The sequence below is a fragment of the Cupriavidus consociatus genome (genome assembly GCF_017814975.1).
GTDB lineage: Bacteria > Pseudomonadota > Gammaproteobacteria > Burkholderiales > Burkholderiaceae > Cupriavidus > Cupriavidus consociatus.
The window spans coordinates 1-57,296 of sequence record NZ_JAGIQA010000032.1; the positions used below are offsets into that span (position 1 = coordinate 1).

Annotated in this window: 49 protein-coding genes and 3 pseudogenes; 30 read left to right on the top strand and 22 right to left on the bottom strand. The window is 63.0% G+C overall.

The genetic code is table 11. The features are described from left to right. From J8I82_RS31200 to J8I82_RS31250, 11 genes are all read right to left on the bottom strand, one after another. Positions 1-170 (bottom strand): 3-hydroxyacyl-CoA dehydrogenase NAD-binding domain-containing protein (locus tag J8I82_RS31200; protein ID WP_245180331.1); only part of this gene is annotated, 170 nt, incomplete at its 3' end. 108 nt (positions 171-278) lie between these two features. Continuing rightward, complete coding sequence (locus J8I82_RS31205) at positions 279-1,268, bottom strand: NADPH:quinone oxidoreductase family protein (RefSeq protein ID WP_209763432.1); 990 nt, start codon at positions 1,266-1,268, stop codon at positions 279-281. A gap of 12 nt (positions 1,269-1,280) precedes the next feature. Next, positions 1,281-2,393, bottom strand: coding sequence for a CaiB/BaiF CoA transferase family protein (locus tag J8I82_RS31210; RefSeq protein ID WP_209763434.1), 1,113 nt, complete (start codon positions 2,391-2,393; stop codon positions 1,281-1,283). After that, positions 2,390-3,055 carry a 3-hydroxyacyl-CoA dehydrogenase family protein gene (locus J8I82_RS31215; RefSeq protein ID WP_209763436.1) on the bottom strand — a complete coding sequence of 222 codons (666 nt, stop codon included), beginning with the start codon at positions 3,053-3,055 and terminating at the stop codon, positions 2,390-2,392. The genes J8I82_RS31210 and J8I82_RS31215 overlap by 4 nt, the downstream gene beginning before the upstream one ends. Before the next feature lies 1 nt (position 3,056). Then, the gene (locus J8I82_RS39415; RefSeq protein ID WP_209763437.1) at positions 3,057-3,932 is read right to left on the bottom strand and encodes a 3-hydroxyacyl-CoA dehydrogenase family protein; all 876 of its coding nucleotides are present in this window, start codon (positions 3,930-3,932) and stop codon (positions 3,057-3,059) included. A 9-nt stretch (positions 3,933-3,941) separates the two neighbouring features. Beyond that, positions 3,942-5,108 (bottom strand): acyl-CoA dehydrogenase family protein, encoded by a 1,167-nt coding sequence (locus tag J8I82_RS31225; RefSeq protein ID WP_209763438.1) that lies wholly within the window; start codon positions 5,106-5,108, stop codon positions 3,942-3,944. A gap of 42 nt (positions 5,109-5,150) precedes the next feature. After that, positions 5,151-5,906: an SDR family NAD(P)-dependent oxidoreductase gene (locus tag J8I82_RS31230; protein WP_209763439.1), complete on the bottom strand. Its 756-nt coding sequence runs from the start codon at positions 5,904-5,906 to the stop codon at positions 5,151-5,153. Continuing rightward, the gene (locus J8I82_RS31235; protein ID WP_209763440.1) at positions 5,899-6,669 is read right to left on the bottom strand and encodes an enoyl-CoA hydratase/isomerase family protein; all 771 of its coding nucleotides are present in this window, start codon (positions 6,667-6,669) and stop codon (positions 5,899-5,901) included. The genes J8I82_RS31230 and J8I82_RS31235 overlap by 8 nt, the downstream gene beginning before the upstream one ends. 2 nt (positions 6,670-6,671) lie before the next feature. After that, positions 6,672-8,354: a class I adenylate-forming enzyme family protein gene (locus J8I82_RS31240; protein WP_209763441.1), complete on the bottom strand. Its 1,683-nt coding sequence runs from the start codon at positions 8,352-8,354 to the stop codon at positions 6,672-6,674. A 16-nt stretch (positions 8,355-8,370) separates the two neighbouring features. Then, complete coding sequence (locus J8I82_RS31245) at positions 8,371-9,150, bottom strand: enoyl-CoA hydratase-related protein (RefSeq protein ID WP_209763442.1); 780 nt, start codon at positions 9,148-9,150, stop codon at positions 8,371-8,373. Positions 9,151-9,162: 12 nt separating this feature from the next. Beyond that, positions 9,163-10,392 carry a CaiB/BaiF CoA transferase family protein gene (locus J8I82_RS31250; protein WP_209763443.1) on the bottom strand — a complete coding sequence of 410 codons (1,230 nt, stop codon included), beginning with the start codon at positions 10,390-10,392 and terminating at the stop codon, positions 9,163-9,165. 268 nt (positions 10,393-10,660) lie between these two features. Here J8I82_RS31250 and J8I82_RS31255 point away from each other — a divergent pair, with 268 nt between their 5' ends. After that, entirely contained in the window at positions 10,661-12,343 is a 1,683-nt protein-coding gene (locus J8I82_RS31255; RefSeq protein WP_209763445.1) for a sigma-54 interaction domain-containing protein, read from the top strand. A gap of 38 nt (positions 12,344-12,381) precedes the next feature. Here J8I82_RS31255 and J8I82_RS31260 read toward each other — a convergent pair whose 3' ends face one another. The 3 genes and pseudogenes from J8I82_RS31260 to J8I82_RS31265 all read right to left on the bottom strand — a co-directional run bounded on the left by J8I82_RS31260 (position 12,382) and on the right by J8I82_RS31265 (position 13,880). Then, entirely contained in the window at positions 12,382-12,960 is a 579-nt protein-coding gene (locus J8I82_RS31260) for a Rossmann-fold NAD(P)-binding domain-containing protein (protein ID WP_209763446.1), read from the bottom strand. A 173-nt stretch (positions 12,961-13,133) separates the two neighbouring features. Beyond that, a pseudogene (locus J8I82_RS39725) lies at positions 13,134-13,271 on the bottom strand (IS30 family transposase); the annotation flags it as partial. A 138-nt stretch (positions 13,272-13,409) separates the two neighbouring features. Continuing rightward, on the bottom strand, positions 13,410-13,880 hold the full coding sequence (locus J8I82_RS31265) for an Lrp/AsnC family transcriptional regulator (protein ID WP_209763447.1): 471 nt from the start codon (positions 13,878-13,880) through the stop codon (positions 13,410-13,412). Positions 13,881-14,020: 140 nt separating this feature from the next. Here J8I82_RS31265 and J8I82_RS31270 point away from each other — a divergent pair, with 140 nt between their 5' ends. The 6 genes from J8I82_RS31270 (at position 14,021) to J8I82_RS31295 (ending at position 21,550) form a co-directional block, all read left to right on the top strand. After that, positions 14,021-17,551 carry an indolepyruvate ferredoxin oxidoreductase family protein gene (locus J8I82_RS31270; protein ID WP_209763448.1) on the top strand — a complete coding sequence of 1,177 codons (3,531 nt, stop codon included), beginning with the start codon at positions 14,021-14,023 and terminating at the stop codon, positions 17,549-17,551. Positions 17,552-17,600: 49 nt separating this feature from the next. Next, positions 17,601-18,806, top strand: coding sequence for an aminotransferase-like domain-containing protein (locus tag J8I82_RS31275; protein WP_209763449.1), 1,206 nt, complete (start codon positions 17,601-17,603; stop codon positions 18,804-18,806). A 12-nt stretch (positions 18,807-18,818) separates the two neighbouring features. Then, complete coding sequence (locus tag J8I82_RS31280; protein WP_209763450.1) at positions 18,819-19,121, top strand: DUF1330 domain-containing protein; 303 nt, start codon at positions 18,819-18,821, stop codon at positions 19,119-19,121. After that, a complete protein-coding gene (locus tag J8I82_RS31285; protein WP_209763451.1) occupies positions 19,118-20,098 on the top strand; it encodes a quinone oxidoreductase family protein in 981 nt (326 codons plus the stop codon). Before J8I82_RS31280 ends, J8I82_RS31285 begins: the two co-directional genes overlap by 4 nt. Before the next feature lie 34 nt (positions 20,099-20,132). Continuing rightward, positions 20,133-20,450: a DUF1330 domain-containing protein gene (locus J8I82_RS31290; protein ID WP_209763453.1), complete on the top strand. Its 318-nt coding sequence runs from the start codon at positions 20,133-20,135 to the stop codon at positions 20,448-20,450. A 707-nt stretch (positions 20,451-21,157) separates the two neighbouring features. Beyond that, the gene (locus J8I82_RS31295; protein WP_209763454.1) at positions 21,158-21,550 is read left to right on the top strand and encodes a LysR substrate-binding domain-containing protein; all 393 of its coding nucleotides are present in this window, start codon (positions 21,158-21,160) and stop codon (positions 21,548-21,550) included. 31 nt (positions 21,551-21,581) lie between these two features. Here the strand turns inward: J8I82_RS31295 and J8I82_RS31300 are convergent, their stop codons facing one another. Then, entirely contained in the window at positions 21,582-22,550 is a 969-nt protein-coding gene (locus J8I82_RS31300; protein WP_209763455.1) for a LysR substrate-binding domain-containing protein, read from the bottom strand. A 409-nt stretch (positions 22,551-22,959) separates the two neighbouring features. Here J8I82_RS31300 and J8I82_RS31305 point away from each other — a divergent pair, with 409 nt between their 5' ends. From J8I82_RS31305 to J8I82_RS31320, 4 genes are all read left to right on the top strand, one after another. Next, positions 22,960-23,928, top strand: a complete 969-nt coding sequence (locus tag J8I82_RS31305; RefSeq protein WP_209763456.1) for a Bug family tripartite tricarboxylate transporter substrate binding protein — start codon at positions 22,960-22,962, stop codon at positions 23,926-23,928. Positions 23,929-24,050: 122 nt separating this feature from the next. Next, entirely contained in the window at positions 24,051-24,692 is a 642-nt protein-coding gene (locus J8I82_RS31310; protein ID WP_209763457.1) for a hypothetical protein, read from the top strand. A 96-nt stretch (positions 24,693-24,788) separates the two neighbouring features. Beyond that, complete coding sequence (locus tag J8I82_RS31315) at positions 24,789-25,769, top strand: tripartite tricarboxylate transporter substrate binding protein (RefSeq protein WP_209763459.1); 981 nt, start codon at positions 24,789-24,791, stop codon at positions 25,767-25,769. A 43-nt stretch (positions 25,770-25,812) separates the two neighbouring features. Then, on the top strand, positions 25,813-27,492 hold the full coding sequence (locus J8I82_RS31320) for a sigma-54 interaction domain-containing protein (protein ID WP_209763460.1): 1,680 nt from the start codon (positions 25,813-25,815) through the stop codon (positions 27,490-27,492). A gap of 354 nt (positions 27,493-27,846) precedes the next feature. Here J8I82_RS31320 and J8I82_RS31325 read toward each other — a convergent pair whose 3' ends face one another. Next, a complete protein-coding gene (locus J8I82_RS31325; protein ID WP_209763461.1) occupies positions 27,847-29,205 on the bottom strand; it encodes an MmgE/PrpD family protein in 1,359 nt (452 codons plus the stop codon). A 247-nt stretch (positions 29,206-29,452) separates the two neighbouring features. On the opposite strand from J8I82_RS31325, the gene J8I82_RS31330 reads away from it, so the two are divergent. The 8 genes from J8I82_RS31330 (at position 29,453) to J8I82_RS31365 (ending at position 37,637) form a co-directional block, all read left to right on the top strand. Beyond that, the gene (locus J8I82_RS31330) at positions 29,453-30,835 is read left to right on the top strand and encodes an MmgE/PrpD family protein (protein WP_209763462.1); all 1,383 of its coding nucleotides are present in this window, start codon (positions 29,453-29,455) and stop codon (positions 30,833-30,835) included. A gap of 2 nt (positions 30,836-30,837) precedes the next feature. Further along, positions 30,838-32,214: an MmgE/PrpD family protein gene (locus J8I82_RS31335; RefSeq protein WP_209763463.1), complete on the top strand. Its 1,377-nt coding sequence runs from the start codon at positions 30,838-30,840 to the stop codon at positions 32,212-32,214. Between the two features lie 550 nt (positions 32,215-32,764). After that, positions 32,765-33,955, top strand: coding sequence for an acyl-CoA dehydrogenase family protein (locus J8I82_RS31340; RefSeq protein ID WP_209763465.1), 1,191 nt, complete (start codon positions 32,765-32,767; stop codon positions 33,953-33,955). Between the two features lie 2 nt (positions 33,956-33,957). Further along, on the top strand, positions 33,958-34,446 hold the full coding sequence (locus J8I82_RS31345; protein WP_336620918.1) for a MaoC family dehydratase: 489 nt from the start codon (positions 33,958-33,960) through the stop codon (positions 34,444-34,446). 22 nt (positions 34,447-34,468) lie between these two features. Further along, positions 34,469-34,888, top strand: a complete 420-nt coding sequence (locus J8I82_RS31350; protein WP_209763468.1) for a Zn-ribbon domain-containing OB-fold protein — start codon at positions 34,469-34,471, stop codon at positions 34,886-34,888. Position 34,889: 1 nt separating this feature from the next. Further along, positions 34,890-36,068: a thiolase C-terminal domain-containing protein gene (locus tag J8I82_RS31355; RefSeq protein ID WP_209763469.1), complete on the top strand. Its 1,179-nt coding sequence runs from the start codon at positions 34,890-34,892 to the stop codon at positions 36,066-36,068. Positions 36,069-36,102: 34 nt separating this feature from the next. After that, the gene (locus J8I82_RS31360) at positions 36,103-36,573 is read left to right on the top strand and encodes a MaoC/PaaZ C-terminal domain-containing protein (protein ID WP_209763470.1); all 471 of its coding nucleotides are present in this window, start codon (positions 36,103-36,105) and stop codon (positions 36,571-36,573) included. A 164-nt stretch (positions 36,574-36,737) separates the two neighbouring features. Next, positions 36,738-37,637, top strand: coding sequence for an alpha/beta fold hydrolase (locus J8I82_RS31365; RefSeq protein ID WP_209763471.1), 900 nt, complete (start codon positions 36,738-36,740; stop codon positions 37,635-37,637). 143 nt (positions 37,638-37,780) lie between these two features. Here J8I82_RS31365 and J8I82_RS31370 read toward each other — a convergent pair whose 3' ends face one another. After that, positions 37,781-38,872, bottom strand: a complete 1,092-nt coding sequence (locus J8I82_RS31370; protein WP_209763472.1) for a porin — start codon at positions 38,870-38,872, stop codon at positions 37,781-37,783. A 474-nt stretch (positions 38,873-39,346) separates the two neighbouring features. Between J8I82_RS31370 and J8I82_RS31375 the strand changes: the two genes are divergently transcribed. The 5 genes and pseudogenes from J8I82_RS31375 (at position 39,347) to J8I82_RS31395 (ending at position 44,496) form a co-directional block, all read left to right on the top strand. Continuing rightward, positions 39,347-40,312, top strand: a complete 966-nt coding sequence (locus J8I82_RS31375) for a Bug family tripartite tricarboxylate transporter substrate binding protein (RefSeq protein ID WP_209763473.1) — start codon at positions 39,347-39,349, stop codon at positions 40,310-40,312. Between the two features lie 178 nt (positions 40,313-40,490). Further along, positions 40,491-40,652: a CoA transferase gene (locus tag J8I82_RS31380; RefSeq protein ID WP_284183229.1), complete on the top strand. Its 162-nt coding sequence runs from the start codon at positions 40,491-40,493 to the stop codon at positions 40,650-40,652. A 285-nt stretch (positions 40,653-40,937) separates the two neighbouring features. Further along, positions 40,938-41,189: pseudogene (locus J8I82_RS31385) on the top strand (hypothetical protein); the annotation flags it as partial. A 339-nt stretch (positions 41,190-41,528) separates the two neighbouring features. After that, positions 41,529-42,785: a CaiB/BaiF CoA transferase family protein gene (locus tag J8I82_RS31390; RefSeq protein WP_209763475.1), complete on the top strand. Its 1,257-nt coding sequence runs from the start codon at positions 41,529-41,531 to the stop codon at positions 42,783-42,785. 893 nt (positions 42,786-43,678) lie between these two features. Next, positions 43,679-44,496, top strand: a protein-coding gene (locus J8I82_RS31395; protein WP_209763476.1) for an IS5 family transposase whose coding sequence is annotated in 2 segments (ribosomal slippage) — positions 43,679-44,027 and positions 44,027-44,496 — 819 coding nt in all. Because the reading frame shifts where the segments join, the coding sequence is not laid out codon by codon here. Positions 44,497-44,642: 146 nt separating this feature from the next. On the opposite strand, the gene J8I82_RS31400 is transcribed toward J8I82_RS31395, so the two are convergent. Further along, the gene (locus tag J8I82_RS31400; RefSeq protein ID WP_209763477.1) at positions 44,643-45,005 is read right to left on the bottom strand and encodes a CREC-EF hand family protein; all 363 of its coding nucleotides are present in this window, start codon (positions 45,003-45,005) and stop codon (positions 44,643-44,645) included. Positions 45,006-45,430: 425 nt separating this feature from the next. On the opposite strand from J8I82_RS31400, the pseudogene J8I82_RS31405 reads away from it, so the two are divergent. Beyond that, a pseudogene (locus J8I82_RS31405) lies at positions 45,431-45,739 on the top strand (porin); the annotation flags it as partial. Between the two features lie 848 nt (positions 45,740-46,587). On the opposite strand, the gene J8I82_RS31410 reads toward J8I82_RS31405, so the two are convergent. Continuing rightward, positions 46,588-46,878, bottom strand: a complete 291-nt coding sequence (locus tag J8I82_RS31410) for a hypothetical protein (protein ID WP_209763479.1) — start codon at positions 46,876-46,878, stop codon at positions 46,588-46,590. Positions 46,879-47,433: 555 nt separating this feature from the next. On the opposite strand from J8I82_RS31410, the gene J8I82_RS31415 reads away from it, so the two are divergent. Then, the gene (locus J8I82_RS31415) at positions 47,434-48,327 is read left to right on the top strand and encodes an ATP adenylyltransferase family protein (protein ID WP_209763480.1); all 894 of its coding nucleotides are present in this window, start codon (positions 47,434-47,436) and stop codon (positions 48,325-48,327) included. Between the two features lie 206 nt (positions 48,328-48,533). Here J8I82_RS31415 and J8I82_RS31420 read toward each other — a convergent pair whose 3' ends face one another. After that, a complete protein-coding gene (locus J8I82_RS31420; RefSeq protein ID WP_209763481.1) occupies positions 48,534-49,418 on the bottom strand; it encodes a LysR family transcriptional regulator in 885 nt (294 codons plus the stop codon). Positions 49,419-49,545: 127 nt separating this feature from the next. Between J8I82_RS31420 and argC the strand changes: the two genes are divergently transcribed. From argC to J8I82_RS31440, 4 genes are all read left to right on the top strand, one after another. Beyond that, entirely contained in the window at positions 49,546-50,475 is a 930-nt protein-coding gene (gene argC / locus J8I82_RS31425) for an N-acetyl-gamma-glutamyl-phosphate reductase (protein ID WP_209763482.1), read from the top strand. Between the two features lie 358 nt (positions 50,476-50,833). After that, positions 50,834-51,562 carry an ABC transporter permease gene (locus J8I82_RS39420; RefSeq protein WP_209763483.1) on the top strand — a complete coding sequence of 243 codons (729 nt, stop codon included), beginning with the start codon at positions 50,834-50,836 and terminating at the stop codon, positions 51,560-51,562. Beyond that, positions 51,555-52,793 carry an acyl-CoA dehydrogenase family protein gene (locus J8I82_RS31435; protein ID WP_209763484.1) on the top strand — a complete coding sequence of 413 codons (1,239 nt, stop codon included), beginning with the start codon at positions 51,555-51,557 and terminating at the stop codon, positions 52,791-52,793. The genes J8I82_RS39420 and J8I82_RS31435 overlap by 8 nt, the downstream gene beginning before the upstream one ends. A gap of 612 nt (positions 52,794-53,405) precedes the next feature. Then, positions 53,406-55,433 (top strand): galactose oxidase early set domain-containing protein, encoded by a 2,028-nt coding sequence (locus J8I82_RS31440; RefSeq protein WP_209763486.1) that lies wholly within the window; start codon positions 53,406-53,408, stop codon positions 55,431-55,433. A gap of 39 nt (positions 55,434-55,472) precedes the next feature. Here the strand turns inward: J8I82_RS31440 and J8I82_RS31445 are convergent, their stop codons facing one another. Further along, positions 55,473-56,303 carry a hypothetical protein gene (locus tag J8I82_RS31445; RefSeq protein WP_209763487.1) on the bottom strand — a complete coding sequence of 277 codons (831 nt, stop codon included), beginning with the start codon at positions 56,301-56,303 and terminating at the stop codon, positions 55,473-55,475. A gap of 15 nt (positions 56,304-56,318) precedes the next feature. Further along, entirely contained in the window at positions 56,319-57,158 is an 840-nt protein-coding gene (locus J8I82_RS31450; protein ID WP_209763489.1) for a YaiO family outer membrane beta-barrel protein, read from the bottom strand. Between the last annotated feature and the right edge of the window lie 138 nt (positions 57,159-57,296).

Sequence of the window (57,296 nt, forward strand, 5' to 3'; positions counted from 1 at the left end):
GTGTCCTGCAGGTACTGGCGGGCGGCGGCCACAGCTTGCGGGTTGGCGTCATACAGGTTGACGGTCAGGCCAGCCTGGGCGGCGATCTGCGCGATGCCGCGGCCCATGGCGCCAGTGCCGACGATGCCCAGCGTGTCGATGACGGGGATTGAGGAAGAGGTTGTGTTCATGATGTTCCGGAGAGCGGGAAAATGGGGGGGCGCAAAAAGCACGACAGCCGTGGGACGTTCCACGGCTGCAGACGGGCATGGCATGCGCCCGGGGTCGGTCTGGCGAGCTCAGTGCAGTGTCAGCACATACTTGCCGGATACCTGTCCCGAGGCCAGCCGCGCCAGTGCTTCACCGGCACGGGCGAGGGGCAGGGCGCCGGCGATCTTCGGCTTGAGCGCACCTTGCTGATACAGCCGGAAGATTTCCTGCTGCACGGCCAGCACCTTTTCCGGCTGGCGATCGCGATAGTCGCTCCACTGGAGGCCGCTTACGGCGATGTTCTTGACCAGTAGGTAATTGGCCTTGATCTCGGGAATGCGGCCCGCCGCGAAGCCGATGACCACGGCGCGGCCGCACCACGCGATCGCGCGCAGCGCGGCATCGAAGACATCGCCACCGAGCGTGTCGAGCACCACATCGGCGCCGTGGCCAGACGTGACATTACGCACCTGCTCGCGCAGCGATTCGCGCAGGTCAGGGGCGGACAGATCGATCACCGCGTCGGCGCCCAGTTGCTGTGCCGCCTGCGCGTGCTCGGCGCCGCTGACGCCGGCGAGCGCGATGCCACCCAGACCCTTGACGATCTGGATGGCCGCCGAGCCGACGCCGCCGGCAGCGCCGGTGACAAGCACGGTTTCGCCGGCACGGAATCCGCCGCGCTCCACCAGGGCAAAGTAGGCGGTCTGATAGACCAGGCCCATGGCGGCCGCGTCTTCGAACGGCATGGTATCCGGAATGCGGAAGCACGAATCGGCAGGCACACTGACGAGTTCGGCGAACGCGCCGTATTCCAGTTGCGCTACGACGCGATCGCCGGGCTGGACATGAGTCACGTTGGCACCGACGGCCCGTACCACGCCGGCGGCATCCTTTCCCGGTGCGAACGGACGTTGCGGCAGGATCTGATACTTGCCCTGCACCACCAGCACGTCTGGATAGTTGACGGCGGCGGCACGGACTTCGACGAGTACGTCGCCGTCACCAACGCGCGGGTCGGGAAGGTCGCCTACGGTGACGGCATCTGGTGCATTGAATTCCTGAATGACGATGGCTTTCATGTCGGCTGATCCTTAGCGATTCAGAAGTTGGTTATGCGCGCCCAGGGCCGGTGAAGCGGCGGAGCGATCCGGGCTACGAAAAGCAGCATCGACAGGTACCGGCAAGGCCGGCAGGGTCCCGCCCGCTGTGGTGGTAACGGTGCGGCTGAATAGTCCGCGCGCCCGGAAATGCGGGTCGTGCCGGGCTTCTTCCAGACTGACGACACGGCTTGTGCAGACATCCTGTCCGGCGAAGCGGTCTTCCCAATAGGCAACCGGATGCCGGGCAATGGCGGCAGCGACGGCCTCGATGGCCCGGTGTGGTGACATCTTCGCCAGCGCGTTGGCTTCCAGCCCGACCAGCTCGACGAAGTTGTCCCAGAACTTGTCTTCCAGCGGCGCCGCGGCCAGGAAGGCCCCATCCGCGGTACGGTAGACCTGGTAGCGCGGCGTGCCGCCCGTGACCAGCCCGGATGCCGGTGCGGGCCAGTCTCCCAGCGCGCCATTGCCAAGCCCCCAGTACTGGAACGTGAAGAGGTTGTCGGCCATGGCCACGTCCAGGTGAACGCCCCTGCCGGTCTGGTCGCGCTGACGCAATGCGAGCAGGATATTGATCATCGCCGGATAGGTGCCGCCGGCGATGTCGGCGATGAGGGCAGGCGGCAGGACCGGCGCGCCATCGTTGCCCGCGGTCAGCGACAGCGTGCCGGACGCCGCCACATAGTTGAGGTCGTGCGCGGCTTCCAACGCGCGCGGACCGTGCTGGCCGAAGCCGGTGATCGAGCAGTAGACCAGTCGCGGGTTGACTTCAGCCAACGCGGCGTAGCCCAGGCCCAGGCGATCCATGACGCCGGGACGGAACTGCTCGATCAGGACATCGGCCTCGCGGATCAGCGGCAGCAGCTGGCCGAGCGCCTCCGGCGACTTCAGGTCGATGGCCACGGACAGCTTGCCCCGGTTGAGCAGCACGAAATTCGCGCTGTCGTCATCGACCTTCGGCTCGTACGCGCGCATTTCGTCGCCCCGGCAGGGGCGTTCGAACTTGATGACTTCGGCGCCCGCCTCCGCCAGCAGCAGCGAGCACAGCGGTCCGGGCAGCAGGGTGCTGAAGTCCAGCACCTTCACGCCGGTCAGCGGTTGACTCATGACAAGCCTCGCTTTACCCGTTCTTCATGCTCGGCGGCGACGCGCGCGCGCCGCGCCGGCGCGTAAGGCTCCTGGCCGAGGGCTTCGTGCAGCGCCTGGGTGACGCGGAAATGGTGCGCCAGGCCGGTGCGTTCCAGCAGCGAGATCGGGCCCTCCGGGTAGCCGAGGCCCAGGCACAAGGTCTTGTCCAGGTCATCGGCGCTGGCCAGCTTCTCGTCCAGGCGGCGCAACGCCGCGTTGAAGTACGGGCGGATCAGCCTGTCGACGATGCGGCCAGGAAAGTCGTTGCATACCGCGACCACCAGCCCTGCCGCCTGGAACACCGCCCTGGCGGCTTCGATCGCCGCAGGGTGCGTGCCCGGTTGCCTGACGAGCTCCACCAGCGGGCTCGGGTCGGCGTCGCCCAGCCGGAAGCGGGCAAATCCCACCACATTGGAGCCTTCTTCCCCACGGTGCTCGCCCGTATAGGAGCCCAGGCATTCGGTACCCAGTTCAATGGCAACGAACGTCCGCGATGCGTGTCCTGCGCCATTGCCGAAGGCGCTCCCGGCTTCCGAGCCCAGGTAGAACAGTCCTTCGCCTTGTGGCGCGGCTTGTTCGAGGAACGGGTGGGGGACCGGAAAGGAACGGCTCTCGCCAGCTTTTACGATTTCGTAGCGCATATCAGGCTCCAAACATCTTGGTGTCGCCGTAGGTGTGGAAGCCCTGGCCGGTCTTCTTGCCCAGGTGCTTGGCGGCGATCATGCGGCGCACCAGTGGCGGGCAGGCGGCGCGCGGCTCGTGGGTCAGGCCATGCATGGCTTCGCACAGCAGTTTCTGGGTGTCCATGCCGACCAGGTCCAGCAGCTCGAGCGGGCCCATCGGGTAGCCGAGCGCGGTCTTGATGGCGGTGTCGATATCGGCCGGCTCGGCGACACCCTGTTCCACCAGCCGGATCGCATCGTTGTTGAACGGGATCAGGAAGTAATTGAGGATGAAGCCAGGCGTATCCTGCGTGGCCACCGGCTTCTGGCCCATCGCCTCGGCAAAGGCCCATGCTGTCTTGAAGGTCTCCTCCGAGGTGGCCAGGCCAGGTGACATCTCGATCAGCTTCATCAGCTGCGCAGGCAGGCAGAAATGCATGCCAACGAAGCGGTCAGGCCGGCCGGAGCCGCCAGCAATCTCGGTGATCGAGATCGTTGACGTATTGGATGCAAAGATCGTGTCCGGCGGGCAGACCTCATGGAGCTGGCCGAACAGCTGATGCTTGACCGCCAGATCCTCGAAGATGGCTTCGATGACGATGTCGCAGCTGGCCAGGTCGCCCAGGGCGGTGGTGCCTTCCCAGCGCGACAAGGCCGCTGCTGCGGCGCCGGCCGGTAGCTTGCCGCGCTCCTCGGACTTCTTCAGGAACGCTTCGGTCTGGCCGCGGGCACGGTCCAGCGCCTCCTGCCGGGCATCGAATACGATGGTCTTGAAGCCCGCGCGGGCTGCAACGATGGCGATGCCCGCGCCCATGGTGCCGGCGCCCGCGACGCCGACGGTTTTGATGGTTGTCACGTCCGTCTCCTATTTCTTCAGGAAGCTGCGCCCGATCAGCTGGCGGTGCACCTGGTTGGTTCCTTCCCAGATCTGGGTAATCTTGGCGTCGCGCATCAGCCGCTCGACGCGGTAGTCGTTGCAGTAGCCATAGCCGCCGAACAGTTGCACGGCATCCGTGGTGATGCGCATGGCCGCGTCGGTGGCGCGCTGCTTGAGCATCGAGGCTTCGATGCCGAAATCCTGGTCGCCGTTATCCACCATCTCGCCCACGCGCCAGAGCCACGATTCGCACAACGCCAGCTCCGTTGCCAGGTCTGCCAGCATGAACTGGATGCCCTGGAACTCGAGGATCCGCTTGCCGGACTGGCGCCGCTCATTGATGTAGTCGACTGCATCCTCGAATGCCGCGCGGGCAATGCCCAGGGCATGCGCCGCAACGCTGGGACGCGAGCGGTTCAGGGAGCCGAACAGGATCTTCAGGCCCTCGCCGGGCGCGCCGATCAGGTTGGCGCGTGGGACGCGGCAACCGTCGAAGGCCAGGCTGGCGGTGCTGGACGCGCGCGTGCCCATCTTGTGCTCGGTGCCGAGGACGCGCAGGCCCTCGGTGCCCTTTTCCAGAATCAGCACGGAGATGGCTGCCTTGGGATCGCTGATCTCGGACCATTTGCCGAACACCAGGTACAGGTCGGCCACGTCGCCGTTGGTAATGAAGGTCTTGCCGCCGTTGATGACGATGTCGTCGCCGTCCGGGGTAAAGCTGGTGCGCATGCCGGTGGCATCCGATCCCGCCGAGGGCTCGGTGATGGCCAGCGACGCCAGGCCACCGTCGGCGATGCGTGGCAACAGCCGGCTCTTCTGTTCTTCGCTGCCGTACTCGATCAAAGGCTTGATGGCGTGGAAGTTCGTCGCCCAGACGATGCCGGTCGAGGCACAAGCCTTGGAAATCTCCCGCACGCAAGCCAGGTAGCTGATAAACGACAACTGCGCGCCGCCATAGATGTCGGGGATGAACATGGCGTTCAGGCCCAGCTCGTTGATGGCTTTCACGTTCTCCCAGGGAAACGCACCGCTGCGGTCGTACTCGGCCGCGCGTGGCGCGATCTGGGTGTTGCAAAGCTCCTTGACGCTGTCGAGGAGCATGCGTTCCTCGGACGACAGCGGCAGCCGCGCGTCCATCCGGTCCAGCATGTTCATGTCTTCCTCCGTTAGTGGGGCCGTGTAGCGGCTGGGCGGCGGCTACAGCGCCATGCCCTGGCCGCCATCGACATAAAGCGTCTCACCCGTCAGGAAACGCCCGGGCAGCCGGAACAGCATGGCGGCAAGGTGTCCGATATCGTCAGACTGGCCGGGGCCTCCGACGGGAATGCGCTTTTTGAGAAATGCCTGGAGTGCACCCTCGTTCAGTTCGCCACGGTTCAGGTCGGTCTCGATATAGCCGGGCGCGATGTTGACAACCTGGATGCCGTCGCGGGCCCATTCGACAGCCAGGCAGCGCGAGATCGCGCCCACGGCAGCCTTGGACGCGCAATAGGCGGCATTGCCGCGCACGCCGAGCTTGTCGTAGAACGAGCCGATGTGGACGATCAGCGCCGAGCCGGCCTCGCGCAGGTAGGGGTAGGCCACCTGGCTGGCCAGCAGGACCGAGGAGGCGTTGGTCCGCATCACGCGTTCGAAGTCAGCGATCGGGAACGATGCGGACGGCCCCTGCAGGTGGATGCCGGCGTTGTTGACGAGGCCGACGATCGGCTTGCCGAACAGTGCGGGCACCTGGGCGAACGCCGTGGCGACGGAAGCGGCATCGGTGATATCGCAGCGTAGTGCCGCCAGCCGCTTTTGTGCCTCGGCATCGAGCGAGCGGGCGTCAGGCAGTTCGCCCGAACGCGAAACGCAGGCCACGTGCAGGCCGATGCGTGCCAGTTCCACGGAAATGGAGGCACCAATACCCCGGCTGCCACCGGTCACAATGACGGCGCCTTGTGTGAAATCAGGCATCCTTGAACTCCGGTGTGCGTTTCTCGATAAAGGCGTGCATGCCCTCGACGGCGTCATCGGTCTGATAAGCGAGCGTGGACAGATCCGCTTCGATCTCGAGCCCGGCCTCAAGTGTGGTTGCCAAGCCGCGAACCACCGCCTCGCGCGCAAACTGCGAGGCGCAACGGCTATAGCCGATGAACTCGGACATGAAAGCCTTGCCCAGTTCGGCGGGCTCACCGTGGGCAACCACGCGATTGACCAGCCCGACGCGCTCGGCTTCGATCGCATCGACCGTACGCCCGGACATCACCATCTCCAGTGCCCGGCCCTCGCCAACCAGGCGCGGCAAGCGCTGCGTGCCACCGTAGCCCGGGATCAGGCCGAGCTTGATCTCCGGCAGGCCCATGCGGGCCTGGACCGTCGCAATACGGAAAGTACAGGCCATGGCGAGCTCAAGCCCCCCGCCAAAGGCATAGCCGTGCAATACGGCGACCGACGGAATCGCCAGCTTGGCCAGTTTGTCGAAAGTACGCTGGCCGAGCTGGGCGCCCTGGCGCTGCTGCATCAGGCTGCGGTCCATCAGTTCCTTGATGTCGGCGCCGGCGCAGAACGCCTTCGGGCCTGCGCCGGTTACGATCAGCGCCCGGGCGCTGGAGGCCGCCACCTGATCGAGCGTGTAGGACAACGCTTCGATCATGGTGAACTGCAGCGCGTTGCGGGCTTCGGGCCGGTTAAGCGTGAGGATCGCGTACGGACCGTCAAATTTGATGTCGATCGACATGGTCATGCTCCTGCCGTGGCGCGGGCCTTGTAGCGGACCGGCACCGGCTTCAGTTCGCCGCGCATGGTCATCTCGACCAGGTCGCGCTTCAGGATCTTGCCGCTTGCCGTCAGCGGGAACTGGTCCAGCCCAAGAAAGTACTCCGGCATGTCGTACTTGGACAGGCCGCAGCTGGCCAGGTACGCCAGCATGTCGGCCGGCTCCAGGGCCTGGCCCGCGCGGATCACGACCGACAGGCAGACCTTCTCGCCGAGTCGCTCGTCCTGCACGGGATAGGCGGCTGCGCGCTCGACCAGGGGATGGCGCATGGCCAGTTCTTCGATATGGGCCGGGTGAATGTTGTGGCCGCCGCGGATGATCAGGTCCTTCTTGCGCCCCACGATCACGATACAGCCGTTCTCGTCGATGATCCCGAGGTCGCCGCTCATGAACCAGCCATGGATGTTGAACGACGTTTCCGTGGCGACCTGGTTGCTGAAGTAGCCCAGCATCAGCAAGCCACCGCGCCCGCCGATCTCCCCGATTTCGCCCACTTCCGCCTCGACGTCCCAGTTGTCCTGCTTCCACAGGCGGACTTCATATCCGCGGCACGCGCGGCCGCAGGTCGACACAATGGTGTCCGCGGTATCGGTGGGAATGGTGTAGTTATGCGAACCGTTCTCGGTCATGCCGTAGACGTTCTGCGGCGTGACGCCGAGCGTCAGGAACTTCTGCGCCACATCACGCGGGATCGCCGAGCCCGCCATGTAGAACGTACGGACTTCGCTAAGCGAGGTCAGGTTGCGGTCGCGCACGGCCTGCAGGATGTCCATGGCGTGGGTCGGCACCCCCATCACATAGGTGGCGCCGGTTTCCATGATCCACTCCAGGGCGTGCTTGCCGGCACGCAGGTTGGTCATGACCAGCTCCGCGCCCGCCACCAGCACCTGTTCCAGGGCCACGGTGGCAATGTGGTGGCTCATCGGGCTCAGCGTCAGCACCGTGGTATCGGCCGAATGTCCCCAATCGTCGACCAGTGCGCGCCCGTTGGCCAGCAGCGTGTTGTCGCTGTGCATCACGCCCTTGGGCAGGCCGGTGGTGCCGGACGTAAAGGCCAGGTAGACGATCTTGTCCGGGTTCAGGTCCGGTGTCGACAATGCCGCCGGCGGCAGGCGATCGGGAAACGGATGAGCGTCGGCGGGCAGGGTCAGGTCGCCACTGGCCTGGCCGGGCATGGCAAACATGGCGGCGAGCGTCGGAATGTCGGCGGCACGCCCGAAGATCGAGTTGCGATCCGAATCGGCGCCGTAGCCGGGCATCGCGAACAGCGCGCGGCACTGGATGCGGTTAAGCAGCGTGCAGATCTCGTCGACGGTGTAGTTCTGGTGCAGCGAGGGGCAGCAGACGTAGCCATTGCGAGAGCAGGCGAGGAACACGATGGTCGCCTGAACCACGTTGGGCAGCCATATGCCGACGCGGTCGCCCGGCTTCAGGCCCTGCCTGTGGAGCGCCTCCGCTACGCTGTCGACCCAGTCGACCACTTCGCGCCAGGTCAGCCGGACATCGGCGTCGCGCAGGGCGGCCGACGTGGGCCGTTCCCGTGAATGGCGCCGGGCCAGCGTGTAGAGCGTCTCCTGCTGCCAGATTCCCGACAGGTAGTAGTCCCGCGCGTTCTGCGGATTGTGCAGCGTCAGGATGTTTTGCATGATCTTCACCCGGGCATCAATGGCCAAATTTGGAAGCATCGGGCTTGCGGCGTTCGGCAAACGCCGCAGCCAGCTCGTCGTGTTCGCTGGTATCGAGATAGCCGCGCAGCAGCAGGTCGTGCGCCATGCGGGACAGCCCGCTGACACCGCCATGGCGCGCGTTGAAGGCGCTCTTCAGCGAGGCGAGCGCAAACGCGCCGCGCTCGGCCACCTCCAGCGCATACTCGCGCGTGGCCTCGGCCAGCTGCTCATCCGGGACCACGCGATTGATCAGGCCGATCTCCAGCGCCTCGCGTGCCGTGATCTTGGGATTGCGGTACCAGATATCCTTGGCGCGCTTCTTCCCCACCAGGTCTTCCAGGTACCAGGTGCCATAGCCTGCATCGAAGCTGCCGACCATCGGACCAACCTGGCGGAAGATGGCCGACTCCTTGGCAATGGTGAGGTCGCACACCACCTGCAGCACGTTGCCGCCGCCGACGGCAAAGCCGTTCACCGAGGCGATGACGGGCTTTTGCAGACGGTCGATGCTCTCGTACATCTCCAGCGTCGGCAGCACGCCGGCGTAGAGCGTGGTGTCCTGCATCCCGTCCTTGCGTCCGCCGGTGCAGAAGAACTTGTCGCCCGCACCGGTGATCACGATGACGCGGGTGCGGGTTTCGCGGCGGATCGCGTTGATGCAGTCACGGATCTCATGGCACATGGTTTCGGTGAACATGTTGCCGTCATGGGGACGGTTCAGCGTGATCGTGCCGATGGGGCCGTCTTCCTTGTAGAGAATTTCGGTATAGGACATCGTGTCTCCTGTTTAGACGATTTCTGAGTCGATGAGGCCCGCGATGCACGTCGCGGACATGGAAAGTTCTTCCCTGAGAATGCGCTCCGTGTCCTCGCCCAGCGCTGGCGGCGGGTTGCGGAGCACGGCACTGGCACCGTCGAAGCGAATGCCCAGGCCAACCTGCGGCACCAGGCCGGCAACGCCCTGGGTGGCGAAGAACATGCCGCTCTCGCGCAGCGGGATGTCGTCGGCCAGTTGATCGATGCTGTTGATGGGTCCGGACGGGATGCGGTGCCTGGCAAACAGCGCGAGCCAGTGCTGGCGTGGTTCCGTCTCAAGGAGTTTGGCAATGGTCTGCACGATTGCCTGGCGCGCTTCGCGGCGGCGCGCGTTGGTCTCGAATCCCACTTGCCGCGCGTAGTCTGGCTGCCCGACCGCCGCCCAGAAGCGCTGCCAGATGGCGTCGTTTCCGAGTCCCAGCGTGATGGGGAAATCCGCGGTATCGAAGACCTGATAGATGGCAATCACGGAATCGGTACCCCCCGAGCGGTTCGGCGCCTCGCCTGAGCCCAGATAGGGCACGATCCGCGGCGCCATGAACCGCGCCATCGTTGCCACCATCGACACATCGATCTGCTTTCCGGCCCCCGTGCGTTCCCGTTCGAACAGCGCGGCCAGCGTGGCCATGGCGATGTCCTGGCCGGACAGCAGGTCGGCGGCCGGGGTGCCAACCTTCTGGGGCGGCCCATCCGCCTCGCCGGTCAGATGCATGACCCCGGAGTAGCCCTCGGCGATCAGGTCGTAGCAGGGCAGGTCGGCGCGATCGCCCTCGAGCCCGAACCCGGTTACGGATACATGGATCAGCCTGCCGTTCATGGCCTTGAGCGTCGCATAGTCGAGGCCGAGCTTTTCCTGCACACGCTGCGCGCTGTTGAGGACAACGACGTCGGCGTTGCGCACCAGTTCATGCGCCACCCGCTGGCCCTCCGGGCGTGTGAGGTCGATGGTCATGCTCTGCTTGTTGCGGTTCATGCTCAGGAACCATAGCGACTCACCGTCCAGGAACGGCGGCCCCCAACTGCGCGTGTCGTCGCCGCCATGGCGCTTTTCCACCTTGAGCACCTCCGCACCAAGATCGGCAAGCAAAAGCGTGCCGTAGGGGCCCGCCACCGAGGTGGTGAAGTCAAGCACGCGAATACCCCGCAGGCAGGAAAGGCCTGCGCCGGGTGTCTGGAACGGAAGTGTCTTCAGGGTGTCCATTTCGGGTCGGTTCTACGCAAGTGACGGACATACTGCAAAGGATGTGCCAACGCCCTGGCGCGAAACTTGCGGGGAAGCGGGGGAATTATCTGGAGACATAGGCGCTGCCTGCCTTTGCGGCCTTGCAGCGGATCGGAAGGCCGACGAGCTGCAGAAAACTGCTTAGAATGAAACTGTCTTCGCAGTGTTCTTGCCGATCATCGAGAAGGCAATTGTGTAGTCGCCGAAGACACAACGTTCCATACAACAGACCAAGCGTGGTGGAGACATGAAACGTGAATCAGAGGGAGTCCTCGTACTCGATGCCGAGGGCAACACCACATTCGCCAGCGGGCTCGGCAGGGATTCGCTGGTTGCCAGGTCGCTGGGCGGGGTATGGAAGAACCGCGACCGCGTGCCCCTCAAAAGGCTGTCGGCCATGGCCGATCTGGAACGCCCGCTGACGGTCGCGGCCATCCCGACACGCGACTCGGTGTGCTTCCTGATCTTCGCCGTGCAGGAGGGCGACGAACTGAGCGAATTCCTGGCGAGCGTGGAGGCAGCACCGGACATCCTCAGGCATTTCATTACCGATCCCTACAAGGCCATGGTGGTGGTTGATACATCGGCGCGCATCACGTACATGAGCCCGGTGCACGAGAAGTTCTTCGGCCTCAAGCATGGCGAGGCGATCGGTCGGCACGTGACATCGGTGATCGAGAACACGAAGCTGCAGGAGGTGGTGGCGACCGGCAAGGGGCAGGTGGCGCAGCTGCAGGAGATGAATGGCGTGACCCGCGTGGTGTCTCGGCTGCCGATCTTCGACCGAAACAAGCGTGTCGTCGCAGCCATCGGGCAGGTAATGTTCAAGGGGCCGGAGGCCATCCGCGAACTCACCGGCGAGCTTGCAAAGGTCAAGCAGGAACTCGATTTCTATCGCAGGGAGTTGTCCGGCATTCGCAACCGAAGCTATGGCCTGGATCAGATCGTGGGTAGCAGCGATGCCGTGCGGCGGCTGAAAGAGGACATCCTGCGCGTGGCGCCATTGGATGTACCGGTGTTGCTGGCGGGCGAGAGCGGGACTGGCAAGGAAATGGTGGCACACGCGATCCATATGCTGAGCCCACGCAGCGACAAGCCTTTGGTGCTGGTGAACTCGGCGGCGATGCCGCCTAACCTGGTCGAGAGCGAACTGTTTGGCTATGAGCCCGGCGCCTTCACGGGCGCGGACCGCAAAGGCCGCAAGGGCAAGTTCGAAGCTGCGGATACCGGCACGCTGTTTCTCGACGAAATCGGCGACATGCCGATCGACATGCAGGTCAAGCTGCTGCGTGTGCTGCAGGATGGGCAGTTCGAGCGTGTCGGGGGCGATCGCGCCCGGCATTCGGATTTCCGCCTGATATCGGCCAGCAATCGGGACTTCAAGGCGATGATCGCCAACTCCAGCTTCCGGCTGGACCTGTTCTATCGCATCAGCGCGGTGACGCTGCGGCTGCCGGCATTGCGCGACCGCCTTGAGGACATCCCGGAATTGGCCGATACCTTTCTGGAGGCCTTTGCGATCCGGCACGGCGCGCCGAAGAAGTCGATTGCTGAATCCGCGATCCGCTTTCTCCAGTCGCGCGCCTGGCCGGGCAATATCCGGCAGTTGCAGCATGCAATCGAGCGCGCAGCAATCTTCTGCGACGGCCCGGTGTTGGCGGTCGCCGACTTCGGCAGCATGGAAGGCGCGGAGCAGGCGCTGGCGTGGCGCCAGAGCGGCGCCCCGGCTGCCGGCGCGGAGAAGCCTCGACAGCCCGACATCCGTGAAGCGAAGGAGCGGCTGGAATCGGAGCTGATCATCGAGGCAATGCGGCGTACAGGCGGCAACAAGAAGCGTGTTGCCGAAGAGCTGGGGATCTCGCGCTCATACCTCTACAAGCGCCTGAGCATGATCGAGGAAGAGAAAAGCGAGGTGCCGGCGCCGCGCTAACCGGAGGCGCGAGCCGGCGGCGCAACCCGCTGCCGGTCCTAGGGAATGATCCGGTTCGCGCGCAGTTCGTCGAACTGGCGCAGGAACATGCCCTCCGAGTCTACGACCTCGCTAAAGCCGTGCTGGCGGGCCTTGGTCGTGGACGAGATCACGTCGAACTCCGGGGTGAAGACGAAGTTTCCGTACTTCCAGCCCACCAGTTGCTCGTACGGGATCGGCCGGAGATTATGCTCCCTGACCAGCTGCTCCCACAGCGGCCCCTTGTCGGCCATCATCTGCACCAGATCGATTTCCTGGGCCGGAGCTGTCTCCATGTCGAAGTACCGCGCGATGGCCGGCCACAAGTCGTGCCAGCGGAAGATGTCGCCATTCGTAACGTTGAACGGCTCGTTGGCGGCTGCCGGATCGGTCGCCATCCACAAGCAGGCGCGTGCCAGCAACCCACTGTCGGTCACGTTGTACAGTGCGCGCGCGTTGCCCTCCGATCCCGGGTGGCGCAACGGTAGCCCTAGCGCCTTGGAAAGGGTGGCATATACCGCCAGGACCATGACCAGATTCATCGGGGTGCCGATGCAAAGCCGCAGATGTCGTGGGGGCGTGCGCCAGACCATGTCCATGCCTTGCCTTGCTGGCGCTGCGCGATAAACGCCTGCTGGTCATAGTAGAAGTTAGGGGGCATGTGACCCGGGTCTGTCTCCTTCGCGGGAGTCTTGAATGGTCCGAGATGGTTGCCGTACCACTTGGTGCCGTATTGACGTGCTGCAGCCCAGTCGCCACCGGCTCGACGGCATCCATAGCCAGCCAGTGCGGGGCTATTCTTCGTCCGGGTAGTCGACCCATAGCCTTTCTCCCGAGGCAGGTGTACGAGTATGGTGAAACGGCTTGATCTCTCCACCAGCGTCCCAATAGCAGATCGGGCGAGGGCCAAGGGAGATAGCCAAGCGAATATTGGGGCCGGTCGACGAGGTCGATGTCGTGCTGTTCGATCAATGCTTGGGCGAAGATACGGAAGCAACATTGGCGCCTGATTCGAGATGCGCGAAGCTACGCTTTCCTTCATCCCACGCTAGAGCATCGGGGACGTACGGTTCAGCACGGTCTTGAGCGCAAAGCTGGACCGGATATGCTCGACGCCCCGGATGCGCGTCAGCGTCCTAGTCAGGAAGATTTGATACGCGCCCATGTCAGGCACAACCACGCGCAGGATAAAGTCCGCGTCGCCGGTCATCGTGAAGCAGCTCATGACCTCCGGGGCGACCACAATTTCTTTCTCGAACCGGGCGATCGCAGTTTCCGACTGATTCTCAAGCGTCACCGCCACAAACACGTTGAGGCCGCCGACCAGCTTGGCTTCGTCTAGCTGCGCCACATAGCCGCGGATATATCCCTGCTCTTCAAGCCTGTGTACGCGTTTGAGCGTAGGTGTCAGTGACAGCCCGATCCGTTCCGACAATTCACGCCAGCTCAGCCGTCCTTCACGCGCAAGTTCTCGCAGGATCTGCAGGTCGATTTTGTCGAGATTGTGGACATAGTTCATATGATCTGCGTGCCAGCTTTTCGATAGTTCAAACGTACTACAAAACGAGCAAAACGTACTTCACTTTGGTGCAGATCGGTCGGGGCCGAAATCTAAACTAACTCATCCATTTTCAAGATGAAATCCCCCCGGAGGTCCGCGTGGTTACTCAAGCGACGTTACCCAGTGCATCGGGTTCGGCAGCAGCCGAGCAGCGAACGTTCCTGACAGGCATTCAGGCACTGGTTCGCCTGCCGATGATACAGCGCGAGCTCGATCGTGTGCGTGGCCTCCATACCGCCGGGCTGGTGTCAGGCTATCGCGGGTCGCCATTGGGCGCATACGACCAGCAGCTATGGAAAGCGTCAATGCAACTCGCTGCGCATGACGTGGTGTTTCAGCCCGGCCTCAATGAGGACCTCGCGGCAACGGCGCTTTGGGGCGCACAGATGCACCGGGCGTTCGGTGACACCAAGACTGACGGTGTCTTCGGCATCTGGTATGGCAAAGGGCCGGGGGTAGACCGGACGGGTGACGTGTTTCGCTGCGCCAATATGCTCGGCACATCGAAACTGGGCGGCGTGCTTGCCGTTTCCGGTGACGACCACGCCGCGCAGTCGTCCACCTTTCCGCACCAGACCGACGGCATCTTCCATTCGGCATCGATTCCGGTTCTACAGCCGGGCAACGTGCGTGAGGTCATCGAGCTTGGCCTGGCCGGGATAGCGATGTCGCGTTACACCGGGCTATGGGTGTCGCTCAAGACAATCGCGGAGGTCGTTGAGACCGCTGCCACGGTCGACCTCGGCGGCTGGCCGGCCTATGTTGACCCGACGGACTTCGCCGTGCCAGCCCACGGGCTCAACTGGGACCCGGGCGTGGCCTGGCCGGCCCAGCGCGCGGAACTGGAGCGGCGCCTCATCGAAGAGCGTCTTCCCGCCGCACGCGCATGGGCAAGGGCCAACCGGCTCGACCGCGTGGTGGTCGAGGCACCCGACAGGCGGCTTGGGATCATCACCGTCGGCAAGGCGCACCAGGACCTGATGCAGGCGTGCCGCGATCTGGGCCTGAGCGATGCCGACCTGCGCGCCATGGGCATCTCCGTCTACAAGGTGGCGATGAGCTGGCCGCTGGAAACCGACGGCGCCTGTGCATTCGCGGCAGGGCATCAGGAAGTGCTCGTGGTGGAGGAGAAGCGCGCCAATGTCGAGGCCCAGCTCAAGCAGGCGCTGTTCCACCGGCCGGCGTCGCAGTGCCCCCTTGTGACCGGCAAGACTGACGCGGATGGGGCGGTCCTGCTGCCCGAAATCTCGGAGCTGAGCGCGCACCGCGTAGCCGGTGTGCTGGTGGCGCGGGTACTGGCCAACGGCATCGACGCGGCCTGGTTGCCGGAACGCCTTGCCGTGCTCGACGCCGCCGCGAAGAAGCCGTCTGCAGCGGTCATCCCCATCCGCCGGCCTTACTTCTGCTCCGGTTGCCCCCACAACACGTCCACGCGCACGCCCGATGGCTCGATCAGCAGCGGCGGGATCGGTTGCCACGTGATGGCGATCTCCCAGCCGGAACTGAAGACCACGGTGATGAGCCATATGGGAGGTGAAGGCGCACAGTGGATCGGCGCGGCACCGTTCTCCAGGACGGCGCATGTGTTCCAGAACCTCGGCGATGGCACCTACCAGCACTCCGGCCTGCTTGCCATTCGCGCCGCCATTGCCGCGAAGACCAATATCACCTACAAGGTCCTCTACAACGACGCTGTCGCGATGACCGGCGGCCAGCCCGCGGAGGGGGTGAACGATCCCGCCCGCATCACGCGGCAACTGCACGCGGAGGGTGTGGGACGGATTGCGCTGGTGAGCGATGATCCCTCGCGATGGCAGGGCGAGAAGGCGCTGGCACCAGGCGTGGACGTCTTCCATCGCGACCAGCTCGATACGGTGCAGCGCCAGCTCAGGGAGATAGAGGGGGTCACTGCGATCGTGTACGAGCAGACCTGCGCGGCGGAGAAGCGCAGACGTCGAAAGCGCAATGAGGTGCCGGACCCGGATCGCCGCCTGTTTATCCATCACCAGGTGTGCGAGGGATGTGGGGACTGCTCGGTGCAGTCGAACTGCATCTCCATCGAGCCGCTCGAGACCGCGCTCGGGCGCAAGCGCACCATCAACCAGAGCGCCTGCAACAAGGATTTTTCCTGCGTCAGGGGTTTCTGCCCCAGTTTCGTTGAAGTCGAGGGCGTGGCGCTGCAAAAGCCGGACAGGCGCGCGCTGGCAAGCCGGGAGGCGGAGCTCGTGGCAGCCCTGCCAGCGCCGGCACTGCCGGCGCTGGAGGAGCCGTTCAACATCTATATCACCGGCATCGGCGGTACCGGCGTCCTGACGATAGGTGCGTTGCTTGGCGCGGCGGCCGGTGCCGATGACCTGGCGGCGACGGTGCTGGATTTCACCGGCATGGCGCAGAAGAACGGCGCCGTGGTCAGCCAGGTGCGTATCGCCATGGCCGACTTCCAGATTCCGGCCTCGCGCATCGGCGAAGGAAAGGCTGACCTGTTGCTTGGGGCCGACCTGGTGGTCTCCGCCGCGGTCGACTCGCTGACCCGGCTGGCGCCGGGACGCACTGCCGCCGTCCTCAACCTCGCCCAAACGCCCACCCCGGATGTGATCCGCGACCGCGATGCCGTATTGCCGGTGCGACTGATGCATGACCGGATTCGCAGCCGGTGCAAGGGCGAATTGTTCCACGCGCTCGATGTCGGCGCGCTCGCGCAACGCATCTTCGGCGATACCTTGCCCACGCATACGCTGATGCTCGGCTACGCGTGGCAGCAGGGGCTGGTCCCGTTGAGCCGCGCAGCGATCGAGCAAGCGATCGAGCGCAATGGCGCGGCCGTCGAGATGAACAAGTCGGCGTTCAACTGGGGGCGCATTGCCGCTGTCAGCCCGGAGGCATTGGATGGTATCGCGCAGCCTGGGATGGCACTGGAGCCGGCGGCGGCATCGCTGGACGCGCTGATCGACCTGCATCGACGCCAGCTTGTCGAGTACCAGGGCAATGGCTATGCGAAGAAGTATCTCGACCTGATTGCGCTGGTGAAAGCGGCCGAAAACCAAGCCAAGCCTGGTAGCGAGGCGCTGGCCGCCGCGGTGGCCCGAAGTGCCTACAAGCTGATGGCGTACAAGGACGAATACGAGGTGGCCCGCCTGTACACGGCGCCGGCATTCCGCGAATCGTTGCAACACCAGTTCTCGCAGGCGGACAAGGTCTCAATTTGGCTGGCGCCGCCGCTGCTGTCCCGCACCGATCCAAATACCGGACGGCCGCGCAAGCGCAAGTTCGGCCCGTGGGTGTTCCCCGTGCTCAAGGCGGTATCTGCCATGCGGGGCTTGCGCGGCACCTCGCTGGACGTTTTCGGCTACACCGCCGAACGGCGCGCGGAGCGACGCCTCATCGCGGAGTATTTCCACGATATCCGCAAGGCTTGCTGGCGGCTCACGCCGGAAACGCTCCAGCAGGCGGTCGAGTTTGCGGCGCTGCCGATGGAGATTCGCGGCTTCGGCCCGGTCAAGGGGCGCGCCATGGCAGCCCATGCCGCACGGCGCGCCGCAGCGCTGGCGGCGCTGGGAGGGCAGGCGGACGGGGCCGGCAGTGACAGCGACAGTGACGGGCAGTCACGCGGCCACGTCAACGCGGCGTGAAGCGCGCGGCCACGCAAACAGGGCAGGGCATCCAACAGAGACTATTGACATGAAAAGCCACCACTTCCAATTCTCACGCCGGGCGCAGGCACTGACCAGTTCGGTCATCCGCGAAGTTCTGAAACTCACGGAGAAGCCGGAAATCATCTCGTTTGCAGGCGGTCTTCCCTCCGCCCAGACTTTCCCCGTTGCGGCGCTGCAGGCCGCCAGCGAGCGCCTGTTCGCCGATGCCCCTACGGCGTCGCTGCAGTACGCACCCACCGAGGGTTTGCAGCCGCTGCGCCAGTGGGTGGCAGAGAAGCACGGCGTGGACGTGGCCAATGTGCTGATCACCACGGGCTCGCAGCAGGCACTGGATCTGCTCGCCAAGGTCTTCATCGATCCTGGCAGCAAGGTGCTGGTGGAAGCGCCGACTTACCTCGGTGCCTTGCAGGCGTTCTCGCTTTCCGAGCCGAGCTACACCGAAGTCCCGACTGACGACCAGGGCCTGCAGCCGGAAGCACTGACCGAAGCGCTCGCGGGGGGCGCCAGGTTCCTGTACACAATCCCGAACTTCCAGAATCCGACCGGGCGCAGGCTGCCGCTGGAGCGCCGCGAGGCACTGGCGGCGCGGGCCAGGGCGCTGGGGGTCCTGCTGGTCGAAGACAATCCTTATGGTGAGCTGCGCTACCGGGGTGCGCCATTGCCGTCCCTGCATTCGCTGAACCCGGACGGCGTGATCTACATGGGGTCGTTCTCCAAGATCCTGGCGCCAGGCCTGCGACTGGGCTACATGCTGGCTCCCCCTGCGATCCACGCGAAGCTGGTGCAGGCAAAGCAGGCTTCCGACCTGCACACGCCCAGCTTCACGCAGCGAGTGGCCTACGAAGTGCTCAGGACCGGCATGCTCGACAGCCATATCGCATCGGTCTGCGATCTATATGGCAAGCACTGCGCGGCCATGCTGGATGCTCTGACGCGATACATGCCGGAAGGGGTACGGTGGAGCCGGCCGGAAGGGGGGATGTTTATCTGGGTCGAGTTGCCGGAAGACATCGACGCCATGACCTTGCTCGAAGCAGCGGTCGCCAGCAACGTGGCCTTCGTTCCTGGCGCACCGTTCTATGCCATCACGCCGCGCAGCAATACCCTGCGGCTCGCCTTTGTCACGGTGCCACCAGAGCACATCGAGGTGGGTATCGCTAGGCTGGGCGAACTTGTCACGCAATGCCCGCGTGCCGGCCGGGCGGCCGAGCCCGTGCAGGCAGGCCGGTAAGGAGCAACGGTCATGCGTAAAGGTTACTGGATCGCGTTGGTCGACGTCAGCGATGTCGATGGCTACAAGAGCTATATCGCTGCCAACAAGGCCGTGTTCGAGCAATTCGGCGGACACTTCATCATCCGCAACGGTGAGAAGGAGGTGGTGGAGGGATCGCTGCGTTCGCGGGTGGTGGTGATCGAGTTCAAAGACTACCAGACCGCCTTGGCCTGCTATCGGTCGCCCGAATATCGGGCAGCGATGTCCCTGCGCCAACCCTTCTCGCAAGGAGACATTGTCGTGGTCGAAGGGTATGAGGAGTCGGCGGCATGAGTAAGACCAGCGCAATCAGAATCCATGAGACCGGGGGACCGGAAGTGATGCAGTGGGCAGAAGTGGAGCTTGCCGGACCCCGTGCCGGCGAGGTCCAGGTCCGGCATCACGCAGTGGGGGTCAACTTCATCGACGTCTATTTCCGTTCGGGCTTGTATGCGATGCCGCTGCCTGGCGGGATAGGCATGGAGGCAGCGGGCGTGGTCACTGCCGTCGGGGATGGCGTCACCAGCTTCCGGATAGGCGACCGCGTGGCGTATGCCGGCAGTGTGCCAGGCTCATACGCCCTCGACCGGTCGGTGCCGGAGGGGGAGTTGATCCATATTCCGGAGGGGGTGGATTTCGAGGAGGCCGCCGCGATCACCCTGCAGGGCCTGACTACGCAATACCTGCTGCGCCGGGCCTATCGGGTGAAGGCTGGCGACACCATCCTGGTCCACGCTGCAGCGGGAGGGGTGGGGTTGCTGGTCTGCCAGTGGGCCAGGGCCCTTGGCGCGAGGGTCATTGGCACGGTCAGCTCCGATGAGAAAGCGGGACTCGCGCGGGCGAACGGCTGCGACTTTCCCATCGTCTATTCCCGCGAGGACTTCGTGCAGCGAGTGCGCGAGATCACTGGCGGGGCGGGGGTGCCTGTGGTGTATGACTCCGTCGGCAAGGACACTTATGTCGGCTCGCTCGACTGCCTGGCCCCGCTGGGCACATTTGTCAGCTTTGGCAATGCATCCGGGCCGCTGCCCCCGATCGAGGCCTTTGAATTCACCAGGCGGGGCTCGCTTTTCTTCACGCGGCCGCAGTTGTTCCACTATGCCGCTCACCGCGCAGATCTCGATGACATGGCCGCCGACCTCTTCTCCATGATGCAAAGCGGTGCGGTGAAGGCGAATATCGGCGGACGCTATGCGCTGGCGGACGCCGTGCAGGTGCACCGCGCCCTGGAAAGCAGGAAGACGACGGGGTCCAGCGTTTTGATCCCGTAATCGCCATCAACATCTAACCGCAGACAGGAGTCACATGCCCAAGGGATATTGGATCGGCCAGGTAGAGATCACCGACCCGGAGAAATTCGCAGCCTACAGCGAGGCCAACCAGATCGCCTATCGCAAGTATGGCGGGCGCTATCTGATCCGGGGTGGCAATGCAGACGTGGTGGAAGGCAGCTTTCGGTCGCGCCTGGTGGTGATAGAGTTCGACGACTACGAAACTGCGTTGGCCTGCTACCGGTCACCGGAGTATCAGATCGCCGCGGACTTGCTCAAGACAGGTTCGACCGGGGACGTTGTGGTGGTCGAAGGTTATGCCGGCGTGCAACCGGAGGATGCGCGCCGATAACGCCGGCATTGATTGTCATTGTGTTGTTGCCCGCGTCCCGCGCTTACGCCGCGCGAGACGCGTGGCCAGGGGACTGCTTCCAATGCAGAAGCGGTGCGGGTGCCAAGCCCGCTTTCGCGGCGCCGACGTAAGACCCGTTGCCCCTGGCTATTCTGCCGCCTTGCCGGTTAGGCCCAAGGTATGACGGCGATTGAGCGACCATTCGGGGACGCTGTCTGTTTCGCGGATTTCGTGGAAAGACGCCGAGGCGCGCTCGGGTGGCCGGGACTGAATTTATGCAAGCGCGAGCTATCGGCCTTGCGTCAAAATCTGGCCGCGGATGGGGGAAACACCGACCACGAGCCGTCAGCGTGGCGAAAGAACAGCAGGGACAAATCGCCAGAGGCACGGGCCACGTCAACCTGTACACAGGCCGTGCATTGGCTGGGTGAACGCACACGTGTCACACGGGCCGGTGTGTCGGCGTCGAAGCCAACCCACTTTGCGAGCAGTCCCCGCAATGACATCTTGTCAGTCTTCATTTCCCTGGCAACCTTGCATTAACCATGCCCTCCCGGGTGCAATTGCCATGCCAGCGGAGGAACCGGCGACGTCCGGAAATTCTCCAGCGTGTTCAAGGGGCTTCCGGCAACAAAGGACAATGGAGTGCCCAGGTCCGGGCGCAGCGTTGTCTTGCGCGAAGACGTTGAGCTGTGCGCGCGGAAGACATGCACTACGGCACACCGGTGGCGGCCATTCCTGTTGGCCATCCGCGGGCAGAGGAACGCGTGATAGATCGGCGCAACCTCGCGGAAGAGCCCTTCGTGATGTTCGAGCGGCAGATGAACCTGGCGAACCATGATGCCGTCATTGGGCTGTTCAGCCAGGCGGGAATCCATCCAAGGATCGTGCACTACACGCGCAACTGGAAGACGACCGTGTCGATGGTATCGGAAGGCTGCGGCATGGCGATCGTGCCCGACACGCTGCGCCGGATGCGCCTGGCCGGCGTGCGCCTTGTGCCGCTGGCCGGTTTGCCCATGCCTGCGCGGGGCATGCTGGTGTGGAATCCGGTCTCGTTACGCCGGGCCTCGAGAGGTTTCTGGAGAGCGCTGCGCTAACCCTGGCAGCGCTTCCGCCCTGTTAGCTTTATTACGCTCCCGCCGACGCCTCCGCCAATGCCTCCCGATTGCCGGCAAGCTCGCTGACGACATCGATGAATTGCTGAAGGACGGGCTCCGTGCGCCCCTTGAGCCAGCAAAGCTGGAAGCTGGTCCTGTAGTTCACATCCGTGAGCTTGACCACCACCAACCCAGACGGATACGTGAAGTCCTTTCCAAGCACGGTCAGGCCGATACCGACACCGACCGATATCAGGTTCATCTGTGAAGCGATGGAGTGAACCTCTTGCACGACCAGCGGCTCGAATCCTGCCTCCTGGCATAGCGCGAATAACGGGCCGTAGCCTGGGCTCACGCTGGACTTCGGAACCACGACGAAGCGCTCGCCGGCGAGCTGGGCGAGCGAAACGGACCTACGCTTTGCGAGAGGATGATCGGCGGGTACCACCACGCCAAGCCCTCCGGTCTGGATCACATAGCGTTCCAGTGAAGCCTCGCCCTCGGCATGAGTGGTGCCCCTCCGCTGTTTCCTGCGGGCGCCCGCGTCCGGGCCGAAGTGCATGAAGCCGGCCTGTACCTTGCCGTCCAGAACCGCCTTGACCTGATCCGAGGTCGGCATCTCGACCAGTGTGAGCGCGACGTTTGGGTGATACTCCAGGAATCGCTTGATCGCGGCACGGAAGAGCGGGTGATACAGCGTCAGCGAGCCGTAGCCGATACTGAGCCCGCCCACTTTGCCTTCGCCCACTTGCTTGGCCAGGGTAATTGCCTGGTTTAGGTCATTCATCATGCTTTGCAGGCGGGGAAGCAGGGCTTGCCCTGCCGCAGTCAGCCTGACCTTGTGCGCTTGCCGCTCGAAGAGCTCTATCCCGAGTTCATCCTCCAGATCCGCGATGATTTGCGAAACCGCAGGACGTGTGACGAAAAGGCGGTCCGAGGCGCGACCGAAATGCTCCTCTTCCGCTGCCGCGACGAAATAGCGCAGATGTCTGAGTTCCATGGCCTTGGAATGTGTGTGTCGAGAATCCTGTACCCGCCCGCCCGGCTTTCCGCAGCGTTAATGAAATCCAAAGCGTCGGTGCAGCTTACAGTGTGGCAACATTGTCCCCAGGTGTCGAGTCGCGTTTGCCTGGCCGGTGGTAAGCCAAGCTAACCAGCCCCTTGCGGCACGGGCGTAAGCATTGCTTACCGCACGAGGGACTAAAGCCGACTGGACTCGCCGCCCCGGTCGCGACGACACTTTCGGTCATCGCGCTGCGCTTGCAGCCGGTAGCGCGCCTGCAGTGCGGTACTGACGTTTCGTCTCATCACCGAATCGACGCAAGACGCGCCCCGTGAAAGGGCACAGCCCGCTTCGAAGCCTGCTGCGGCGCTTGCGCTCGTCCGGAAGACATATAACGAGGAGATACATGAAACCCCGCCACTATCTTTTGAAGTCCCTTGCCGCCTGCCTGCTCGCGTGCGCGTTTGTCCCAGCGCAGGCGCAGGCGCAGGACGGGACCTTTCCCGCCAGACCTGTCCGGATGGTCGTTTCCACCTCTGCTGGCGGGATGACGGACATCCTGGCGCGGCTCTATGCCGAAAGCCTTTCGAAAGCCCTGAAGCAACCGTTCGTGGTCGACAACATGCCTGGCGCCGGTACCATGCTGGCGTCGCGCTACGTGGCCAGGCAAGCCGCCGACGGATATACGCTGCTTGTGGCCGCCAACAGCATTGCGGTGCTTCCGCATGTCGAGACGAACGCCGGGTATCAGATGAAGGACTTCACCGGCATCGGCGAACTCGCACGCTCGCCGTCTTTGCTGGTGGTGAGCGCGTCGTCGAAGATGAAAACGCTGGCGGACCTTGTCGCGGCGGCGAAGAAGGATCCTGGGGTCGTGACCTATGCGTACGTAGGGCGGGGGACTACGTCGCATATGACAGCGGAGCTGTTCGCGCATGACGCCGGTGTCAGTTTCAATGGCATCGCGTACAAGGGCATTTCTCTCGCGGTACCCGACGTCCTGGCCGGACGTGTCGAGTTCCTGATGGGCCCCCCGACCTCGACCGAGGAACTGATCAAGAGCGGGAAGATGCGTGCCCTGGCGATTACATCGGGAGCGCGCTCGCCGGCGTTTCCCAATGTGCCGACCTTCAAGGAGCTCGGATATACCGACGCCACCTATAACCTCTTCTTCGGCGTCTTCGCACCCGCTTCGATCCCGGATGGCGTGCGCAAGACGCTGGCCGATGCCATTGATGCGGCGAAGAAGGATCCGGCCTTTACCGCGCGCCTGCGGCAACTCGGCATGGATGTCTCCAGTATCAGGACGCCGCAGCAGTTCAATGCATTTCTGAAGGACGAAGAAAAAAAGTCCGTCAGCCTGCTCCGGCAGTGAGCCTGAGCCGGCCCGGGATGCTCGCTCCCGCTGTCATGCCTCGCCGCGGCGCGGCGTTGCCGCACGCTGCCTGCAGGCGCTCTGGCGGTGCGGGAAGCGCGTGCCAGGCGTCTGTCCATGGAATGTCCGCACATGGAATACCGGCGCACATAACCCTGGGCGCCGCGGCGCTTGGGACCACGGCCATCCGCAATCTCCAGTTCCCGCTTCCGGTCCGCATCGACGTGGAGAGCGGCGCGTGCGAGCTTTCGATGCGGGGCTTCACCAGGACAATCCGCCACGGCGAGGCACGTCTCGTTCCCGCGCTGGAAGAGGTGTCGCTGACGTTGCTGCGCCAAGCCAGGGTCACCTTGACAATGCTGCCTGAGTGCGGCGTGGATCCAGGCCGCGAGCGCTGTCGGCCGTCAACGGACGACTCGTGGAAGCGCAGGCCGGCGACAGCGGGTCTGTCGCTGGCCGTGTTCGCTTCGCCTCAACTCGACTGGGGACTGTCGTCCGCCGCTGCCTGCCTTGGCAAGATGGACGGGCGATCGCTTTCACGCAAGCTGCTGCAGGAGTGTTCGAGCCTGCGCCAGGTCGTGAAGACCCAGCGCCTGTCGCGGTTTCTCTTCGATCTCATGGCTTCGGCGCGGCAGGCGTCCGCTGCCTCTTACGGATTTCCCGACCAATGCCGGCTCGAGAACGCCGTGTACGACCAGTTCGGGATATCGATCTCGGCGCTATCCCGGCTGTCCCCGCAGCCGGCCCGCCTGAAAGGCGGTTAGCTTCTCTTACCGCCAGGCCGGGAAAATCGAACTCGACGTAGAAGACCACGGTAACTAGCATGCGGTTCATATAACCATAAGCAGGAGACAAGGTTCATGAACAGACGTCAATTCAGCAGAGCTGCCTGTGGGATGTCTCTGGCGGCCATGTCCGCCGCAGCTGTCGCGCAGTCTTCACCCTATCCCACCAAGCCAATCAGGATTATCGTTAGCAGCGTTGCAGGCGCCCTGCTCGACGCATCCACCCGCCTGTACGCGGACCGCATGTCGCGCTACCTCAAGCAGCCTGTGGTCGTGGAGAACATGCCCGGCGCCAGTTCGATGCTGGGTGCCCGCTATGTCGCTCGCTCGGCAGCGGACGGCTATACGCTCCTTGCGTTCGCCAATACGGTGCTGACCATGCCCGGGCTGGTGAAGGGCGCAGGCTACGACTTCAACAAGGACTTCGTAGCGCTAGGGGAAATGGCACGTGCCCCGGCGCTGCTGGTGGTCGGCGGGGCATCTCAGTACAAGACGCTGGACGCCCTCGTGAAGGCCGCTAAGCAGCAGCCCGGAACGCTGACGTTCGGCTCCGGTGGCCAGGGAACCACGTCGCATCTGCCGGTCGAACTCTTTGCCAGGAGTGCGGGTATCAGCTTGACGCACGTCCCCTACAAGGGGGTTGCGGCGATCGCGCCTGACCTGATTGCCGGCCGGGTGAGCTGCATGATGGGGACTGCAACGTCCTTGTACGGCTCGATCCAGGCGGGCTCCATGCGCGCACTTGCCATCTCTTCCGACATCCGGTCGGCAAAGTTCCCCAATGTTCCGACGTTCAAGGAACTGGGCTATCCCGAAGCCACCTATAGCATCTTTGTCGGCATGGCGGCTCCGGCGGGGATTCCGAAGGCAGTCCAGGCCAGGCTTGCTGAGGCCATCGAAGCCGCGCGCTCCGATCCGGCGCTGCAGACCAGACTCGCCGCGCTGGACCAGGAAGTCTCCGATGTCCGCACGCCTCAACAATTCCAGGCGTTCCTGCAGGCCGAAGAGAAGCGGACCATGCAACTGATCAAGGGCGCGAAGATCCGGCCGGAATGATTTTCACGGGCCGGTAATGGAGCGACCACCATGGTGAACGAACATGAAACGTGAACCGAAAGGAATTCTCGTCCTGGACGAGCATGGGACAACGACGTTTTCCAGCGCTCTGGGGCAGGACTCGCTGATCAGCCAGGTGCTCTGCAGGCTTTGGCAGAACCGTGGGCGGGTACCGGTCAAGCGGTTGTCGGCCCTCACGGAACTGGACCACCCGATGACGGTCGCCGCCATCCCGACACGGGATGCCGTCTGCTTTCTCATCTTTGATTCCCAGGAAGCGGACGACTTCAGCGAGTTCCTCGCCGGCGTGGATGTTGCTGAGGACATCCTTCGCCATCTCATCACGGATCCGCACAAGGCAATGGTCGTCGTCGACAGCGATAGCAGGATCACATACATGAGCCCCATCCACGAGCGCTTCTTCGGCCTTCGGCACGGGGAAGCGATCGGCAAGGATGTAAGTGCCGTGATCGAAAACACACGGTTGCACGAAGTCGTCTCCACAGGCAAGGGGCAGGTCGCTCAACTGCAGGAAATGAACGGCGTCACGCGCGTCGTCTCGCGGTACCCGATTCTCGACCGGAACAGGCGGGTAGTCGCGGCTGTCGGGCAGGTGATATTCAAAGGGCCGGAGTCCATCCGACGGCTCACGGTCGAGCTGACCAAGGTAAGGCAGGAACTGGACTTCTACCGCCGGGAACTTTCCGGCATCCGCAACCGCAGTTACGGGCTGGACCAGATTGTGGGCAGCAGCGATGCCGTGCGGCGCCTCAAAGACGATATCCTGCGCCTCGCACCACTTGACGTGCCCGTCCTGCTGACCGGCGAAAGCGGGACAGGCAAGGAGATGGTCGCGCATGCCATCCACATGCTGAGCCCGCGCAGCGATAAGCCTCTGGTGCTGGTGAACGCCGCTGCGATGCCGCCGAACCTGGTCGAGAGCGAGCTGTTCGGCTACGAGCCCGGCGCCTTCACCGGCGCGGACCGCAAGGGCCGAAAGGGAAAATTCGAAGCGGCGGACAGCGGCACACTTTTCCTGGACGAGATTGGCGACATGCCCGTCGACATGCAGGTGAAGCTGCTGCGGATCCTTCAGGATGGCCGGTTTGAGCGTATTGGTGGCGATCGTGCCCTGCATTCGGATTTCCGGCTCATTTCCGCCAGCAATCGCGATTTCAGTGCGATGATCGCGAACGCGACTTTCCGCCTGGATCTGTTCTATCGCATCAGCGCGGTCACGCTCCGTCTGCCGCCGCTGCGCGAGCGCCTCGAGGACATCCCTGAACTGGCCGACAGCTTCCTTGAAGCCTTCTCGATCCGGCATGGCGTCCCGAAGAAATCCATTTCCGCATCTACCATCCGGTTCCTGCAAACGCGTTCCTGGCCCGGCAATGTCCGGCAGCTGCAGCATGCGATCGACCGCGCAGCCATCTTCTGCGACGGTCCCGTGCTGTCCATTCGCGACTTCGGAAGCATCGAATGCATCGAACCGGGCGCCGACGGCGCGCAGGGCGACGGTGCGCAGACCAGAGCGAAGCCGGGCAGTTATGAGATCCGCGAGGCTACCGCGCGCGTCGAGTCCGAGATGATCATGGAAGCCATGCGGCGCGCGGGTGGCAACAAATCGCGTGTCGCAGAGCAGCTTGGCATTTCCCGTTCGTATCTCTACAAGCGTCTCAGCATGATGGAGAGCGCCAGGAACGAAAGCCTGGTTTCAGGGTAGCAGTCCCTGCTGTCACGCGCGCGCTGCAGCGCAAGGGGTGCAGTACTGCCAAATGGCGGGATGTGATCTGCACCATGACTATCAATGAATGCTTGGACTACGTCGTGGTTGGCGCAGGTTCGGCGGGCTGCGCAGTGGCCCGTTTCTGGATCCGGACGCCTGCGGGGATGGCGATTATGTTCCTTTCGCAGTCCTATCACTGTGCGCGCCTTCGCAACACCGGTTGGGGCTGGAACGCAGTCCGCGTCAAACGAAGATGGGCTGTGCAGTCCCGATTGCGCCGAAAGGGCCGACCGGACAACCATGCTTTGCGATGGCCCGATGCATCGGGCCATCGCAAAGCACAGAGCCAGATCAGGCGATCAGGCGCAGCACCGACGAAAACGGCTGGCCGTCCCGCAATCCGTGCACAGCCCCGATCAGGTCGTCGGCATTCACAGCGCTGCGCCCGAAATCCAGACAGTCGATGACTTTGTCCCGCAATTGCAGGGCTGACATGCGCTTGCTGGGACTGCCGCACACATCATCGGCCTTGATGTGCAGTTGCGGGCCATTAGACAGTGCAACGTCGAAGGCTACTGGCACCATGCCCAGGAATGGGTTGGTGTCATCGGCTTCGATGGTAATGCGCTCTGCGGCGAACGCGCCGATGCGTTCGTCGCGAATCGCTGTTTCGGTGAAGTCGCCGATGCGAACTGCGCCGCGTTCCAGGCCGACGGCGACCGTGTAGGCAATGCTGAACTGTGCATCGACCACGCCGGCGCTGCGGCAGTCGAACTTGCGTCCCACCATGTTCACGGCCTGCCCGCTCACGCGAATGCGAATCTGCCTGATATCGCTGGAGCGCAGGCCTTGCGCGTGAAGCTGCAGGGCGAGGTCGATCGGAGCATGCGTGAAGCGACAGGCCGGGTAGGGCTTCAGGCTCAGGTCCTCCGGCAGGTCGCACCGGTCAATGCCGGCGCGGACCGCGTCGAGATCGAACTTGCCGTCCTGATACAGATTGATGAAGCCGGCCTTGCCTTCGAAGACGTTGCGCGGGCCGTCGATGCCGGCCTGGGCAAGCGCGACTGACATCACGACATTCTTGACCATCTGCGCCGGCTGGAAGCGTTTGGCCAGGCTGCCGTCGATGATCGACTGAAGACTGCCGGCCGTCTGCGTGAGCTGGTGGCCCAGTGCATTGACAGTGGTATCCGCATTCCAGCGCCGAAGGCGGGCCATGGCCAGAACGGCCCCCACGGAACCGCTGATCACGCTGTAGTTCCATCCGCGCGAACCTTTCGGACCACCGGCGCGGCCGATGCGCATGGCGCCGTCGACGCCAACTGCAAGCGCGGTCAGGAACTCGCGGCCGTCGCAGTCCGGACGGTTTTCCTCTACATCGGCGATCAGCCCGGGGAGCACCATGCCATTGGCGTGCAACGGCACTTTGTCATCGGTATCGTCATAGTCCAGCGCATGCATGCTGACTGCATTGAGAAATGCGGCAACCGGCGCGCTTGCGTGGCCGAAGCCGCCCCAGACGGAGCAATCCCCCGCGCCCCAGCGTGCCATGGCAGAACGGGCTTCTGGCAGGCCTGGCGCGTGCAGGCCGGCAAGCGCACAGGCAAGGCTGTCGATCAGGCCGTCGACGGTCGCGTCGATGGTTTCGCCACGCAGCTTGTCGTATTCGCGGCTGACGGCATTTGAGGCGAGCAGATTTGCGATATCCATGGTGAGATGGGAAAGTTGTAAACGCGTCGAGTATCAGCCTGGCACCAGCGTACGGCCAGTCGCTTTTTTTCGACGTCAGCGTAAGCGGCCCTTACGAGCGCGAGCTTGGATTCCGATGGTCAGGATTGCTTACGCTTCCCCTCAGAAGAACTGACTCGACATGGCTGGCAGCACACATTGACAATAAGAAAAATCTAAGGTCGCCCCCTCGTCCCTTATCGGGCGCACTATTCGGAGACAACCACTCATGACACAAGCCGTCGACCTGTCGCACGATTTCGCCACGTTTGTCGCCGATACGCGGTACATCAATCTCCCTGCCGAGGCGGTCGAAGGGGCAAAGAAGAGCATTCTCGATACGCTGGGTGTCATCCTCGCAGCGACTGGTGTGGAGCCGGCCGTGAAGGGCGTGAATGCCCTGGTGCGCGAAGCGGGCGGGGCTGAAGAGAGCACGCTGCTCGGCTTTGGCGGACGCGCGCCGGCTCTGTGGGCCGCTTTCCATAACGGCGCGCTGGCGCACTGCCTGGACTTCGACGACCATGCCCCGGAGGGCCATCACCCCAGCAGCTCCATCGTGCCTGCCGTGTTTGCCCTGGCGGAACGCGCCGGTGGCGTCTCGGGGCGAGAGCTGATTGCCGCGGTCGCCGCGGGACAGGACATGTTCCTGCGCATCCGGCGCAACGTGGCAAACCGGCAGGACTGGCACCTGACGACGGTAATCGGTGTCTATTCCGCGGCTGCAGCTGCGGCCCATGTGCTTGGCCTGAGCCGTGAGCAGATCGTCGATACGTTCGGTATTGCCGGCATGCAGTGCTGCGGCACGATGGAGCTGGCATATGGTGTCGGCAGCGACCTGCGCGGGATGTATGCAGGCTTCACGACGAAGGGCGCCGTGCTCGCCGCGCTGCTGGCGGAGAAGGGCGTAACGGGCGTCAAGAGCATGTTTGAAGGCAAAGCGGGCTTCTTCAACGTCTACTTTCACGGGGAGTATGACCGGGCGAACATGCTGAAAGACCTCGGCGAACGCTATGACGGCGGTTCCCTCCTCTACAAGCCGTGGCCTTCCTGCGGCGCCTCGCACGGATTTATCCATGCGACGCTGGAACTGATGAAGGAGCACCGGCTGACGGTCGGGGACATCGAACAGATCCGTGTCAACGTCGGCGATTTCCAAAAGCAGTTGTGCGAACCGAACGAGAGCCGCCGGCGTCCGGCGACATCCGTCGATGCCAAATTCAGCATTCCGTTCTGCGTTGCCGTGGCCGCGACGAAAGGACAGGTGAAAGTCGGCGACTTCTTCGGGGACGCACTGCGGGACCCGCAGGTGCTGGCCACCGCGCAGAAGGTTGTCCATGTCGTGGACGACAGCTTCGACTGGAAGACGACGTTGCCCAAGGGCAGGCTCGATATCATCACGCGCGAGGGGCGAACGCTGTCGCGCGTTGGCGACAACGTCCCGGGTGACATCGAATGCCCCATGACCTGGGAATATCTGTACGACAAGTTCCGGTCCAGCGCGGAGCTTGCCGCGGTGCCGCCGTCAAGCGAGGGCATTCGCAAGGCCCAGGAGATGGTGCGGCATCTCGAAGCGCTTGACGATGTGACCGATGTACTGCGTGTACTGGACTGAAGATGGACGCTACGACGCTCGGTATTGCCCGCTATGTCGCCGAGGCCGGTTTCAATGACTTTCCAGAAAGGGCCATCCATGAGGCACGCCGTCGCGTCATCGACAGCGTGGCGTGTGCCGCCGCGGCGTATCGGGAACCGTTTTGCGGCAGCATCCGCTCGTTTGCCGCACGCTATGCCGCAACGCCAGCGGCACGCATCTGGGGCAGCGGGCAGGCCACGTCGATCGAGATGGCCGCGTTTGCCAATGGCACGATGGTGCGCTATCAGGATTACAGCGATACGCACCTCGGCAGGAGCAACGGGCACCCGAGCGATATCATCGGCGGGCTGATCGCACTGGCCGAGGCTTGCAGCCTGAGCGGCGAGGCCCTGGTCACGGCCATCATCGTGGCCTATGAAACGTACTGCAGCCTTTGCGACAGTACCGCGCTGGCATCCCGTGCTGTCGACCAGGCCACGTGCGCGGCGGCGGGCGCCGCCGCTGGCGCGGCGCGCCTGCTGGGCCTCGGTTACGAGCAGGCCGGTGCGGCCATATCGCTGGCGCTGTCATCCGGCGTGCAGCTGTACAACGTCCGTGCCGGCGACCTGTCCGACTGGAAGGGCTGTGCCGGACCCAATGGCGCGCGTAACGGCCTGTTCGCCGCGCTGCTGGCCCGCGAAGGAGTCACGGGACCCACCGCGGTGGTGGAGGGAAAAGGCGGCCTGCGCGACCTTGTGGGCGAACTCGACTGGAAGGCCGGGGCGGGCGCAATGCCGCGCATCGTCGATACCCATCTTAAATTTCACCCGGTCTGCTATCACGGCCAGGCGGCGGTCGACGCCGCGCTCGCAGTGCGTGCCATGCTCGCTGGGCAGCAGACTCAGGGGATCGCCTTCATCGAGGCGATCGAGGTGGAAACCTACGAGGCCGCGTTTCGCGCCATGGGTAGCGACCCAACGCGCTGGGCGCCGACGAACCGTGAAACCGCGGATCACAGCTTGCCCTATGCCGTCGCCGTGGCCTGGATGAATGGCAAGCTGACGTCTGCCGACTATGAGCGCGAGCGGTTGGAGGATGCGGCAATCCGCAGTCTGATGGCCCGGGTCCGCGTTGGCGCCTCAGCCGAACTGACGCAGGCATTCCCCGCGCATTCACGCAGCCGGGTCACAGTCCGGATGAAGGACGGTGCGGTGTACAGCCATCTGCAGGATGATCCCAAGGGAAGCGCTGCCAATCCGCTGACCGACGCGGAACTCGAGTCGAAGTTCCTTGAGCTTTACCGTTCCTGGGGGGACGGCCAGAGGGGCCGCCAGACCCTGGACATGTTGTGGTCAGTCGACCGACTGGCCGACATCTCGCAATTGGCGGACAGGCTTTGCGAAGCGCCTGAAGCGTAAGCCGTAGGCGCCGGGCCATCCGGCTAATCGGATAGCCGGTGGCATCAACGTCGCTGGCGCCGGCGACGGCGCTCGCCTCCGTTCCCTTTTTGTTTCCCGCCAAACGCCGCGCACCACAGCCGAAGGCGTCCCACCGGTGGTGCGATGAGCAGAGGCCACTTCGTAATCCGGGTTCGTTCATCCGTGGCTTCTATCCTGATCTGCGATTGGCAATCTGCTTATGCCCCGTACCGTCAGTTCATCAGGCCGTTCGTCGACTGCGACGACGCGCTCTTGCCTACTTTTGCCGATCGGGTAAATGTAGATCGCCCGCTACGGCGGCGAGCCAGCAGCGGCTGCCAAAAGTACTAATCATCCCCGCGCAATCCCACCGAAGAACCATTTTTCGACCAAAACAGCGTCAGCAAAACTTACCAATATCACCAAAAAAAGCGACTCGACTTTTGGTCCCCCGAAACTGAAACTTGACCTCACAGCACGAGACGCCGACCGGATGCCATCACATTCTCCGACGTGACAGCTTGCTGCAGTGAAACCAAGGAAACCAATCATGTCCGCTATTCCGAACTCCATCGAACAGAACAGCTCGCACGGCGTCACGCTGGACGACGTCCTCCAGGCCACGCAGGCCGTTACCCGCAATTTCGGGGACGAGTACTTCGGCAAGCTCGACAAGGAAGAAGCTTTCCCGCACGACTACATCAAGGCCTTGATGGATGCCAAGCTGCACACCGTGATGATTCCGGAGGAGTACGGCGGCATGGGTCTGGGCCTGCGCGAGGCGTGCGTCATCGTGGAGGAAATGCATCGCTCTGGCGGCGTGGGTTCAATGATCCATGGCCAGATGTTCATGATGGGGATTCTTGCGCGCCATGGCACGGACGAGCAGAAGCGCAGGATCCTGGAGGAAGTGTGCGCGGGCCGCGTGCGCCTGCAGTCCTTCTCCCTGACCGAGCCGAACGCGGGCACCGACACCGCCAAGCTGCAAACGAAGGCATGGCGCGAAGGCAACGAGTGGGTGATCAAGGGCCAGAAGCTCTGGACATCGCGTTTCGACTACACCGATGCCTTCATGGTCTTCGCGCGCACCAGCCCGCCGAAAGATCCGGCCAAGCCCCATCAGGGCATCTCGGCGTTCCTGGTCGACAAGCGCCAGGTCGACCCGAAGCAGTACACCAGCCGCAAGATCGACGTGATGTTCAACCATCACACCTTTGAAGTGTTCTACGACAACATGCGCGTGCCCGAAACCTCGCTGATCGGCGAAGAGGGCAAGGGCTTCAAGTACCTGCTCGACGGCCTGAACGCCGAGCGCATCATCATCGCGTCGGAGGCCATTGGCGACGGCCGCTGGTTCGTGGAGAAGGCGGTCAACTATGCCAAGGAGCGCGTCCTGTTCGGCAAGCCTATCGGCGCAAACCAGGGCGTGCAGTTTCCGATTGCGCTTGGCTACGCACACCTTGAAGCGGCGGATGCCCTGCGCTGGAAGGCCGCCGACAAATTCGACCGCCGCGAGCCCTGTGGCGGCGAAGCCAACATTGCCAAGATGCTCGCGTCCGATGCGTCGTGGGAGTTGGCCAATGTCTGCATGCAGACGCATGGTGGTTTTGGCCTGGCGCGGGAGTATCACATCGAGCGCCGCTTCCGCGATACGCGCGTGTTCCAGATTGCCCCGATCTCGCCAAACATGGTCCTGAACTACGTCAGCCAGCACGTGCTGGGGCTGCCGCGTTCCTACTGAGCCTGGAGAGAACGATGAACGAAGGACTCTATTTCGAGGACTACACGGAGGACTGGAGGTACGAGTCCGCGGCAGTACCGGTTGCGGAAGAAGGCATCGCCGGGTTCGTCGAGCTTCACCAGTTCCATACGCCCACCTTCACCGATCGCGGCTACGTCGAGTCGTCCAGGGAATACGGCGCGCGCATGTCGCCGGGGCTGCACGTGCTGTGCCTGGCGGAGGGCGTGGTACTCAGGGCCGGGCTTACCCGCCGCCGGGGCATCTTCCTGATGGAGCTGACACCGAAGTTCCTGAAGCCGGTCTTCGCAGGCGACTCGATCAGCGTTCACGTGCAGCTGAAATCAAAGCGCCTGACGAGCAAGCCGGACCGCGGCGTGGTCACCACGACCCACGAGGTCAGGAACCAGCGTGGCGAGGTGGTCGTGGCATACGACTCCACGCGGATGATCCGCACTCGCGCTTACGTCGAGACGGCTGCCGCCACCAACTGAATCAGCACAAGGAGGACAGACAGTGCAAGCCGCATTGCCAAAGCCAGTGGCCAACGCCGATTCGCAAGTCTATTGGGATGCCGCCCGCGAGCGGCGGCTGGTGATCCGCAGATGCAAAGCATGCGGAGAGCTCCATTTCATGCCGCGGTACCTCTGTCCGTCCTGCTGGTCGGACGACCTGGAATGGATAGATGCCGCGGGGACCGGACGTGTGCATAGCTTCAGCGTGATCCGCCGCGCTTCGGACCCGGCATTCGCTTCGCGCGTGCCGTATGTGATCGCGCTGATCGAACTGGACGAGGGCCCTCGCATGATGGCGAACATTCTCGGCGAGAATGCACTTGCCGTTGGAGTGGGCGACGCCGTGAGGGTCACGTTCGAAGATCGCGGCGATGGGGCACTGATTCCGCAGTTCGAGCGGATCAGCGAAAGCGGAGCATGACATGAAGAAGGTTGCATCTCTCAAGAACAAGGTCGCCATTGTTGGCGTCGGGGAATCCGAGATCGGGCGGGTTCCCCATATGTCGGGCTTGGGCCTGAATGCGCAGGCCGCCCGGCGCGCGCTCGATGATGCCGGACTGAAGGTGTCCGACATCGACGGCCTGCTGACGGCCTATTCGTTCACCGAGCCCTATTTCATGCTAGGTTCGGTGCTGTGCGAATACCTGGGCCTGAAGCCGCACTACAACGCCTCGATGGTGGTCGGCGGTGGCAGCCCGGCAGTGATGCTCAAGCACGCGGCCGAAGCCATCGCGGCCGGCCAGGCCGAGACGATCCTTGTCTGTGCCGGCGAAAACCGGGCGACAGGACAGTCGCGCGATGCCACGGTCAGCACGCTGCTGGCGGTCGGGCACCCCTACTTCGAGCAGCCCTACGGCGGCTCGATTCCGGGCTACTACGCCATGATCGCGCAGCGGCACATGCACAAATATGGCACGACGCGGGAGCAGCTTGCCCATGTCGCCGTTCAGACGCGCAAGCATGCGTTGCTGCACCCGAACGCGCATATGAAGAAGCCTGTCGCGCTGGATGATGTCCTCGCGGCAAAGCCCATTGCCGATCCGCTGGGCATGCTCGACTGCTGTCTGATTTCCGATGCCGGCGGTGCGTTCATCGTCACCTCGGCGGAGCGTGCGCGGGACCTTCAGTGCAAGCCTGTCTACCTGCAGGGCATCGGCGAATATCACACGCACGAGCACCTGATGTGCGCACCCAGCCTGACGGAATTCGGTGCGACAGAGTCAGGACGCATTGCCTACGAAATGGCTGGCCTTGGCCCCGGCGATATCGATGTAGCGCAGCTCTACGACTGCTTCACGATCGTGCCCATCCTGGAACTGGAAGAACTCGGCTTCGTCGAGCCCGGGGAAGGGGGAGCCTTCTTCGCCGAGGGGCATGCCGCCATCGGCGGCAAGCTGCCTGTCAATACGCATGGCGGCATGTTGTCGCATGCGCACGCCGGTGCTGCCGGCGGACTGTTCGGCATTGTCGAAGCCGTGCGCCAGTTGCGCGGAGGACTGGGCCAGCGCCAGGTGAATGGCGCCGAAGTCGCGCTCGTCCACAACGAGGGCGGCATCTTGTCCTCGCATTGCACCGTTATCCTAGCCAACGACCGAGGCTGAGGCCTCGACTCATCTCCATTCCACAGGATTTGCCATGACCATAGCTTCCACGCCGCGCGGCAGGTACTTTGAAGATTTCGAAGTCGGACAGGAGTTCATCAGCCCAGCACGTACCATCACGCTGACCGACATTGTGAACTTCGCATGCCTCTCGGGCGATTTCAACGAAGTCCATACCAATTTCGAGTACTGCAAGACGACCTCATTCGGCGAGCCAATTGCCCACGGTCCGCTGGTGTACGCCGTGATGGCCGGCCTACAGTACGCTAGCGGCATCAACGACGGCACGCTGATCGCATTGCTTCAGAACGACCAGTGGCGGATGCTGGTGCCGGTCAAGCATGGCGACACCATCCGCGCTCGCGTTCGCGTGCTCGAAAAGAAGGAGACGAGCAAGCCGGACCGTGGCGTGGTGATTGTCCGGCGTGAAGTCATCAAGCAGGATGGCACGGTCGCGCAGGAGATGCGAACAAGCTTCCTCTACCGCCGCCGGCCCAAAGGCTGACCGCTGCCAATTCTTCCTGCGCGCCACGGTGCGGCGCGCCGGCATTCAGCCCCGCCGCAATGCGCGCCGGGGCACTTTTTTTTGTTGCCGGATGGACGGTGCTGGGCCTGCGACGCCGCCGTTTCTTGTCACAATTCTCCGCGCTTCGGACCGCGCGATGCTCCATGACAGTTTCAATTTTGAACCCTTACACGCGACTGCCGGGGACTCCGGTGCCCACGCATAGCTGGCCGGCAGGCGATGGTATCCGGCTCGCCGGTGACGCCTGGGGCGACTCCCGTGGGCCACTGGTAGTGCTGCTGCACGGCGTCGGACAGACGCGCCATGCCTGGCGCACCACGGCGCGCATGCTTGGCGCAGCGGGCTACCATGCGGTGACCTTCGATGCGCGAGGCCACGGTGACTCCGATTGGGCGATGGACGGCGACTATTCCCGCGACGCCATGGTACGTGATCTCCAGTCCCTTGTCGCGACGCTGGGCAAGCGCCCGGCGTTGATTGGTGCGTCGATGGGCGGCGCCACCGGCCTAGTAGGCGTCGGGGAAGGGCGCGTCGACGCCAGCGCATTGATTCTCGTCGACATTGCGCCGCGTACGGAGCCTTCCGGCGTGGCCAAGGTAAGGTCGTTCATGAACGGTACGGCCGAAGGCTTCGGCTCGCTGGGGGAGGCCGCGGCCGCCATCCATGCTTACCGGCCCCGCGCACGGTCAGCCGGCGTTCCGCACGGCCTTTCCAAGAACCTTCGCCTTGGTCCGGACGGGCGCTACTACTGGCACTGGGATCCGCGGCTCATGGAGCGCGAACGCGAACCCGACGATCGTCGCGTCGAAGCTGCACGCCGGCTCGATGTGCCAACCCTGCTGGTGCGTGGCGGGCAGTCTGACGTTGTCAGCGAGGACGGCGCCCGGGACTTCCTGGCGCTATGCCCGCGCGCCGAGTTCGTGAATATTACCGGTGCCGGCCACATGGTGTCCGGTGACCGCAACGACGTGTTCGGGCGTGCGGCGCTCGGATTTCTGCGTCGCGTTGTCCCGGTCTGCGACGACGGAAGCGCGAGTGAGTAGGCGGTGGCCGCGGCAGAGAGCAGAAAGCTGAGAAGAACGGCCTCGCGCACGACGCAGATGTCTCACACGAGGCTCGGCATCTAAAGCGGCACGACTACGTCGTGCCTCCGATGCAAACGTGGCAGCCGCACCCTGACACGGCGTCAGAATTTATGGCGCAGGCCAAGCACCGTGCCGAACTGATTGGCGCCGGCGAGGACCGTGCCGAAGCCCGAAGACCCCGACCCCAGGCCCAGCGTCGAGCCATTGCGGTTCTTCGTGTAGCCAATCGTCAGGTAGGCATCGGTACGCTTCGAGAACGCATAATCGGCGGAGGCCACGAAGAGCCATGGATCTGCATTGGTGCCGGCGAAATCCTGATAGTAGCCGCCGGCGGAGAGCGTCAGAGGACTTGTCGCCTGCCAGCGTGCGCCTGCCCACCAGAGGTTGGAGCGCTGCGATGGCTGGAGCGCAGGTGCACCCTGCAACAACGCGCCGTCATATGCCTTGGCCCAACGATAGCCAGCATAGAGGGTCGTATTGCCGATCGAGTACGTGCCGACCAACATGGCCCGGCGCGTGGTTGCCTCGGGCGAGGTTGTGGTGGTGCCCGTATTGATCTCGTCGTACGCGGTCGCGATGCTGAAGTTGTTCGACGTGTAAGCCAGGCTGCCGCCAAACTCGCGCCCGATTCTGGCATTGCCCGCCACCTCGCTGCCGTTGGCCCTCGTGCTATCCCACCCAAAGCTGTACATCGCCGTGGCCTTCAGCGCACCGAACTTGCCAACATATTTGACAGTGTTGTCAGCGCGCGAAGCCAGGGCGATATCCTGCACGAGTACGGAATATCTAGGCGCGAGGCCGACGGGATCGAAACTGCCCGTGATGTCGAACAGCGCGTTGATCTGCCTGCCCAGAAGCAGCGAGCCCCATTGCCCCTGCAGGCCTACATACGCACTTCTTCCGAATAGCCGCCCACCCTGCCCGGACCGCGCCGTATCGGCCTCGAACCCGCTTTCCAGCACGAACAGTCCAGCCAGGCCGCGTCCGAGATCCTCGGTGCCGCGCAGACCCCAGCGTGAGCCCGAAAGGTTGCCCGGCGTCATACGAACGACATCATGGCCGTTTGGCTGATGGTTTGCATACTCGATGCCAGCATCAACTACGCCGTACAAGGTCACGCCGGCCTGCCCGTAGGCGGCGGATGAACAGACCACCACGGCAGTTGCGGCCAACAGCTTCAATCCCGGCTTCATTCTTTCTCCTGTCTCCATATCGCTTGTTCGTTATCGGAGTTCGTCAGGTCGATGCATCGGAAACATGTTCTCCGATGCAATGCCGTCTGTACGTCTCCATGCGGCACGGCATCTTTGCCGGCGCCGTGCATAGCACAGCAAGGGCCATGCCTGTAGGACCACCGGCAACGCGCATCACCCGCCCAGTGCGATGTTCCGCGGGACAGGAACGCGTTGCGATGGTTGTTGCAGGCGTCGAAGGCGTTGTCTTTGCTGTCGTCATGAACAACGTATGTGTTTTCGAACGACAGGTATCGACGCAGCGGAGACTGCGCTGCATGCCGTTGCATTCCCCGCCGCGTGGTCAGCGCGGCTTATCGCTCCGGTAAATAAAGGCGACTCGACAGCGATGGCGCGACCACCAAGAATCCGATGCGTAATAGTGGTCGCAATAGTGGCCGTAATGGCGGCTTCTTATGAATGGAGAAACATCCAATGCGTGCATCCGTGTTTGGCATGCTTTCACTGGCGATGCTGGCATCGCTGCATGTCTCGCAAGCGAAGGCGCAGGAGCGGGTGCGCCCGCCGCTCAGGCTTATCGTCCCCTACACGGCGGGGGGAACGACCGACTACGTCGCCCGTCTTCTGCAGAAGCCGCTCGGTGAGTTCCTGAAGCAGACGGTCGTCGTTGAAAACAGGCCCGGCGCAGCGGGAACGATCGGCACCGACAACGTCGCGAAGGCGGCGGCTGACGGCAACACACTGCTGTTCGGCAACCAGGGGCCGAATGCGCTCGTTCCCACGCTCAGGAAGACGCCATATGATGCGCTGAACGATCTTCGGCCGTTGACGACAATCGCCTTCATGCCGCTGGTGTTGATGACTTCGGCAGAGAAAGGACCTGCGACGCTCGATTTGTTGTTGCGCCAGGTGCGGCGGCCTGGCGCAAACATCAACTACGGGTCTTCAGGGATCGGCTCGCTTGCGCATCTGACGACGGTCGAGTTCTCCCGTCGTGGCAAGCTCGTGATGACGCATATTCCCTATCAGGGAGGATCGCTGGTTGCCACAGGCCTGCTCCAGGGTGATATCCAGTGCAGCTTCGTGACGTCCCTCGAATCCGCGTTAATGGTGCGATCTGGCAGGATGCGGATGCTGGGCGTGGCGGCAGCCCGCCGCCTTCCAACTCTGCCGAATGTCCCGGCCATTGCCGAGGTGTTGTCCGGATTCGAAAGTGTCCTGTGGTTTGCCGCATTCGCACCGAAAGGCACCAGCGACGAGGACGCCATACGGCTTCGCGATGCATTGGTCAAAGCCGTCGAAAGTCCCGACTTCCGAAAATACCTGGCCGACAACTATGCCGAGGCAAAAGCCAGTACGCCGGAAGAACTGACTTGGCTGATCCGCCGAGATATGCAGCATTGGGCCGACGTCGCCCGCACCGCCAGGATTTCCATGTAGTGCCGCATTCTGTTGACCGGGAGGGTGCATCACTGTACTTCAGTTGAATAATGATTGATACCAGCGAGGGAACTGCCGAAGCGGCGGGCCTGTTCGACGACATGGCAACGCCAGGGCATGAGCAGCCCGCCGCGTCACAGGACCTATCAGCCCGGGGTCCGCTTGTGATGGCCTGCGTGTGGTCGACATGACCTCATTGGGCATGGGGCCCCTGGCCGCGCAGATTCTGGGCGATTATGGCGCTGACGTGATCAAGCTCGAGGCCATCACAGGCGACGTATTTTGTCACGTCCGGCCCCGGTGCTCGCCAGGCATGAGCCATGCATTCTGGCCGTCGTGATGCCTGAACACGTTGCGGGCCGCACCTTTGTACCGCCTCGTGGCGGGACTGGCTATGGGCGCATCATGAACGCAAACCGTCTGCCGTTTTGTACAAAAGGACGGATTGCTGGCGGTCATGCCCTACACCACGCCGCAATGGTTGCGGTACTTCCGCCTGATCGGAAGGGAGGACCTGGCCAACGACCCGGCGATGGCAGATCCCATGAAGCGTAACCGGCGGGGAGGACATCCTCTTCGGCAAAGTGAACAGCCCTGACGAACTCATCAAGGTGACACGCACCTTGCTGAGCTCGAGATGTTTCCGCTGGTGCGCCACCCCAGTGAAGGCATGCTGCGTCTGATCGGCTTTCCCATCACGTTCTCTGAGACACCCAATACGCTGCGGCATCTCCCGCCGCGGCTGGGGCAGCACACCCGCGAGCTGCTCGCGGAAATCGGATTCTCTGAAGCGGAGATCAATGACATGCGCGCTCGCAAAGCGGCCCTCATGGACGCGACACGACGTGCTCTGACCTGCCAGGGGTGGCATCGCTGAATGTCAGGACGGCTTTGTTCTCGGAAAATTTCATCTCACAGGCTCTTCGTTGCGAACGACGGCCGATGAGCCGCACAATTTGTGCCAGGTCTTCAAAATTCCCCTCGCCGGCTTCAGGCGAAGCGTAGCCGTGTGTTCCACGACGGAACGGGCGCGACCGCGATGACAGCAGCAGATATCTGTCTTTGACGCGAACAAAGATTGTCTTTTTCGACGACTGCTTCACGCAATGTTCGTTGTCGGTAAGAAAGACTTTCCGGAACACACAAGAGATCCAACTCGACATTGGTTCAGGGTCAACTCAAACTGCTTACAACGACAACATAGACCCGTGAATCCATGTCTTCATCCACGCCAACACCTGATCCTCTCCGGGGCGTCAAGGTCATCGAACTTTCACATCTGATTGCCGGCCCGTACTGTGGGCAGTTGCTTGCTGAAGAGGGCGCAACCGTGATCAAAGTCGAACCGCCGGAAGGTGAGCTGACGCGTCATCGGGAGCCCATGCGCCGGTCGGGAGGCAAAACTATTTCGGGCTACTTTGGCGCGCTCAATCGCGGCAAGAAAAGCATTACTCTGGACCTCAAGAACCCGCAGGGTCTGCATACGCTGCATGGTCTTCTCGAGACAGCCGACGTGCTGGTGACCAACATGCGCGGTGGCGCCCTTAAGCGCCTGGGTCTCTACCCCGATGAGTTGCTCAAGCGATATCCGCGGCTGGTGATCGCCTGCATTTCCGGTTTTGGCCTGAATAACGCAGGAAAATACACGGAGAGGGCCGGCCTTGCGATGGTGGCGGAGGCCATGTCGGGCACCACCAGCCTGACGCGAGATCACGATGGCGATCCCGTGTGGTGCGGCTTTGCCATGGGTGACATTCTCGCGGCGATGGCGGCGCACTCGGCAATCCTGCTCGCGTTGCGCAATCAGGAAAAGCATGGTCTGGGCCGGGTGCTGGATCTGAGCATGGTCGAGTGCTCGCTGCCCATGGTATGTGTGGCGCTTGCCCGCGAACAATCGGCGAGCGCAGAGCTCCGGGCATTCGCGGGCTCCAACAACTTCCATGGCGTGCCTTATGGCGCTTTCCCGGCGTCGGACGGTTTTGTCAATATCGGTGTCAATCGCGACGACTTCTGGAAGCGCCTGTGCGAGGCGATGGAACAGCCGGAACTTGGCGTGGACCCGCGCTACGAGACCTATGTCGAGCGCGCAAAGCGGCAACACGAGGTGCATCGGATGACGGAAGCCTTTACGCGGCGCTTTACCCGCGGCGAGATTGTTGAAAAGCTCAACGCGGCCGATGTGCCTGTGGCCAGTATCCTGACCATGGCCGAACTCACCAGCGACGACTACATGCGCACCCGCGGATCGTTCCGCACCGTGCGTGACGGGATCGGAGGCACCATGTTCTTGCCGGTGGACCCGAGCCGCTTTCAACCTGCCGAGGGCAGTGATCTGGTCCCATTGCTGGGCGAGCACAGAGAGGAGGTGCTCTCGCGTGAGCTGGGGCTGTCGGGTGAAGAGATTGCCCGCCTTGAACAGGCCGGCGCCTTTGGAAAGCCGAAGATTCTCGCCGCCGATGCAGTAGTCCAGTAAAAGCCGGGGACGCGCCGGGCGACGCTACATGAGCGCGGCGGTGCTAGCGGCCGGCACACGACGGGAGGTAATCGAGAATTCCGGGCGTTGCGGCTGCCATGTAGCGCCCTTCATTGCAGCGCTACGTCACGAGTCGCACCTGGCGATTGGCGGTACGCCAGCATTCCGTGCGTGAGCCGGTAGCCAGCCACAGGCACGGCGCATGCTGGTCCGCCTTGTTCCGAACATCGCAGGCTTCAGGCGCCGCTAGAGGTCTGCCATGTTGCCCGATCATCGTGCGCAACGGTTTTGGCGTGCTCATCCGTTCCGGGGTGACGGCGGGCATGATGGTGGTGGGTTGCGGCCCAGCTCGCTGCTGAGTTGCCGGTGCGCCTTCCCTGGCTGACATGCCGCCTCCAGATCATTGCGTGTGCGCCGTGGCACCCGCACGCCTGCTGTGGGTCATCTCCCCATGTCGAGCTGCATGGCGGTGCTGCTCCAGATACTTTCCAGTCGGCTGGGGAGTGGTGGCCGGCATGGACCTCGTGCAGGCAGGCTTGCCGGCGGGGATCTGCCGGGATTCGCGATTGTGCTCTGCAGTCCATAACTTTCGAATCTCGGCCGGTCCTCAGATAGATCCGCACTGGATCCGGCGCTGCGCGCGCCCCGGGCGGGGGGGTGCGCGGCCATGCGGCGGGCCCGCCTATTTCTGACGCATCGTAGCCCCGCGATCGGCAACAGACATATGGGGGTTAGGTCAAAGCTCGTGAGGGGGGACCGCCTTGCATGCAGCATCACGCGCCACTTCGCACAACTGGTCTCCCTAAGAACCTGTTTCAAAAAGAGCTGCCGGATACTGTTAACTTTAGGGCGAACCTGTTAACCTCATCCGTTGTGACAACAGGACAGAGGGGATGGGCAAGCCAATCATTGACGACGAATTGTGGGCACTGATCGAACCGCTTCTTCCTCCGGCCAAGCCGCGACGATTCCGATATCCGGGTCGCATGCCGGTGTCGGATCGGGCAGCACTGACAGGCATCCTGTTTGTCTTGAGAAGCGGCATCCGGTGGAACGAACTACCCGCCGAGATGGGTTGCGGCTCCGGTGTCAGTTGCTGGCGTCGGCTACGCGATTGGCAAAGTGCCGGCGTATGGGATCGATTGCACGAGATCCTTCTAGGCAAGCTACGCGCGGCCGATCGCATCGATTTCTCACGCGTCGTCATCGATTCCTCTTCAGTTCGAGCGATTGGGGCGGGCCAAAAACAGGCCCGAACCCCACCGATCGCGCGCGACCAGGTTCCAAGCACCACGTCGCCACCGATGCGAACGGCACGCCGATCGCGGTCATCCTGACCGGCGCAAACCGTAACGACATCACCCAGCTTCTGCCTCTGATCGAAGCGATTCCGGCTATCCGAGGATGCCGAGGCCGCCCTTTGCGCAAGCCTGGCCGCATCTACGCTGATCGCGCGTACGACCACGACAAATATCGCAGGCCGCTTCACGCTGCCGGCATCCCGACTTCGATCGCTCGGCGTGGCCAGCCGCACGGCAGCGGACTCGGCAAGATCCGCTGGGTTGTAGAGCGCACTCATGCTTGGTTGCATGCATTCCGGCGTTTGCGCACCCGCTTCGAGCGTCGCGCCGACATCCATGAAGCCTTACTCAAGCTGGCCTGCTGCCTCATTTGCTGGCGCACCCTTCAGCGTGACGGGTCTTCATTTTGAAATGAGTTCTAAAGCGGTTGCCGTTGCCTTACGGGTAGGGTGCGCTTTTTATCTTAGTCTCGATCAGGTGCATGCGGGACCACTGCGGGCGGGAGATACGGCTCGAATTCTCCCGCTCCCTCATCTTATGAGAACCTGCAGCGCCTTCAGTTCCAGATCGGATCTTCCTTCTGCATCTGGTCCTTGGTCTTCTTCATCCAGTAGGAACCGATCTGGCGCTCAGTGACATAACCCTGCTTTCTTACGTCGATCTTGTCGAAATTTTCGTAGACCTTTGGCATTCCCGCCTGGGCTTCGTCGCGAGTCAGCTTGCCGTTATGATTGGAATCGGCTGCCTTGAAGCGCTCGGCAATCAGGGCCTTGGCCTGGGCCGTAGTCGGAGGCGCTGCAGGAACGTCGGATGGCGCCGTCCCCGGTTGGGATCCCTGGGCCGTCTGGGCGGCTGCGCCTATCGAAGTCAGTGCCATCAGGACTGCGAAACCAAATGCGGACAATTTGCATACGGACATGTCGCTCTCCTCGATACGTTATGTGAGTTTGGATTTCAGACACGGAAACGACTTCTGATCCAGCTCCTGTGAGCTTGGCTCACCAGCATTCTAGGCGCTCCGCGCGGAGAGCGCTTCGCTGGCGACTGTTGCAACCGGCCGACACCGTTTTTCCGTTTCGAGCGTTTCCAGTCATCGGATGTTGGCGGAGAACGAATTACGCTCCTATGCTCGAACAGGTTGCCTGGCAGCACGCTGTAAGGCCATCCATGCAAACGAACGAAGGCGTGGTTAAACCACCAAGAAAAATAGAATGAGAGGAGAGCGGGCATGGCACTGAAGAGGACGGCCCCGGCGTCTGTGCTGGGATGGCCGCTGGCGGCCCTTGCGCAGTCAAGCGTCACGCTGTCCGGCGTGATCGACCCCAACGTGGAATACGTCAACGGATCGGCGCCAATTACCAGGTCACGCTGGCGCTGGCGCTCACGCTCGAGTACAACTACGACGATCTCAAGAACCTTTACGGCAACACAAATGTGGCCAATCCGTGGCAGGTCTCCTTCGTGGCCGACTACTCGCTGTCCAAGCGTACCGATGTCTACGTGACCACGGCCTATGCCAAGAACGCCGGCTAGATGCTTGACTCGCTGGCGACCGTCTTTGCCAACAGCCTGTCGCTGGGTAACAGCTATGTCCTGGGCAACGGGCAGAGCAACATGTTCGGCGTCGCCTTGGGTGTCCGGCACAAGTTCTGAGCCGACCCTTAATCGTCGCCTTGTTCCTGCACTCATTGCGTTGCAGCCTTCTGGAGGGCCACGTGTTAATCCGAAGAACAATCCTCTCTGCCTGCGTGGTGACCATGCTGGTTTCCGCATGCTCGACCACCCCTATACCGGCAAGTCAGGCGGCGCCAGCGCCTTCCGAGAGACTTAGCGGATTGCAAACGCCGCCACCCGGCGAGTTTGCAACGCTGGTCGTGACCCGGGATCAAGGGTTCTACGGCAGCGCTTGCGATACAGTCCTGTCAGTCGATGGGAAGGAAGTGGGCCGACTCAAGTCCGGTGAGGTGGCCCGGTTCTACGCCAAACCGGGGGCGATCATTCTTGGCGCCCAGACTTCGGCAATGTGTCTCGGTGGCTTGAAGGAGAGGGAGGTAAGGCTCACTCCAGCTGCGACGGTCCGTTATCGCATTTCCATCGATTCGAGTGGCGGCCTGGATTTGTCACCGACCGCATTCTGACTGCAAGGTCTTTACGTCCGGCAGACTCCCGACCCGTTGGCGCCGCACGTGGCGCGCGACTCGAGGCGCCGCCATACCACACGCCGCCGAAGGGGATGGGGCGTTCTTCCGTCATGCTACGATCCTCCGAAACGGACGGGGTTGACTATGGCAACAGAGACCTACGGGGGATACACCATTCGAGGCTTTGCGAAGCCCATGGGGGACGGCTCGTTCGAAGCATCGGGGGCCGTAGAGAAAGGCACCCAAGTGCTAGAGACCTCCGATCCGATCGGCTTTTACCCGAGCTTCCAGCGGGCAGTCGCGGAAGGTCTCGTCTGGGCGAGGGCGTGGGTTGATGCTCATGCCTGAACCCTCCTGAACTCAACCAACGTCACCCACGGCGGGGCCGTTGATCTGCTCCCACAGCGATCGGTAACTGCCACGGGCGTCGGTGCTCAGACCGGTGTCCGCGTAGTGTGCCCAGTTACCATCCGCGCTGCGACGGCGCTCGATGCCCCGGGATAGCATCCGCTTCACTGTAGTCATTAGGTGCTCTACGCGCACGCTGGTGATCTCGGACACCAGGCGGCAGGCCCAGCGAGACTTGTGAATCGACAGCAGCAGGCGGAAGCGCAGTTGCTTGTCCCTCAACCAGAACTTCGGCAGTGTCATCTGGAGGGTCTTCCGCGGCAGGTCGCAGCTTAGACATAATGACCGATCAGCGATCCGCGTTCAAGAAGATGGCCGTCACAGCGATGTCATTTTGGGCCCGACATAATCGCTCATCAAGCAACTCTGTTCGAGTGATATGCGCGTAACGATTCGCACATTTACTATCCCAGGAAAGCGGAGCCGCGAACCTCTGCACCAAGCGGCTGTGTACGCCACGATAGGACAGGACGCCGCTCCCCTCATGAGAAGTGATTGGAGTCAGCGAGAGTCCGAGGTACTCAAAGCAGCGCTAAACTGGGCTCGACGGAACTCCTATATCGTGTCGAATCCCCGGTTGGGCCATTATATGGAATCGCTGCCGGCCGCGAAGTGGAACGGTTGCCATGGCACTGCTGCCCATCACGATGGGATTCAGACGCGATAGTACATTTCTACCCATCATGATGGCGCGACACTTTCAACTCATCAGGCGTCTCTTGCCGACGCCATTGCGGAGCCATCAGTTGAGCACTCCCACAGGGGAATCTATGCTGCAGTGGTAACTGCAAGCGGACCATGCACCATTCAAGCCTTCAGCCCGGTACCCTTTGGCCGGCCATCGTGCAACGAACGGCGCACGCCCTGCAGAGAGGGGCGTTGTGTCCGATCGAAACAGTCCAATCGTCGATCGAGGATGGCGGCGTGCGGTTTTTGGTTCGCCAGGTGTCGAACCTGGCCCGCAAGGACAAAGTATGCGGAACCGGTGGGGCCGGTGGAAATCCATTCCTTCCCTATGACCCTGATTTGTTCGTTGCGGATATTTCCGATACCCATGTGGCCTTGCTTAACAAGTTCAACGTCATCGAGCATCACCTGCTCATCGCCACGCGCCGTTTCGAGCCGCAAGAATCTTTGTTGACCGTAGCGGACTTCGCCGCGCTGTTGGCTTGCATGGCGGAGTTCGGTAGCCTGGGCTTCTACAACGCTGGGGCCGCCGCTGGAGCGAGTCAAGCCCATAAGCATCTGCAGGCTGTACCACTGCCGCTTGCCGAGTCGGGGCCGTCGGTGCCGATCGGCCCCTTACTGAAATCGGCGCGAGTCACCGGCACCATCGGCATCGTCCCCGGTCTGGCATTTGCAAATGCCTTCGCGCCGTTGGATATCTTTGCTGCGCCGCAGCACGAAATGGCATGCACGGTGTGCGAACGCTACCATGCATTGCTCGATGCGGTTGGCATCCGGGCCATCGATGTGGATGGCAGGTTGCTCCAATCAGCGCCATACAATCTGCTGGTTATGTCCGCAGGGCTACTGCTCGTGCCAAGATTCAGCGAGGTCGTTGAAGGCATCGCGGTTAATGCTCTGGGGTTCGCCGGCTCGTTATTTGTGCGGGACGTGGCGCAGATGCGAATCATAGAGAGACTTGGTCCAATGAATCTCCTCCAACGAGCCGCGGCGGCCCCAGGGTAGCAATCGACTTGCCGACGATGCAACGTGCATCGCTGGTATGTGACTATGGCCGGACGCAGTCGGGTGGCCGCAGCGGGCCCGCGACCGGTTGAATCCGCAACCCATTTCGGTCAATCAGATTTCTACAAACCGGCCATTCATTCGCCGCGGCGTGCAATAAGCCTACCGCCCCAGCCAGAACGAACCGAAGCTGCGACCGGCAACTACTACACCAATCGCAGATCCCACAGCGCATCCAGTACGTGTTGGGTGGAGCGTTCAACGTACCCCGCACGATGCGCGATGCCGAGCCGACGCCATAACGCCGGGCGCAGCGGACGCATGACGATGCGCTTGTCCGGCAATGGCGTGGTGGCCTCGTGGGGCAACAGCGCCGCGCCGTAACCCGCCGCGACCAGACTCTTGATCGCGTCGTTGTAGTTGAGCTGAATGCGTGGCGCGGGATGGTGTCCCGCGGCCGCGAACCACTCCGCAGTCTGACGCGAGAGGCGCGTGGCCGCGTCATTGAGAATCAGAGGTTGGGCGGCGAGCCATTCCGGCGTGACGCGGGCCGGGCACTGCCAATGCGCCGGCACGAAGGCCATCACGGGGTCGCGGCGCCAGGGTTTTATCACCAGTCCGGCAACCGGCGGCTGAGGCAGTGCAACCAGCCCGATATCCAGCGTGCCGTCCGCCAGTCGGGACAGTGTTTCCTGTGAAGTGAGGACCGCAATCTGAATGTCGATGGCGGGATGCTGCTGGCGCAGCACCTCGATCGCCTGTGGCAGCAGGTGCGCGATCGCGCCAGTCGACGCACCGAGCCGGGCGCGCCCTTCGAGCCCCTCCACCTGTCTTTGAATATCGTCCAGCGCCTGCTCCGCATCGGCCAGCAGCCGACGCCCGCGCTCCACCAGCACCTCTCCGATCGCCGACGGCCTTACCTGTCCGCGTTTTCGCGACAGGAGCGGTGCCCCGATGCGGAGCTCCAGTTCAGCGATGTGGAGGCTGACCGTGGGCGGCGCAAGGTGCAATGCACGCGCCGCCTCGGCGAATGAGCCATGGTCGGCAATGGCGACCAGCGTGCGCAGGCGGTCCAGGCTGATCTCTCGCATGTTGGCTCCGGATTCAGGAAAACTGAATGTCAAGGTTGTGAAATTCAACTTTCCCTATTCTAGTGGTCCGTGGAAGATTAGGGCTCCTTCGACGTGTTACCCCTTCAGTCACCGGAGTATTCCTCGCATGAGCTCTCCCCTGGTTTTCATCGACGGCGACCAAGGCACCACCGGGTTGCAAATCCACGAACGGCTGCGCGGCCGGACCGATCTCAGCCTGCTCACGCTTGCCGCGTCGGAACGCAAGGACCCGCGGCGTCGTGCGGAAGCCATCAATGCCTGCGACATCGCCATCCTCTGTTTGCCCGATGCCGCCGCACGCGAAGCGGTGAATGCCATCGTCAATCCCGACGTCAGGGTGATCGACGCAAGTTCCGCCCACCGCACGCATCCGGACTGGACCTATGGCTTTCCGGAAATGGCACCGGGACAGGCCGCGCGCATTGCGAACGCGCGACGGGTCACCAATCCCGGCTGCTATCCGACCGGTGCGATTGGCCTGCTGCGTCCCCTGGTGCAGGCCGGGCTTGTCCCAGCCAGCTACCCGGTCAGCATTCATGCGGTGTCCGGCTACTCCGGACGCGGGCGTGCCGGCGTGGAAGAGTATGAGGGGCCGGATGCCATCAGCGCGCCGGCATTCCAGTTGTATGGCCTGGAACTCGCGCATAAGCACCCCCCGGAGATCCAGCAGCACGCCGGACTCGCGCAGCGTCCCATCTTCGTTCCCGCGTATGGTGCGTTCCGCCAGGGCATCGTGCTGACGGTGCCCCTCGCGTTGCGGCTGCTGGCCCCCGACGTGGATGGCCCCACGCTCCACGCATGCCTCGCCCGCCACTATGCCGGGGCGGCCCATGTACATATCCTGCCGTTGCACGAATCGTGCGTTTTAAAGCATCTGGATCCGCAAGTGCTGAACGGTACGAACGACATGCACTTAAGCGTATTTCCTAACATGGAACACGGGCACGTCCTGCTGTCCGCGGTATTCGACAATCTCGGCAAAGGCGCATCCGGTGCCGCGGTTCAGAACCTGAACCTGATGCTCACCCAGCAATAGTGGCCGATGGCGTGAGCTAAAGGTCCGCCGCACCCCTATGCAAGCGATTGCTGCCAACTCCGCTGGGCAACTGCGCCGGCTCCGCGATGCGAACCTCGGACCAGTAGCGCAACGCGAATTTGGCAAGGATCCCCATAGCCCCCCGGTGTTGTACTTTTTGCCTAGTGCATGGCGGCCGTAGGCCGCCAGAATTTCCACGACGCCCATTTCCACGGAAGGCCGTGCAGTCCCACGCCGGCTTTCCCGTGCGCAACTCGCCGCGATTTCATGGGCGACCCCGTTGGCCGTCCTCCTTGTATGGGAAGCACTTTCCCGCGCCGGCCACATTGATCCCCAGATCCTTCCTGCGCCAACCAGCGTGGCACTGACCGCCGGGGAAATGATCCGCGACGGATCGCTGTTCAGCCATCTCGCGTACAGCCTGGCGCGCGCCATGACGGGCTTTGCCATCGGCGGATCTGTTGGCCAGGCCCTGGGGATCGTAGTGGGCTTTTCTCGCCTGGCGGAGGCGGTCTTCGACCGCTCGGTGCAGATGGTGCGCGCCGTGCCATTCCTGGCACTGCTACCGCTGGTCATCATCTGGTTCGGCGTGGAAGAGAGCGGCAAGATTTTCCTGGTGTCGCTGGCGGTGCTGTTTCCCATCTACATCAACACCATGCTCGGCATCCGTCAGGTAGACGCCTTCATCCGCATTGCCCGCATTGCCGAGCGCGGCAAGATCGACGCGCTATGCCTTGCCGACGGCCCGGGCGGACTGGTGCCTGAAGCGTTCCACCGGCCGTGGCGCGCGCTGGATCCGCTTGCGTTACACGCCACGCTCAGCGCCGTCACGCAGCGCCGCAAGCGCGAGCTGGACGAGCTGCTGGACCACGATTTTCTGCGTGCCGAACTGGCCCATCATCTCGCGCTGGATCCATCCGACCTGCCGCTGGACGGCAAGCTGCCCTTTGACAAGGTCGCTCAGGCCGGCCGCTTCCGCAGGGAATACGCCGGGACGACACTGCGCGACCACCTCGGCTTGCCGGCCTATGCCGATCCGCGCGAAGCCCGCCACGCACCGACGCAAGGAGCCGCCCGCCATGCCTGACACCGCGGCCATTGACTTGCTCGCCTGGAGCGACGTCACCCGCCGCCTCGACTACGAGGCCCTGTTCCGCGAACTCGCCGAAGGCGCCGCCGCGCGCGATGTCGAGCGCCGCCTGGCTATCAGCGAGGCGGCGGCGCTGAAGATCCGCGGCTTCGGTGCCGTGCGCCTGCAGCAATGGGAGGGCGGGCAGGGGGTGTCTCTGCCGGAGCTGTTCGACCTGGTCCGGGATCTGGCCGCGGCCGACTCAAACCTGGCGCATGTGTTTCGCAACCACTTCTTCGCGGTCGAGCAGCACGCCGGCACCCCGGATGAGCCGTTCTCGCGCCGGGTGCTCGCCTTGGCGGGGGAAGGCAAGACCTTCGGCGTGGTATTCAACGAAGTCACAGGCGAACCGGCGGGATCGCTGGGACAGCTGCCCGCAACGCGCCTCGAACCCGTTGCCGGTGAAAGCGGCTGGCAGGTATCCGGCAGCAAGATCTACTCGACCGGCAACCTCTACGCCGACTACCTGTTCTCCAGCGCGGTCGAGCCGGAGCAAGGCAAGGTTCGCCAGTTCTTCGTCGTGGCCTCGGCGCCCGGCGTGCGGCTTGACGACGACTGGGACGGCTTTGGCCAGAAGCTGACCGGCTCGGGCACGACGGTGTTCGAGCGCGTGCGCGTGCCGGATGCGGACCTGTTCGACGTCCCCGCCCGCGTCGACGACGGACGGCCAAAGTTGTACGCCTTTACCTTCCACCAGGTCTACCTGACCACGGTCATCGCTGGCATCGTCAGCCGGATCCTGGCGGATGCCATCGCGCTGGTGCGAGCGCGGCACCGCAACTACTACCACGGACTCGCGCAGCGGCCGGCGGACGAGCCGGAATTGCAGGCGGCGGTCGGAAGGATCGCCGCCTATCGCAGTGCCGTGCATGCGGTGACACTGCGCGCGGTCCATGCGCTGGAGGCGGCCTGGCAAGGCGCCGGCACCCGCGAGGCGCACGAGCTGTCGCTGGCTGCCACACTGGCAGCGTCCGAAGCCAAGGTCGTGACCGACGAGGTCTCGGCGACGCTGGCCGGCTTGCTGATCGACGTCTCCAGCGGCAGTGGCGTCTCGACGCGCACGGCACTGGATCGGCATTGGCGGAACATCAAGGTCATTGCCTCGCACAATCCCCGGCTTTACAAGGAGCGCGTCCTTGGCGACCACTACCTCAACGGGACGTTGCCGCCGACAGGAGCCTTCTTCTAGCGCTCGAATCACGGAAAGGCAATCCCGTGGTCCTGGAAGGTGGTCCACGGGAGCAGGGCCTCAGGAAGCTGGCGGCGGGGGCGCCGTTCGAACAGTGCGCGTCGCAATGTCTCCACCGACGCGGGCGTAGCGCTCGCCGCCAATTGTCACCGCGGACGAACACGCCAGCTGCCATGTGTTTGTCTCCATTCTGAAACGATTCGTCCGGTTTGCTCTGGCCGGCAATCCTGCCGCTGCGACATTTCCGAACAGAATCAAGAAGCTAGCCTCGTTGGCACCAATTTCGCATCGCCATCCAGGTCAATTCGCTATTCCGGGGAGATGCCGGGTGTGCGCCGGCGACGCCGGTGCGCGCCCAGTTTTGGCAGTGAAGCTACTGCCCGAAGGAAGTATTGGAGGGGGCCGGCCGAGACCAGGGATGTCGTCCCGCGCGCTTTCCCGTCTTGCGACGCTGCTGCGCCCGTCCAGGGGCATAGCCAAATGCGCCACAGAGTTCAGTGAAGGAGGGCGCCGCGTACCTAGGTTGAAACAGCTTCTCGAGGCTGGAGGTACTGCGGGCAGTTGCAGGCCACCAGACTCTATTCCCGAATGGATGGCCTCAAAGGTGGTCGTATGGCAAATCGTCGTAACGCCCTGTCACTGGCGGTGACAGGCACATGCTCGTTCTGGCTTATCGCCGCACCGGTCGGTACCGCGTCGGCGGCGGATGCATGCCCTGCCGCGGGTGCGGCGGTATGTGGGGTAAACAGCGGCCTGATTCCGGTACACAAGGATTTTATTCACACCTCCCTTATATGGAACAAGAAATACGCTGAATGTCCGAAGATGCTGATCTGGATGCGGCCATCTGAGTACAAGCCGAAGCACTATCTTAATCCCCCGGTGCAGGGCGGTGGCTTCCCGGGATTCAACCAGAAGTACATCGATCTGGTACAGGGCGGCTTCGGACTGGGGCAACTCGATGAAAGCGGCTGGTCGCGCTACAGCTCTGACCTCGAGCGGGAAAACACCCAGATCGTCGATGTCTGTGGACTACAGTCCCTGATCGATACCGGCGTATTCACCAAGACTGCTATCGCCGACCTGACCAGCGCGGACATCAGCTATACCGACCCGTTCTTTTCGGACGCCGGCTTCTCCAGGGGACTGGGATATAACCTGTTCTGCAATGGCCACGTGGCCGGCATCGACGGCCGCATCTACGTTGTCGGGCTGCACGACAAAGGCGGCAACAATGGCGGCAGGAAAGTCAACATATTCGACCCCAAGACCGAGCAATGGGTATTCAGGCCTACGCCCTGTGTCAGGTCAGGCTTTGAATCGGATCCGACCGGCATCCTGTCACATTGCGATCCGCTCAATGAGGACAACACCGACCCGCCGATTTCCTCGGACCTGAAGTACCAACGGTGGTATCCGACCGCTGTGACCCTGCCCGACGGGAAAATCCTGGTCCTGTCCGGCTCGGACCAGGATACCAGTGTAGGGGCCGCCAATGCGAGCGCCACCAAGGTGCGGCAGGCGGTCCCGGAAGTGTACGACCCCAAGACGGACACGACGGTTGCGCTCGAGAGCGCGCGGAAGCTCCTGCCAATGTATCCGCGCGCCTTCGTGGTCCAGACCGGGCCTGGCGAGAAGGACTGGAAGGTCGCTGTGACATCCGAAGTCGTGCCGCCCCTGCCTGGGGAACCGGGGGGGCTCAATATCCGCGGCTACGACCCGTTCTTCTACAGCGGCAAGACCTACCTGTTCGATGTCCAGGCCGCGCTGGCCGATCCCCTGATCGCCACGCCGGCGCAAAACCATTGGCAATATGTCGATACCGCGCAGAATGCCCATGACAGTGGCGCCGGGGCCATCATGGTAACGATCAAGGCGGACGGCACATGGTCGCAGGAGGTGTTCCTGTTCGGCGGATCGAATGGTGGCAACACACCAGCTTCAGCGGTTGCGGAAACCATCAACTTCTCCAGTTCGGCGCCAAAATGGAAATCCCTCGCCAACCTGGCCCTGCCGGTTTCGCAGAACAACGTGGTCGCGCTGCCGGACGGGAAACTGCTGGTCGTTGGTGGTGCCGATGGCAGCGTAAACAGCCTTGTCTACCAGATGTTCAACCCGGCCGACGGTAGCAGGACCGACGTGGTCACGTCGCCGGTGCCCCGGCATGACCATTCGACTGCGCTGCTGATGCCAAATGGTGGTGTATGGGTGATGGGAGGCAACCGGGTCAACCTGATACCGGGATCCCCCCAGACGCAGGCGCAGCGTGACGCCGCGGTACCGGTCATCGAGTTCTACAAGCCGCCGTATTTCTTCAAGGGGGCGAAGCCGGTCATCAACAACAGCCCGAACAGCATCCACTACGGCAACAGCTTCAAGCTCGACGTCTCCGGTGCCGAGGTCGAATCGGTGACGCTGGTGCGGACTGGCCCGATCACGCACAACTGGACCTGGGGAAACCGGTACGTGAAGCTGCCGGTCCGGGTGCAGAACGACGGCAAACTGGATGTCACCGCTCCGCCACTGCCTGGGCTCGCGATTGCCGGCGACTACGTGCTCTACGCCGTTGGCAAGAACGGAACCGTCAGCGAAGGGCGGCATGTGCTGCTGAAGTCCAAAGGTGAACCTGCGAACGATTAGACATTGGCAGAGGTCGACCGCCGAACCCATTCAGACTCATTATTCACGAGAAGTTTCGAATGGTTCGGTGGTCGGGGGCGACTTATCCCAGCTCATCGCCCACCCATACAAGGCAATGCACCCAAACAGCAGCATTGTGGGTCCGAATACAAACGATAGCAGCGGCATCAGCAGCAGCGAACAGGACACCATCAGGTAGATGTGCAGCGCCAGCTGCATCGGCACCGCGACCACCACAAACACAAGTGTGAGCAGCGTCAGGAATACCTTCTTCGGCCACGAGAAGTCAAAGATGTAGTAGACCAACGCATGGCCCCATGGCAGCAGGAACAACAAGCTGGCGCAAGTCTTCACGCCGTTGTCCACATACCTGCTGGCAGTGTACGGAAAGCTCTGGGGCGCCACCGCGAAGAACAGCAATGCCGTGGCCTGGATGAATACGGCGAACAGCAGGAAATACCGCAGCGGCAGGTACTGGTCCCTTATCCGGAAAGACATCAAACAGACGACGAGAGTGCCGATCAGCGTCACACACCAGGTCAGCACATCTGGCGCGGGAGCAATAACATCGGTGTAGGGCAGGTTGAAGTCGAACCACGCCACCCGCGTCAATTGCTCGCTGACGCTGCCCTCGATGCCGAGCCTGTCGATCCAGAAGCGCAGCACACCCGCCCATAGCCCGCTGATACGGTCGCGCAGCAACCATTCCCCGATATTGAACGCCGCTGGCACCAGCAGGATCCCCGTGAGCGCAGGAATGGACAGAGTCAGGTGGTCTAGCGATCGGTGCCTGGCCAGGCACAGGACCGTCAGTCCGAGTGCATCGCTCTGGTCGCGCGTGGCTGCACTATGTCCGGTAGGATGCGTCATGACTGGAACTCCGGGCTAGAACTCCGCGAACACCCCGATCTCCGCTTGCTTGCGTGTGTAGGACGGGTTGTCGTAGTAAATGGCGCGCAGGTTGATGCCGTAGCGCTTGGTAAACCATTTTCGCCACGTCAGCGAAACCTCATGGCTGTTGAAGTCGCTCAGCAGTGCCTGCTCGCCGGTGAGCTGATAGGCTTCGCTGCCACCGTCGTATTTCAGCGTGATGAACTGGTCTTTGTCGCGGCCGTAGGTCACGGCGATCATGCCGCGATTGGAGCGGACGTTGCCCGGATCGCTGCGGTTGAGCCGGGCACCGAGCTGGATGATCCAGGGGGCGTCGAAATAGTAGGTCAGGCCAAGCAGCAAGGTCTTGTCGGTATAGACCTCTTTGGCGCGGTAGTAGGTGAAGCCGGCGCTCAAGACCAGGTTCCTCTTCTCGAGCAGTTTACGGAACAGCAGGCCGTCGACGCGGACCTCGGGCAGGAAGAAGCCGCCCGCGCTGGTGCCGGCGCTCAGGAAGCCGTACCAGTTCTCGTCGAAGGTGCGGGTGTAGCCCAGCCCGAAGAACGTACCCTGGTCACCGAAGTGGCTCTGGTGGCTGATTTCGCCGGTCACGTAATCCTTCGGGGTCAGGTTGACCCCGCCTCGCAGGTACTGGTCGTTCCAGCTGGCATTGTCGCCGGTGAGATTGGCGTGGCCAAGACCGCCTTCGATGAAGCCGGTCAGCAAGGGCACGAACGTCCTCGGCGGCGTGGCTTCTGCCTGCCCACGAGCATCCGTGGTGGCAAGCAGCGCCAGCATGCCCAGCAAGGGCAGGGCACTAGCGCCGAACATTCTGCTATCTGTGAGCTTCGCCATGGGTATCCTGTTAGTCTTCTGGTCGATGTCGACCGAAGGGCCCGGAATGACCCTCCGGCCTGCTAAGCTGCTGGCAAACCATGCACCGCTTCATAGTCGATCATGTTTCGCTCGGGACGCGTATTGCATGTTGTGGCC

Excerpts from the sequence above, each read along its gene's own strand:
- J8I82_RS31280 (WP_209763450.1), top strand. The coding sequence starts at position 18,819 with ATGCGTAAAGGTTACTGGATCGCGTTGGTCGACGTCAGCGATGTCGAT.
- J8I82_RS31285 (WP_209763451.1), top strand. The coding sequence starts at position 19,118 with ATGAGTAAGACCAGCGCAATCAGAATCCATGAGACCGGGGGACCGGAA.
- J8I82_RS31245 (WP_209763442.1), bottom strand. The coding sequence starts at position 9,150 with ATGTCCTATACCGAAATTCTCTACAAGGAAGACGGCCCCATCGGCACG.
- J8I82_RS31315 (WP_209763459.1), top strand. The coding sequence starts at position 24,789 with ATGAACAGACGTCAATTCAGCAGAGCTGCCTGTGGGATGTCTCTGGCG.
- J8I82_RS31235 (WP_209763440.1), bottom strand. The coding sequence starts at position 6,669 with ATGTCGATCGACATCAAATTTGACGGTCCGTACGCGATCCTCACGCTT.
- J8I82_RS31225 (WP_209763438.1), bottom strand. The coding sequence starts at position 5,108 with ATGAACATGCTGGACCGGATGGACGCGCGGCTGCCGCTGTCGTCCGAG.
- J8I82_RS31440 (WP_209763486.1), top strand. The coding sequence starts at position 53,406 with ATGGCAAATCGTCGTAACGCCCTGTCACTGGCGGTGACAGGCACATGC.
- J8I82_RS31325 (WP_209763461.1), bottom strand. The coding sequence starts at position 29,205 with ATGGATATCGCAAATCTGCTCGCCTCAAATGCCGTCAGCCGCGAATAC.
- J8I82_RS31320 (WP_209763460.1), top strand. The coding sequence starts at position 25,813 with ATGAAACGTGAACCGAAAGGAATTCTCGTCCTGGACGAGCATGGGACA.
- J8I82_RS31400 (WP_209763477.1), bottom strand. The coding sequence starts at position 45,005 with ATGTCCGTATGCAAATTGTCCGCATTTGGTTTCGCAGTCCTGATGGCA.
- J8I82_RS31365 (WP_209763471.1), top strand. The coding sequence starts at position 36,738 with ATGACAGTTTCAATTTTGAACCCTTACACGCGACTGCCGGGGACTCCG.
- J8I82_RS31230 (WP_209763439.1), bottom strand. The coding sequence starts at position 5,906 with ATGCCTGATTTCACACAAGGCGCCGTCATTGTGACCGGTGGCAGCCGG.
- J8I82_RS31275 (WP_209763449.1), top strand. The coding sequence starts at position 17,601 with ATGAAAAGCCACCACTTCCAATTCTCACGCCGGGCGCAGGCACTGACC.
- argC (WP_209763482.1), top strand. The coding sequence starts at position 49,546 with ATGAGCTCTCCCCTGGTTTTCATCGACGGCGACCAAGGCACCACCGGG.
- J8I82_RS31255 (WP_209763445.1), top strand. The coding sequence starts at position 10,661 with ATGAAACGTGAATCAGAGGGAGTCCTCGTACTCGATGCCGAGGGCAAC.
- J8I82_RS31415 (WP_209763480.1), top strand. The coding sequence starts at position 47,434 with ATGCACCATTCAAGCCTTCAGCCCGGTACCCTTTGGCCGGCCATCGTG.
- J8I82_RS31450 (WP_209763489.1), bottom strand. The coding sequence starts at position 57,158 with ATGGCGAAGCTCACAGATAGCAGAATGTTCGGCGCTAGTGCCCTGCCC.
- J8I82_RS31260 (WP_209763446.1), bottom strand. The coding sequence starts at position 12,960 with ATGGACATGGTCTGGCGCACGCCCCCACGACATCTGCGGCTTTGCATC.
- J8I82_RS31360 (WP_209763470.1), top strand. The coding sequence starts at position 36,103 with ATGACCATAGCTTCCACGCCGCGCGGCAGGTACTTTGAAGATTTCGAA.
- J8I82_RS31445 (WP_209763487.1), bottom strand. The coding sequence starts at position 56,303 with ATGACGCATCCTACCGGACATAGTGCAGCCACGCGCGACCAGAGCGAT.
- J8I82_RS31290 (WP_209763453.1), top strand. The coding sequence starts at position 20,133 with ATGCCCAAGGGATATTGGATCGGCCAGGTAGAGATCACCGACCCGGAG.
- J8I82_RS31435 (WP_209763484.1), top strand. The coding sequence starts at position 51,555 with ATGCCTGACACCGCGGCCATTGACTTGCTCGCCTGGAGCGACGTCACC.
- J8I82_RS31210 (WP_209763434.1), bottom strand. The coding sequence starts at position 2,393 with ATGAGTCAACCGCTGACCGGCGTGAAGGTGCTGGACTTCAGCACCCTG.
- J8I82_RS31205 (WP_209763432.1), bottom strand. The coding sequence starts at position 1,268 with ATGAAAGCCATCGTCATTCAGGAATTCAATGCACCAGATGCCGTCACC.
- J8I82_RS31375 (WP_209763473.1), top strand. The coding sequence starts at position 39,347 with ATGCGTGCATCCGTGTTTGGCATGCTTTCACTGGCGATGCTGGCATCG.
- J8I82_RS31410 (WP_209763479.1), bottom strand. The coding sequence starts at position 46,878 with ATGACACTGCCGAAGTTCTGGTTGAGGGACAAGCAACTGCGCTTCCGC.
- J8I82_RS31265 (WP_209763447.1), bottom strand. The coding sequence starts at position 13,880 with ATGAACTATGTCCACAATCTCGACAAAATCGACCTGCAGATCCTGCGA.
- J8I82_RS31390 (WP_209763475.1), top strand. The coding sequence starts at position 41,529 with ATGTCTTCATCCACGCCAACACCTGATCCTCTCCGGGGCGTCAAGGTC.
- J8I82_RS31355 (WP_209763469.1), top strand. The coding sequence starts at position 34,890 with ATGAAGAAGGTTGCATCTCTCAAGAACAAGGTCGCCATTGTTGGCGTC.
- J8I82_RS31300 (WP_209763455.1), bottom strand. The coding sequence starts at position 22,550 with ATGGAACTCAGACATCTGCGCTATTTCGTCGCGGCAGCGGAAGAGGAG.
- J8I82_RS31370 (WP_209763472.1), bottom strand. The coding sequence starts at position 38,872 with ATGAAGCCGGGATTGAAGCTGTTGGCCGCAACTGCCGTGGTGGTCTGT.
- J8I82_RS31305 (WP_209763456.1), top strand. The coding sequence starts at position 22,960 with ATGAAACCCCGCCACTATCTTTTGAAGTCCCTTGCCGCCTGCCTGCTC.
- J8I82_RS31340 (WP_209763465.1), top strand. The coding sequence starts at position 32,765 with ATGTCCGCTATTCCGAACTCCATCGAACAGAACAGCTCGCACGGCGTC.
- J8I82_RS31250 (WP_209763443.1), bottom strand. The coding sequence starts at position 10,392 with ATGGACACCCTGAAGACACTTCCGTTCCAGACACCCGGCGCAGGCCTT.
- J8I82_RS31330 (WP_209763462.1), top strand. The coding sequence starts at position 29,453 with ATGACACAAGCCGTCGACCTGTCGCACGATTTCGCCACGTTTGTCGCC.
- J8I82_RS31335 (WP_209763463.1), top strand. The coding sequence starts at position 30,838 with ATGGACGCTACGACGCTCGGTATTGCCCGCTATGTCGCCGAGGCCGGT.
- J8I82_RS31420 (WP_209763481.1), bottom strand. The coding sequence starts at position 49,418 with ATGCGAGAGATCAGCCTGGACCGCCTGCGCACGCTGGTCGCCATTGCC.
- J8I82_RS31215 (WP_209763436.1), bottom strand. The coding sequence starts at position 3,055 with ATGCGCTACGAAATCGTAAAAGCTGGCGAGAGCCGTTCCTTTCCGGTC.
- J8I82_RS31240 (WP_209763441.1), bottom strand. The coding sequence starts at position 8,354 with ATGCAAAACATCCTGACGCTGCACAATCCGCAGAACGCGCGGGACTAC.
- J8I82_RS31295 (WP_209763454.1), top strand. The coding sequence starts at position 21,158 with ATGCACTACGGCACACCGGTGGCGGCCATTCCTGTTGGCCATCCGCGG.
- J8I82_RS31310 (WP_209763457.1), top strand. The coding sequence starts at position 24,051 with ATGTCCGCACATGGAATACCGGCGCACATAACCCTGGGCGCCGCGGCG.